At 69.5% G+C, this 56,887-nt stretch carries 54 protein-coding genes; 26 read left to right on the forward strand and 28 right to left on the reverse strand.

Annotated elements, in window-relative coordinates; translation table 11 throughout:
- Positions 1-167: cytochrome c biogenesis protein CcsA (ccsA, locus tag ACYVDG_RS24045; RefSeq protein ID WP_460758052.1), on the forward strand; the 167-nt coding region annotated here is incomplete at its 5' end.
- Positions 168-215: 48 nt separating this feature from the next.
- On the opposite strand, the gene ACYVDG_RS24050 is transcribed toward ccsA, so the two are convergent.
- Positions 216-1,211 carry a LacI family DNA-binding transcriptional regulator gene (locus tag ACYVDG_RS24050; RefSeq protein WP_460757856.1) on the reverse strand — a complete coding sequence of 332 codons (996 nt, stop codon included), beginning with the start codon at positions 1,209-1,211 and terminating at the stop codon, positions 216-218.
- A gap of 235 nt (positions 1,212-1,446) precedes the next feature.
- Between ACYVDG_RS24050 and ACYVDG_RS24055 the strand changes: the two genes are divergently transcribed.
- Entirely contained in the window at positions 1,447-2,781 is a 1,335-nt protein-coding gene (locus tag ACYVDG_RS24055) for a pectate lyase family protein (protein ID WP_460757857.1), read from the forward strand.
- Positions 2,782-3,024: 243 nt separating this feature from the next.
- Here the strand turns inward: ACYVDG_RS24055 and ACYVDG_RS24060 are convergent, their stop codons facing one another.
- Both ACYVDG_RS24060 and ACYVDG_RS24065 read right to left on the reverse strand, forming a co-directional pair.
- Positions 3,025-3,378: a PLD nuclease N-terminal domain-containing protein gene (locus ACYVDG_RS24060; protein ID WP_460757858.1), complete on the reverse strand. Its 354-nt coding sequence runs from the start codon at positions 3,376-3,378 to the stop codon at positions 3,025-3,027.
- Between the two features lie 116 nt (positions 3,379-3,494).
- Entirely contained in the window at positions 3,495-3,695 is a 201-nt protein-coding gene (locus ACYVDG_RS24065) for a BldC family transcriptional regulator (RefSeq protein ID WP_026116196.1), read from the reverse strand.
- A 411-nt stretch (positions 3,696-4,106) separates the two neighbouring features.
- On the opposite strand from ACYVDG_RS24065, the gene ACYVDG_RS24070 reads away from it, so the two are divergent.
- Positions 4,107-4,547 carry a DUF4229 domain-containing protein gene (locus ACYVDG_RS24070; RefSeq protein ID WP_460757859.1) on the forward strand — a complete coding sequence of 147 codons (441 nt, stop codon included), beginning with the start codon at positions 4,107-4,109 and terminating at the stop codon, positions 4,545-4,547.
- A gap of 115 nt (positions 4,548-4,662) precedes the next feature.
- Here the strand turns inward: ACYVDG_RS24070 and ACYVDG_RS24075 are convergent, their stop codons facing one another.
- Positions 4,663-5,928 (reverse strand): hypothetical protein, encoded by a 1,266-nt coding sequence (locus tag ACYVDG_RS24075; protein ID WP_460757860.1) that lies wholly within the window; start codon positions 5,926-5,928, stop codon positions 4,663-4,665.
- Positions 5,929-6,083: 155 nt separating this feature from the next.
- On the opposite strand from ACYVDG_RS24075, the gene ACYVDG_RS24080 reads away from it, so the two are divergent.
- The 18 genes from ACYVDG_RS24080 (at position 6,084) to ACYVDG_RS24165 (ending at position 27,213) form a co-directional block, all read left to right on the forward strand.
- Positions 6,084-6,794, forward strand: a complete 711-nt coding sequence (locus ACYVDG_RS24080) for a demethylmenaquinone methyltransferase (RefSeq protein WP_460757861.1) — start codon at positions 6,084-6,086, stop codon at positions 6,792-6,794.
- A gap of 418 nt (positions 6,795-7,212) precedes the next feature.
- Positions 7,213-8,517 carry a geranylgeranyl reductase family protein gene (locus ACYVDG_RS24085; RefSeq protein ID WP_460757863.1) on the forward strand — a complete coding sequence of 435 codons (1,305 nt, stop codon included), beginning with the start codon at positions 7,213-7,215 and terminating at the stop codon, positions 8,515-8,517.
- 162 nt (positions 8,518-8,679) lie between these two features.
- Positions 8,680-9,039 (forward strand): NADH-quinone oxidoreductase subunit A, encoded by a 360-nt coding sequence (locus ACYVDG_RS24090; RefSeq protein ID WP_460757866.1) that lies wholly within the window; start codon positions 8,680-8,682, stop codon positions 9,037-9,039.
- Positions 9,040-9,106: 67 nt separating this feature from the next.
- Entirely contained in the window at positions 9,107-9,652 is a 546-nt protein-coding gene (locus tag ACYVDG_RS24095) for a NuoB/complex I 20 kDa subunit family protein (RefSeq protein ID WP_460757868.1), read from the forward strand.
- Between the two features lies 1 nt (position 9,653).
- Entirely contained in the window at positions 9,654-10,400 is a 747-nt protein-coding gene (locus ACYVDG_RS24100) for an NADH-quinone oxidoreductase subunit C (RefSeq protein WP_460757872.1), read from the forward strand.
- A 49-nt stretch (positions 10,401-10,449) separates the two neighbouring features.
- Positions 10,450-11,745, forward strand: coding sequence for an NADH-quinone oxidoreductase subunit D (locus ACYVDG_RS24105; RefSeq protein WP_460757875.1), 1,296 nt, complete (start codon positions 10,450-10,452; stop codon positions 11,743-11,745).
- Positions 11,742-12,506 carry an NADH-quinone oxidoreductase subunit NuoE gene (nuoE, locus tag ACYVDG_RS24110; protein WP_460757877.1) on the forward strand — a complete coding sequence of 255 codons (765 nt, stop codon included), beginning with the start codon at positions 11,742-11,744 and terminating at the stop codon, positions 12,504-12,506. Before ACYVDG_RS24105 ends, nuoE begins: the two co-directional genes overlap by 4 nt.
- Positions 12,503-13,828, forward strand: coding sequence for an NADH-quinone oxidoreductase subunit NuoF (gene nuoF, locus ACYVDG_RS24115; protein ID WP_460757880.1), 1,326 nt, complete (start codon positions 12,503-12,505; stop codon positions 13,826-13,828). The genes nuoE and nuoF overlap by 4 nt, the downstream gene beginning before the upstream one ends.
- Positions 13,825-16,284 carry an NADH-quinone oxidoreductase subunit G gene (locus ACYVDG_RS24120; RefSeq protein WP_460757882.1) on the forward strand — a complete coding sequence of 820 codons (2,460 nt, stop codon included), beginning with the start codon at positions 13,825-13,827 and terminating at the stop codon, positions 16,282-16,284. The genes nuoF and ACYVDG_RS24120 overlap by 4 nt, the downstream gene beginning before the upstream one ends.
- Positions 16,281-17,654, forward strand: coding sequence for an NADH-quinone oxidoreductase subunit NuoH (nuoH, locus tag ACYVDG_RS24125; RefSeq protein ID WP_460757884.1), 1,374 nt, complete (start codon positions 16,281-16,283; stop codon positions 17,652-17,654). Before ACYVDG_RS24120 ends, nuoH begins: the two co-directional genes overlap by 4 nt.
- Complete coding sequence (nuoI, locus tag ACYVDG_RS24130) at positions 17,647-18,195, forward strand: NADH-quinone oxidoreductase subunit NuoI (protein WP_460757887.1); 549 nt, start codon at positions 17,647-17,649, stop codon at positions 18,193-18,195. The genes nuoH and nuoI overlap by 8 nt, the downstream gene beginning before the upstream one ends.
- Positions 18,192-19,148, forward strand: a complete 957-nt coding sequence (locus tag ACYVDG_RS24135) for an NADH-quinone oxidoreductase subunit J (protein WP_460757891.1) — start codon at positions 18,192-18,194, stop codon at positions 19,146-19,148. Before nuoI ends, ACYVDG_RS24135 begins: the two co-directional genes overlap by 4 nt.
- Positions 19,148-19,447: an NADH-quinone oxidoreductase subunit NuoK gene (nuoK, locus tag ACYVDG_RS24140; protein WP_017543069.1), complete on the forward strand. Its 300-nt coding sequence runs from the start codon at positions 19,148-19,150 to the stop codon at positions 19,445-19,447. The genes ACYVDG_RS24135 and nuoK overlap by 1 nt, the downstream gene beginning before the upstream one ends.
- 14 nt (positions 19,448-19,461) lie before the next feature.
- A complete protein-coding gene (nuoL, locus tag ACYVDG_RS24145) occupies positions 19,462-21,408 on the forward strand; it encodes an NADH-quinone oxidoreductase subunit L (RefSeq protein WP_460758055.1) in 1,947 nt (648 codons plus the stop codon).
- A gap of 3 nt (positions 21,409-21,411) precedes the next feature.
- Positions 21,412-23,073 carry an NADH-quinone oxidoreductase subunit M gene (locus ACYVDG_RS24150; protein ID WP_460757896.1) on the forward strand — a complete coding sequence of 554 codons (1,662 nt, stop codon included), beginning with the start codon at positions 21,412-21,414 and terminating at the stop codon, positions 23,071-23,073.
- The gene (gene nuoN, locus ACYVDG_RS24155) at positions 23,070-24,728 is read left to right on the forward strand and encodes an NADH-quinone oxidoreductase subunit NuoN (protein WP_460757901.1); all 1,659 of its coding nucleotides are present in this window, start codon (positions 23,070-23,072) and stop codon (positions 24,726-24,728) included. Before ACYVDG_RS24150 ends, nuoN begins: the two co-directional genes overlap by 4 nt.
- Before the next feature lie 140 nt (positions 24,729-24,868).
- On the forward strand, positions 24,869-25,873 hold the full coding sequence (locus tag ACYVDG_RS24160) for a polyprenyl synthetase family protein (protein WP_460757903.1): 1,005 nt from the start codon (positions 24,869-24,871) through the stop codon (positions 25,871-25,873).
- A 155-nt stretch (positions 25,874-26,028) separates the two neighbouring features.
- Entirely contained in the window at positions 26,029-27,213 is a 1,185-nt protein-coding gene (locus tag ACYVDG_RS24165; RefSeq protein ID WP_460757905.1) for an FAD-dependent monooxygenase, read from the forward strand.
- Positions 27,214-27,273: 60 nt separating this feature from the next.
- Here the strand turns inward: ACYVDG_RS24165 and ACYVDG_RS24170 are convergent, their stop codons facing one another.
- The 3 genes from ACYVDG_RS24170 to rarD all read right to left on the reverse strand — a co-directional run bounded on the left by ACYVDG_RS24170 (position 27,274) and on the right by rarD (position 30,727).
- Positions 27,274-28,491 (reverse strand): hypothetical protein, encoded by a 1,218-nt coding sequence (locus ACYVDG_RS24170; RefSeq protein WP_460757910.1) that lies wholly within the window; start codon positions 28,489-28,491, stop codon positions 27,274-27,276.
- Positions 28,492-28,682: 191 nt separating this feature from the next.
- On the reverse strand, positions 28,683-29,576 hold the full coding sequence (locus tag ACYVDG_RS24175) for a hypothetical protein (protein ID WP_460757913.1): 894 nt from the start codon (positions 29,574-29,576) through the stop codon (positions 28,683-28,685).
- 122 nt (positions 29,577-29,698) lie between these two features.
- A complete protein-coding gene (gene rarD, locus ACYVDG_RS24180; protein ID WP_460757918.1) occupies positions 29,699-30,727 on the reverse strand; it encodes an EamA family transporter RarD in 1,029 nt (342 codons plus the stop codon).
- Positions 30,728-30,892: 165 nt separating this feature from the next.
- Here rarD and msrA point away from each other — a divergent pair, with 165 nt between their 5' ends.
- On the forward strand, positions 30,893-31,558 hold the full coding sequence (msrA, locus tag ACYVDG_RS24185) for a peptide-methionine (S)-S-oxide reductase MsrA (RefSeq protein ID WP_460757921.1): 666 nt from the start codon (positions 30,893-30,895) through the stop codon (positions 31,556-31,558).
- A gap of 30 nt (positions 31,559-31,588) precedes the next feature.
- On the opposite strand, the gene ACYVDG_RS24190 is transcribed toward msrA, so the two are convergent.
- From ACYVDG_RS24190 to ACYVDG_RS24210, 5 genes are all read right to left on the reverse strand, one after another.
- Positions 31,589-33,409 (reverse strand): ABC transporter ATP-binding protein, encoded by a 1,821-nt coding sequence (locus ACYVDG_RS24190; RefSeq protein WP_460757923.1) that lies wholly within the window; start codon positions 33,407-33,409, stop codon positions 31,589-31,591.
- Positions 33,406-35,340 (reverse strand): ABC transporter ATP-binding protein, encoded by a 1,935-nt coding sequence (locus ACYVDG_RS24195; protein WP_460757926.1) that lies wholly within the window; start codon positions 35,338-35,340, stop codon positions 33,406-33,408. Before ACYVDG_RS24195 ends, ACYVDG_RS24190 begins: the two co-directional genes overlap by 4 nt.
- A 248-nt stretch (positions 35,341-35,588) precedes the next feature.
- The gene (locus ACYVDG_RS24200; protein ID WP_460757929.1) at positions 35,589-37,136 is read right to left on the reverse strand and encodes a tripartite tricarboxylate transporter permease; all 1,548 of its coding nucleotides are present in this window, start codon (positions 37,134-37,136) and stop codon (positions 35,589-35,591) included.
- Entirely contained in the window at positions 37,136-37,792 is a 657-nt protein-coding gene (locus ACYVDG_RS24205; RefSeq protein WP_460757934.1) for a tripartite tricarboxylate transporter TctB family protein, read from the reverse strand. Before ACYVDG_RS24205 ends, ACYVDG_RS24200 begins: the two co-directional genes overlap by 1 nt.
- Positions 37,789-38,781 carry a Bug family tripartite tricarboxylate transporter substrate binding protein gene (locus tag ACYVDG_RS24210; protein ID WP_460757937.1) on the reverse strand — a complete coding sequence of 331 codons (993 nt, stop codon included), beginning with the start codon at positions 38,779-38,781 and terminating at the stop codon, positions 37,789-37,791. The genes ACYVDG_RS24205 and ACYVDG_RS24210 overlap by 4 nt, the downstream gene beginning before the upstream one ends.
- A 213-nt stretch (positions 38,782-38,994) precedes the next feature.
- Here ACYVDG_RS24210 and ACYVDG_RS24215 point away from each other — a divergent pair, with 213 nt between their 5' ends.
- Both ACYVDG_RS24215 and ACYVDG_RS24220 read left to right on the forward strand, forming a co-directional pair.
- A complete protein-coding gene (locus ACYVDG_RS24215) occupies positions 38,995-40,659 on the forward strand; it encodes an ATP-binding protein (protein ID WP_460757941.1) in 1,665 nt (554 codons plus the stop codon).
- Entirely contained in the window at positions 40,656-41,339 is a 684-nt protein-coding gene (locus ACYVDG_RS24220; protein WP_460757945.1) for a response regulator, read from the forward strand. Before ACYVDG_RS24215 ends, ACYVDG_RS24220 begins: the two co-directional genes overlap by 4 nt.
- 14 nt (positions 41,340-41,353) lie before the next feature.
- On the opposite strand, the gene ACYVDG_RS24225 is transcribed toward ACYVDG_RS24220, so the two are convergent.
- From ACYVDG_RS24225 to ACYVDG_RS24265, 9 genes are all read right to left on the reverse strand, one after another.
- Entirely contained in the window at positions 41,354-41,704 is a 351-nt protein-coding gene (locus ACYVDG_RS24225) for a Uma2 family endonuclease (protein ID WP_460758059.1), read from the reverse strand.
- Between the two features lie 360 nt (positions 41,705-42,064).
- A complete protein-coding gene (locus ACYVDG_RS24230; RefSeq protein ID WP_460757948.1) occupies positions 42,065-42,739 on the reverse strand; it encodes a hypothetical protein in 675 nt (224 codons plus the stop codon).
- Positions 42,736-43,302, reverse strand: a complete 567-nt coding sequence (locus ACYVDG_RS24235; RefSeq protein ID WP_460757952.1) for a hypothetical protein — start codon at positions 43,300-43,302, stop codon at positions 42,736-42,738. Before ACYVDG_RS24235 ends, ACYVDG_RS24230 begins: the two co-directional genes overlap by 4 nt.
- Entirely contained in the window at positions 43,299-44,039 is a 741-nt protein-coding gene (locus ACYVDG_RS24240) for an ABC transporter ATP-binding protein (protein WP_460757955.1), read from the reverse strand. Before ACYVDG_RS24240 ends, ACYVDG_RS24235 begins: the two co-directional genes overlap by 4 nt.
- Complete coding sequence (locus tag ACYVDG_RS24245) at positions 44,032-45,162, reverse strand: FecCD family ABC transporter permease (protein ID WP_460757958.1); 1,131 nt, start codon at positions 45,160-45,162, stop codon at positions 44,032-44,034. Before ACYVDG_RS24245 ends, ACYVDG_RS24240 begins: the two co-directional genes overlap by 8 nt.
- On the reverse strand, positions 45,146-46,285 hold the full coding sequence (locus tag ACYVDG_RS24250; RefSeq protein ID WP_460757961.1) for an ABC transporter substrate-binding protein: 1,140 nt from the start codon (positions 46,283-46,285) through the stop codon (positions 45,146-45,148). Before ACYVDG_RS24250 ends, ACYVDG_RS24245 begins: the two co-directional genes overlap by 17 nt.
- 214 nt (positions 46,286-46,499) lie before the next feature.
- On the reverse strand, positions 46,500-47,648 hold the full coding sequence (locus ACYVDG_RS24255; RefSeq protein WP_460757965.1) for a phytoene desaturase family protein: 1,149 nt from the start codon (positions 47,646-47,648) through the stop codon (positions 46,500-46,502).
- Between the two features lie 5 nt (positions 47,649-47,653).
- Positions 47,654-48,559 carry an RNA polymerase sigma factor SigJ gene (sigJ, locus tag ACYVDG_RS24260; RefSeq protein ID WP_460757968.1) on the reverse strand — a complete coding sequence of 302 codons (906 nt, stop codon included), beginning with the start codon at positions 48,557-48,559 and terminating at the stop codon, positions 47,654-47,656.
- A gap of 58 nt (positions 48,560-48,617) precedes the next feature.
- Positions 48,618-48,743 carry a hypothetical protein gene (locus tag ACYVDG_RS24265; protein ID WP_460757971.1) on the reverse strand — a complete coding sequence of 42 codons (126 nt, stop codon included), beginning with the start codon at positions 48,741-48,743 and terminating at the stop codon, positions 48,618-48,620.
- A 180-nt stretch (positions 48,744-48,923) separates the two neighbouring features.
- On the opposite strand from ACYVDG_RS24265, the gene ACYVDG_RS24270 reads away from it, so the two are divergent.
- Complete coding sequence (locus tag ACYVDG_RS24270; RefSeq protein WP_460757974.1) at positions 48,924-50,084, forward strand: RNA-guided endonuclease InsQ/TnpB family protein; 1,161 nt, start codon at positions 48,924-48,926, stop codon at positions 50,082-50,084.
- Between the two features lie 114 nt (positions 50,085-50,198).
- Here ACYVDG_RS24270 and ACYVDG_RS24275 read toward each other — a convergent pair whose 3' ends face one another.
- Positions 50,199-50,633, reverse strand: coding sequence for a Uma2 family endonuclease (locus ACYVDG_RS24275; protein ID WP_460757978.1), 435 nt, complete (start codon positions 50,631-50,633; stop codon positions 50,199-50,201).
- 146 nt (positions 50,634-50,779) lie between these two features.
- On the opposite strand from ACYVDG_RS24275, the gene ACYVDG_RS24280 reads away from it, so the two are divergent.
- Complete coding sequence (locus ACYVDG_RS24280; protein WP_460757983.1) at positions 50,780-51,316, forward strand: GNAT family N-acetyltransferase; 537 nt, start codon at positions 50,780-50,782, stop codon at positions 51,314-51,316.
- A gap of 150 nt (positions 51,317-51,466) precedes the next feature.
- Here the strand turns inward: ACYVDG_RS24280 and ACYVDG_RS24285 are convergent, their stop codons facing one another.
- The 6 genes from ACYVDG_RS24285 to ACYVDG_RS24310 form a co-directional block, all read right to left on the reverse strand.
- Entirely contained in the window at positions 51,467-51,682 is a 216-nt protein-coding gene (locus tag ACYVDG_RS24285; protein ID WP_460757985.1) for a hypothetical protein, read from the reverse strand.
- Between the two features lie 72 nt (positions 51,683-51,754).
- Positions 51,755-51,967, reverse strand: coding sequence for a hypothetical protein (locus ACYVDG_RS24290; RefSeq protein ID WP_460757988.1), 213 nt, complete (start codon positions 51,965-51,967; stop codon positions 51,755-51,757).
- A 332-nt stretch (positions 51,968-52,299) separates the two neighbouring features.
- A complete protein-coding gene (locus ACYVDG_RS24295) occupies positions 52,300-52,845 on the reverse strand; it encodes a hypothetical protein (RefSeq protein ID WP_460757991.1) in 546 nt (181 codons plus the stop codon).
- 162 nt (positions 52,846-53,007) lie between these two features.
- Positions 53,008-53,670 carry an NAD(P)H-binding protein gene (locus ACYVDG_RS24300; protein WP_460757995.1) on the reverse strand — a complete coding sequence of 221 codons (663 nt, stop codon included), beginning with the start codon at positions 53,668-53,670 and terminating at the stop codon, positions 53,008-53,010.
- A gap of 119 nt (positions 53,671-53,789) precedes the next feature.
- Positions 53,790-54,776 carry a 2-oxoacid:ferredoxin oxidoreductase subunit beta gene (locus ACYVDG_RS24305; RefSeq protein WP_460758061.1) on the reverse strand — a complete coding sequence of 329 codons (987 nt, stop codon included), beginning with the start codon at positions 54,774-54,776 and terminating at the stop codon, positions 53,790-53,792.
- Positions 54,777-54,843: 67 nt separating this feature from the next.
- Positions 54,844-56,694 carry a 2-oxoacid:acceptor oxidoreductase subunit alpha gene (locus ACYVDG_RS24310; RefSeq protein ID WP_460757999.1) on the reverse strand — a complete coding sequence of 617 codons (1,851 nt, stop codon included), beginning with the start codon at positions 56,692-56,694 and terminating at the stop codon, positions 54,844-54,846.
- Positions 56,695-56,887: the final 193 nt, after the last annotated feature.

Below are 56,887 nucleotides of genomic sequence, written 5' to 3' on the forward strand. Positions count from 1 at the left end.
GGTCCTTCATCACGTGGGTGATCTACGCGGCCTACCTCCATGCCCGTGCCACCGGGGGCTGGCGCGGTCCGAAGGCGACCTGGATCAACGTGATCGGCTTCCTCACCGTCATGTTCAACTTCTTCGCCGTGAACTACATGTTCAGCGGTCTGCACTCCTACGCCTAGGCAGGGCCTGGACCGGGGCGGTCGACCGGATCGGCCCCGCTCCCCGCGTTATCCGACCGCGCCGTCCTCCCTGGGCGGCGCGGTCGAGTCGCGTACGACCAGCCCGGTCTCCAAGGAGACGGTGCCCGGTGTGCCGCCGTCGGCCACGGCCTGCAGCAGGAGGTCCACCGCTCCGCGTCCGGCGGCCGCCACCGGCATGTCGACGGTGGTCAGGGCAGGGCTGGAGTAGCGGGCGACGTGGCTGTTGTCCACACCGACGACGCTGAGGTCGCTGGGGACGGACAAGCCCAGTTCGGCGCTGGCCTGGGCCAGGCCGAAGGCCACCAGGTCGTTGTGGGCCAACACGGCGGTCGCTCCGCTCGCCACCACCTCCGCAGCGGCGGCGCGGCCGCCCTCCTCGGTCGGCGGGTTGGGGCCGATCCGCTGGAGGAGGACACCGCGGTCGTCCGCGAGCCCTTCGGCCGCCCGCTCGATCTCCTTGCTGGTCCAGGCGGCCCGGGGGCCCGTCACCAGGGCGATCTCCCGGTGGCCCAGGTCGAGCAGGTGGTCCACGGCCCGACGTGCGCCGCAGCCGACGTCCATCAGGACACCGGAGACACCCGGGAGCCGCCGGTTGACGACGACCAGCGGAAGGTCGCGCGCGAGTTCGGTGATGGTGCGGTTGGTCAGCCGCGGTGCTACGAGGAGGGCGCCGTCCACCTGCTGGGCCATGGAGCGGACCAGCTCCTCCGCGACCCGGGCCTGCTCGTCGGTGTCGGCGATGAAGACGTGGTAGTCGCGCTCCCTGGCCTGGGCCTGGGCCGCCTTCACCAGGGGCGGGAAGAACGGGTTGGCGATGTCGGCGACGATCAGCCCCAGGTTGCCCGTCCGCCGTGTGGACAGTGCCCGCGCCGCCCGGTTCGGCCGGTAGCCGAGCTGGTCCGCCGCGGCCAGCACCCGGGCGCGGGTGTCCGGATTGACGAGGTGGGCCGCGGAGAAGGTCCGGGAAACGGTGGAGACGTGGACCCCGCTCACCCGCGCGACATCCCTGATGGTGACGGTCAAGGGGTCTCCGTTCCGCTGACGGTTGTGAGTGACACGAGAGTACGGCAACCGTTTGTTGCTTATTAGGGTGGGTTGAACTCTGCCTGTTTTCTTCCACTATCTGATCATTTGCGTGGTTTTCCGGCCCTTTTCCGAAGAAGTAATCGGAAGGAGGGTTGACGTGGATGCGGTTGCTCCGAGAGATTTTTGCAAACGTTTGCAGTTCCGTGCTCAACCCCCCGAAGGAGCAGACGCCATGCGAAGGTTCGTCCCGCCCAGGACCGTCCCGATCCTGGCCCTGGCGGCCGTGATGGTCGCCGCCACCGTGGCCCCCGCCGGAGCAGACCCCGACGTCGATCCGCGCGGTATCGCCCGGGAGACCCTGGCCGAAGGCGACGGCTGGGGCTCAGCGGGGGAGGGCACGACGGGCGGCTCCGAGGCCGAACCGGAGGACGTCCACGTGGTCTCCACCATGGAGGAGTTCCGCGAAGTGGTCGGTGACCAGGACGACGACACCCCGAAGATCGTCTACGTCGAGGGCCACATCGACGGCAACACGGCCCCGGACGGTACTGCTCTGACCTGTGATGACTATGCACAGGACGGCTACAACCTGGACGACTACCTCGCCACCTACGACCCCGAAGAGTGGGGCTGGGACGACGTCGAGGGTCCGTTGGAGGACGCCCGGCTCGCCTCCGCCGAGGTCCAGGCCGAACAGATCCAGGTCGAGGTCGGCTCCAACACCACCGTGGTGGGTATCGGTGACGAGCCCACCCTCAGCGGGGTGAACCTGCTGGTCCGGGACGTGGACAACGTCATCCTCCGCAACCTGCGCTTCTCCGACACGCACGACTGCTTCCCCGGCTGGGATCCCGGGGACGGTGACAGCGGCAACTGGAACTCCGAGTACGACCAGGTGGAGGTCTCCGGTTCCACCAACGTGTGGGTGGACCACAACACGTTCGACGACGGGGACAACCCCGGGACCGAGCTGCCCGAGTACTTCGGCCGCAAGTTCGAGGTGCACGACGGACTGCTCGACATCGTGCGCGCCGCCGACCTGGTGACGGTCTCCCGGAACCACTTCGACGGGCGCGACAAGGCGATGCTGCTGGGCAACGACGACAGTGCGACCGGTGACCGCGGGTACCTGCGGGTGACCTGGCGGCACAACCACTTCGACGGACTGGGGGAGCGGGCACCGCGCGTCCGCTACGGCCAGGTGCACGTGCACAACAACTACTACACGGTGGAGGACCCGGACCTCTACGGCTACAGCCTCGGTGTGGGGATCGAGTCGCACCTCTACGCGGAGAACAACATCTTCGACCTGCGCGACGGGATCGAGGCCGGCGAGCTCCTGTACAACTGGGGCGGCACGGACATCGTGGAGCAGGGGAACGTGCTGCTGGACGAGGGCCAGGGGCGCCTCGACGAGGTCGACCTCGTCGCCGAGCACAACGCCCGGTTCCCGGACAGCGAGCTCGGGACCGAGCTGACCTGGGTGCCGCAGCTGGTGAACGAGGTGGAGCCGGTGGAAGCGGTCCGCGGTCTGCCGCGGAGCGTGGGGGCCGGGCTGCTCCTGTAGGTCGCGGTGGCGCCCGGTTCCCCTGGGCCCGCTCCCCGCAGACCCCGGTTCCTGTGGGGCCCGCGGGCCTGGGAGAGTCCCAGGTGTTGCCCTGAAGAGCGGTGAGACGACGGTGGGGCCGTACCCGAACGAGTACGGCCCCACCGTGCGTGGTCTATATGAAGTCCCGAGGAAGCCCCAACCGGCCGTGCGCACTCAGCGGTACCGATGAGGCGCACTGCTCAGCTGTTCGGCCCGGCCGGATCACTCATCCGGGTCGATCCGCCGCTTGAGGTGGCGGAGGAACTCGGGATCGTCGTCCGGGCCCAGCGGGTGCGGGCTGTCCGAGGGCTGTGCGAAGTCCGACGGGTCAAGGTCGTCCGCGGACGCGGCCTGAGCCGGGGAGGGCGCGTTTCCCTGGACGGCCGAGGGTTGGCGCGGACGGCCGAGGAAGAGCCACAGGATCGAACCCACGGGCATGAACAGCGCGATGACGACCAGCCACAGGACCTTGGGCAGGTTCCGTATTTCCTGGGCAGGACTGGTCAACGCGTCGAAGAACGCGTACACCCATAGAACGATCGATACGAGCGTGATCAGGCCACCAAGCCACACCATGGTTCCAGCCTAACTCTTGCTGTCGACTCCCCACAGCCGAGGGCACCGGCCCAGGGGTGCGGGAGGCCGCGCGGATCGTCGGGTCCGGGGCCGTAGAAGACGTGCTGAACGGTCCGTCAGGTGGTGCTCTCGCTCGGTTCCCCGAGCAGGAGGGCACGTACCTCGGACTCCCGGAAACGGCGGTGCCCGCCGGGGGTCCGAATGCTGCTGATACGCCCGGAGGCGGCCCAGCGGGTGACGGTCTTGGGATCAACCCGGAAGAGTGAGGCCACTTCCCCGGGGGTCAACAGGCGTTCGCTTGCTCGTTCCACCTTCACATTCCCCCAATCGTGCCCGCCTGGAGTGAGGGGGCGGCGGGCGTTTGATCCCCTAGTGTGCACGAGTTGGTCCGTTTCCTCCCTAGTTTTCGGAGAAATTGCGGTGTTCGGGGGAGGAGTGGGAGATATGTGATCGGAACGTGATGTTCGGGCCCTGCTGTCGGGATTGGAAACATCCCATGACTATCTGAATCCGATGCCTTCCTCGCCCGGTCTGGCCTGCGCCGGGGCCCGGCCGCCCTGGTGCGCACCGGCCGGGGCACACCCTTAACCTGGAGGTAAGGACTGCCTGAAGCGGGACGCCACCCCTTCGGCCGCGGTCGCACGACTCGGCCGTCCGCGCGCGGATCATGCGTGGATGGGTGTGCTGACCAATCTAGTGCAGGTAATCGTCTGTTGTGAGGCTTTTTGATGCGTAGCTGGCTGACCTATACCGCCGCCCGCGTGCTGCTGTTCGCCGCCGCCTTCGGGGTCGTCTACCTCTTCGGTGCGCGCACGTGGCTCGCGCTCATTCTCGCGTGGGTGCTCAGCGGCCTCGCTTCCTATGTTCTGCTCTCGAAGTGGCGCGACCAGATGTCCCAGTCCGTCGTCGACTGGTCCAAGAAGCGTCAGGACAAGTCCGTGGGCGACCGTCTGGTCGGGGGCGCCGCGCGCGAGGACGAGATCCAGGACGAGCTCTTGCGGGCCCAGGAGGCGGGAACGGAGGCCGCCGAGGGGGACGGCTCGGAAGAGTCCGCGAAGGACGCCGAGAAGGGGACTGAGAAGGACTCAGCCAAGGCAGACGAGAAGGCGGCTCCCCAAGGGGCGGAGGAGCAGGCCGCGGAAGCGGTCGCGGAGGAGCCCAAGAGGTAGCGAACGGGGTGGCTCCTCGTTCGCGGAAACCACCCCGTACTGCCGCTCTTCGCTCTCTGTGCGAGACGGGCCCGAGGCCGACCTCGACGGCCTGCCCGAATGTCTGCTCGCGCGCCTATGAGACCGGGAACATCCCCAGGCGCGCCCGGTACTCGTCGGCGAGGCGCTCGGTGTCGCTCCCGACGTACAGGCCGTCCGACGTCGCGTGCAGGGCCTCCACGCCGTGCCCGCGGGCACGGCCGGGGTTCCACTCCAGCGCCCGCCCGGTCTCCGGGTCGACCGCCGCGATGCCCTCGCGCTCCACAGAACCCGGTCCGGGGTTGAGGGCGCCCTGCTCGTTGTCCATCCAGCGCTGGTGCCCGCCCACGTAGACCGCGGACGAGGTGACCTCGACCGAGTACAGGGAGTCCCCGCCGGTCATGTTGGTCCAGGTCGGTTCGGAGTCCGGGGTGTCGGTGTTCTCGAAGCGGGCCGTGGACTTGCACAGGCCCGGTTTCATCTGCGGACCGCCCGCGGTCACCACAGCGAAGTAGGAGCTGTCTGGCGCGAACGACATCTGCCGCATGTAGGTGTGCATCGGCGAGTAGTCGCAGGGCGCCTCGTAGGCGGAGGTCGACCACGGGGTGGGCCCGCCGTCCGCGGTGTCGATCATGGCGATCTGGTAGCGGTCCTCACCGTCGACCTTGGTGAAGGTCCCGTTGATCGCCAGACGCTGGCTGTCCGGGCTCAGCGCCAGTTCCTGGACGCGCAGAGTGCCGCGGCGCTGCTCGGAGATGGTCGGGGTGAAGTCGGCGTCGACCTCACCGGTGGCGGCGTCGATCCTGGCCAGCCCCGTACGTTCCTGGCCGTTCACGCCGGAGAAGTTCCCGCCGAGGTAGACGTCGGCCCCGTCCCCGGCGAGCCGGTAGACGTTCCCGCCGTCCACCGAAGCGTCGAACTCACCCGCGCTCCGGCCGCTGGTCGCGTCGATCCGGGCGAGCCCCTGGGTGGCCTCGCCGTTCACCCGTCCGAAGTGGCCGCCGAGGACCACCGAACCGTCGGGTCCTTCCGACAGCGACGTGACGACCCCGTCGACCGACGGGGTGAAATCCTGGAGGACCTCGCCGGTGCCGTGCTCGAAGGCGAACAGGTTCCGCCGCTCGTGCGTGTTGCTCTCGTCGGGGTCGGCCACGCGGTTGAACTCGCCTGCGACCAGGACGGTGTCGCCGAGGCGAAGGATGTCCTTGATCGCCCCGTCGAGCACGTGCGGGGTCCATTGGGCGGGCTGTTCGCCGACGACGCCGTCGTGGGGTGCCGCGGCGGCGGGTGGTGCGAGGGCCGCCATCGATATCAGAAGCAGAGAGCTCATCGTCAGGGCGACGGACGATCGGGCCGGTTTCACGTGACTCTCCTTGGGCGCGCGGTGTGAACAGGTGCGGAAAATACATTCTTGCACGGAGTTGTTGTTTGACTACTGCAAGTGATTAAAAGTTCGTCCTCCAGCTCTCGGTCCATCCTTGGGCCGCGCCGCTGTTCCGGCCCCCTTAGGCTGTTGCCATGACCCGCGCGAAGCTCGACAAGAAGCCTCAGGACGTCGCCGCGATGTTCGACGGCATCGCCGACAACTACGACCTCGTCAACGACGTCATCTCGCTCGGCCAGGACCGCGTCTGGCGGCGTGCCGTGGTCAACGCGGTCGACGCGCACAGCGGCGAACTGGTGCTCGACCTCGCGGCGGGTACCGGTACCTCTTCGGAGTCCTTCACCAAGAAGGGCGCGCGCGTGATCGCCTGCGACTTCTCGCTGGGCATGCTCCGCAACGGCGCCGAGCGGCGCGGTGGGGCCTCGCGTGCCGGTGTGACGTTCGTGGCCGGGGACGCGCTGTCCCTGCCCTTCGCCGACGAGACCTTCGACGCGGTCACGATCTCCTTCGGCCTGCGCAACGTCGCCGACGTGGACCAGGCGCTGCGGGAGCTGATGCGGGTGACCAAGGTCGGCGGCCGCCTCGTGATCTGCGAGTTCAGCCATATCCCGGTGGAGTTCGTCGACAGGCTCTACTCGACCTACCTGATGGCGGCCCTGCCGAAGATCGCGGGCGCCTTCTCCGGGCGCAGCGAGGCCTACGACTACCTGTCGGAGTCGATCATGGCCTGGCCGGACCAGGCGGAGCTGTCGAAGTACCTGCAGAGCGCGGGTTGGTCCCGGGTGGCGTGGCGCAACCTGACGCTGGGCACGGTGGCCCTCCACCGCGGGTATCGGGAAAAGTAAAAACCGACATACCGCCCACAGTGGGCAATACTTCGCCCAAAAGTAAAAACTCTCAAGCCCCGGGGAACGGACCGTTCCCCGGGGCTTTCTTGTTACTGGTGAGTCACTTGTGTTGTCCGGGCGATCATGAGCTGCATGTTTGTCGCTGAGTAGCCACATTGAGGCAAGTGTTGTGCCTTATGGGCGCTATATCCGATTTCCGGGAGAAGGGCCCCCGGGGGTCGCCTCTTGGCTCCGAAGGGTCTAGACTGCGGAAAAGTGGCTTGTGAAGTCCTTCACAAACACACGAGGCATAGCCCACTAGACTCAAGTTGGATATGTCGGAAGTCCCAAACCGCCCCATGACATCCCCCGTGAGCGGGTCGACCCCGCACTGACCCGCCACGGAAGCACCGCGCGAGTAGTCGAGGACACATCCGTGAGCGAGACAGCCACCTCCTCTCCCAGAGGCCGGGAACGGATCGAGTACGACGCCGACGTCATCGTCGTCGGCGCTGGCCCTTCTGGCTCAACCACCGCCTACTACCTGGCCCAGGCCGGGCTTGACGTCCTCCTCCTGGAGAAGACCTCCTTCCCCCGGGAGAAGGTCTGCGGCGACGGACTCACCCCCAGAGCGGTGAAACAGCTCACCGCCATGGGGATCACCTTCGAAGACGAGGGGTGGGTCAAGAACCACGGCCTGCGCATCGTCGGAGCCGGAGTCCGCCTGGAACTGCCCTGGCCCGACCTGGCCGCCTACCCCGGATTCGGTCTCGTGCGCACGCGCCTGGACTTCGACCAGATCGTGGTCGAGCGGGCCGTGGCCGCCGGGGCCAAGCTCCTGGAGCGCACGACCGTCACCGGGCCCCTCATGGACGAGCGCAGCAATCGCATCGTCGGGGTCCGTGCCAAGAACGCCGACCGCGAGCCCGTGACCTTCAGGGCGCCGCTGGTCGTGGCCGCCGACGGCAACTCCTCACGGCTCTCCGTCGCGATGGGCATCCGCAAACGCGACGACCGGCCCATGGGTGTCGCCGTGCGCACCTACTTCGAGAGCCCCCGGCACAAGGACGACTACCTGGAGTCCTGGCTGGAGCTGTGGGACCGCAGCGGCGACAAGGACGTGCTCCTGCCCGGGTACGGGTGGGTCTTCGGCGTGGGCGACGGCACCAGCAACGTCGGCCTCGGCATCCTCAACTCCACCGCCTCCTTCCAGGACGTCGACTACCGCAAGCTCCTGCGCCGGTGGACCGACTCCATGCCCGAGGAATGGGGTTTCACCGCGGAAAACCAGAAGGGCAGCATCCGCGGCGCAGCGCTGCCGATGGGCTTCAACCGGGTCCCGCACTACTCGCGCGGACTCATGCTGGTCGGCGACGCGGGCGGCATGGTCAACCCGTTCAACGGCGAGGGCATCGCCTACGCCATGGAGGCCGGGCAGATCGCGGCCGACGTGATCGTGCAGGCGCACGGCCGCACGACCCAGCAGACGCGTGAGCGCGCCCTGCTGCACTACCCGGATGTCCTGGCGGACACCTACGGCGGCTACTACACGCTCGGCCGCTACTTCGTGAAGGTCATCGGCCAGCCCGAGTTCATGAAGTACGCGACCAAGTACGGCCTGCGCCAGCGCACGCTCATGAAGTTCGCCCTGAAGATGCTCGCCAACCTCACGGAGCCGAGCAACGGCGACGCAATGGACCGGGTCATCAACGGGCTCCGCAAGATCACGCCCGCCGCTTAAGGGAAGAACGCGCGTGGTCGGACCGCCGACCCATTCCCGGTGCCTTTCCCGGGAGTCGGTCGGAGCGGTCCGGCTGCCATAACAAGAAACTCTCACGTGAAAACGTTCACAAGACTGCCGGTCGCGCGCTCCGACCAGCCAAACAGCGGAGGAGGGTGAGCCGTGGAGCTGTACACACCGATATTCGTGCTCGGTGGGATCGGCGCCGCGTTCGTCGTGGTGTCGATGGTCGTTGGCGCGATCATCGGCCCCAAGCGCTACAACCGGGCCAAGATGCAGGCCTACGAGTGCGGTATCGAACCCACTCCGCAGCCGGCTGGCGGCGGCCGTTTCACCGTCAAGTACTACATGACGGCGATGATGTTCATCGTCTTCGACATCGAGATCATCTTCCTCATCCCGTGGGCCGTGCACTTCGATGCCCTGGGCTGGTTCGGCGTGATCGCGATCATCCTCTTCCTGGTGAACGTCTCCATCGCCTACGCCTACGAGTGGCGCCGCGGAGGCCTCGAATGGGACTGAGCCTGATCCCCGCCCCCACCCCCTGCCCCAAGACCCAGCCGCCCAGCCCGGAGGAGGTCCGCAGCTGATGGGACTCGAAGAGAAACTGCCCGCCGGAGTCGCGCTCACCTCGGTCGAACAGGTCGTCGGCCTGGCCCGCAAGAGCTCGATGTGGCCCGCGACGTTCGGTCTGGCCTGCTGCGCCATCGAGATGATGTCCGTCGGCGGCCCGGACTACGACCTCGCCCGGTTCGGCATGGAGAAGTTCGGAGCGACCCCGCGCCAGGCCGACCTGATGGTGGTCGCCGGCCGGGTCAGCCAGAAGATGGCCCCGGTCCTGCGCCAGATCTACGACCAGATGCCCGAGCCCAAGTGGGTGATCGCGATGGGTGTCTGCGCCTCCAGCGGCGGCATGTTCAACAACTACGCGATCGTCCAGGGCGTGGACCACATCGTCCCCGTCGACATGTACCTGCCGGGCTGTCCGCCGCGGCCGGAGATGTTCCTGGACGCCGTGCTCAAGCTCCACGACAAGGTGCAGAACACCAAGCTCGGCGCCCACCGGGAGCAGGAGATCACCGAGACCGAGGAGCGGATGCTCCGCCGTTCGCTGCCCGTGGTGACCAAGGACTGACATGAGTAACGAGTACGAGCGCGATCGCGACGACGCCGCGGAGAACCTTCCCGACCAGCGGGGACGCGAGCGCTTGGCCGCACCGGTCAAGCGCACCGGCATGTTCGGGGCGAACACCACAGGCGACACCTCCGGGTTCGGCGGTCTGCAGGTGCGGGGGAGCGCTCCCGTCCACAGCCAGCGCCCCTTCACCGACCCCGAGGACCCGCGCACCGCGGACTTCGACCGGGTCGCGGACGACCTGGAAGCGGCACTCACCGAGATCGACAAGGAGGCCGACGTGGAGCGGGTGGAGGTCGCCTACGGCGAACTCACCTTCCACGTGCGCCGCGAAGGGCTCCTGGACCTGGTCCGCGTCCTGCGCGACGACCCGGCGCTGCGCTACGAGCTCTGCACGGGAGTGGTCGGGGTGCACTTCCCCGAGGACGCCGGACGCGAGCTGCACGCCGTCTACCACTTCCGTTCGATCACCCACAACAGCGAGATCCGCGTCCAGACCACCTGTCCCGACGCCGATCCGCACATCCCCTCGATCGTGTCGGTCTACCCGACCAACGACTGGCACGAGCGCGAGGCCTGGGACTTCTTCGGGATGGTCTTCGACGGCCACCCGGCGCTGACCCGTATCCAGATGCCCGACGACTGGCACGGCCACCCCCAGCGCAAGGACTACCCGCTGGGCGGCATCCCGGTCGAGTACCGGGGCGCCACGGTGCCCCCGCCGGACGAACGGCGGTCCTACCAGTGAGCCGCCAGACCAGGACCACGACACCGTTCATCCAGAAGGGAGGCACGGCATGACCGTCACCGAGGACTACATCGACGCCTCCGGTGGGGATTGGGACGACGTCATCGCGAAGGCCCAGGGCACCAGCGCCGAACGCCTCGTCGTCAACATGGGGCCCCAGCACCCGTCCACGCACGGGGTGCTCCGGCTGATCCTCACGCTGGACGGCGAGACGTGCACCGAGGCCCGTGTCGGTATCGGCTACCTGCACACCGGTATCGAGAAGAACCTCGAGTACCGGACCTGGACGCAGGGCACCACGTTCGTGACCCGCATGGACTACCTGACGCCCCTCTTCAACGAGACGGCGTACTGCCTCGCGACCGAGAAGCTGCTCGGTATCACCGACCGGGTCCCCGAACGCGCCAACGTCATCCGGGTGATGCTCATGGAGCTCAACCGGATGGCCTCGCACTTCGTGGCCATGGCGACGTTCGGCATGGAGCTGGGCGCCACCACGATCATGACCAGCGGCTTCCGTGAGCGCGAGATGATCCTGGACATCTTCGAGCTCGTCACGGGCCTGCGGATGAACCACGCCTACATCCGGCCCGGCGGCGTGGCGCAGGACCTGCCGCCCGGCACGGTCGGCAAGGTCCGGGAGCTTCTCAAGGAGATGCCGAATCGCATCAAGAGCATGCGCAAGCTCCTGGACGAGAACCCCGTATACCTGGCCCGGACCAGGGACGTGGCCTACCTCAACCTGCCCGGCTGCATGGCGCTCGGCGTGACCGGCCCGCTGGTACGCGCTTCCGGCCTGGCCTGGGACCTGCGCAAGGCCAAGCCGTACTGCGGATACGAGGACTACGAGTTCGACGTCCCGGTCTCCGACGGCGGCGACGTGTACGCCCGCTACCGGGTGCGCATGGCCGAGATGGAGGAGAGCCTCAAGATCGTCGAGCAGTGCCTCGACAAGCTCGAGCCCGGCCCCGTAATGATCGAGGACGCCAAGATCGGGTGGCCCGCCAAACTGGCGCTCGGACCGGACGGCCTGGGCAACTCCCCGGACCACATCGCGCACATCATGAGCGGCTCGATGGAGGCGCTCATCCACCACTTCAAGCTGGTCACCGAGGGCTTCCGGGTCCCCGCGGGCCAGGTCTACACGGCCGTGGAGAGCGCGAAGGGCGAGCTGGGATGCTACGCCGCCAGTGACGGGGGCACCCGCCCCTACCGCGTCCACTTCCGCGACCCCTCCTTCACCCACCTCCAGGCCGTCGCCGCCATGTGCGAGGGCGGGACGGTGGCGGACGTGATCGCGGCCGTGGCCAGTATCGACCCGGTGATGGGAGGCGTGGACAGGTGAGCGAGCACACCGTTCCAGAGAACAAGGACACCGAGGACACCGGTGCGGGCCACGAGGTCTTCACCGACGCCGTCGTGGCGCGCCTGGAACAGGACGCCAAGGAGATCATCGCCCGTTATCCGAAACAGCGGTCGGCGCTGCTCCCGCTCCTCCACCTGGTGCAGGCGGAGGAGGGGCACGTCAGCAAGGCGGGGATGGAGTTCTGCGCCAACCAGCTGGACATCACCCTCGCCGAGGTCAACGCGGTCGCCACGTTCTACACCATGTACCGCCGCCGTCCGGGCGGGGACTACCAGGTGGGGGTGTGCACGAACACCCTGTGCGCGGTGATGGGCGGAGACGAGATCTTCTCCGCCCTCAAGGAGCACCTGGACGTCGCCAACGCGGAGACCACCGGGGACGGCAAGGTCACGCTGGAGCACGTGGAGTGCAACGCGGCCTGCGACTTCGCCCCGGTCGTGATGGTCAACTGGGAGTTCTTCGACAACCAGACCCCCGCCACCGCCAAACAGCTGGTGGACGACCTGCGCCTGGGCAAGGACGTCGCGCCCACGCGCGGACCCGACAGCCTCTGCACCTGGAAGCAGGCCTCGCGCGTGCTGGCCGGGTTCGACGACGGCCGCGCGGGCGAGGGCGTCCAGGCTGCGGCCCCGTCCCTGGTCGGACTCAAGCTGGCCCAGGAGCGCGGCTGGGAAGCGCCTGACCCGAACAACCTCCCTCGGCCCGCGGCCGACGACCAGGACGAGGAGGGCTCGAAGTGACCACCCTGACCCCGATCCTGTCCCAGAACTGGGACCGCCCCGACTCCTTCACGCTCGACGGCTACCGGGCGACCGGGGGCTACGAGGCCCTGCGCAAGGCCGTCACGATGGACCCCGACGCCATCGTGGACCTGGTCAAGCAGTCCGGCCTGCGCGGCCGCGGCGGCGCGGGTTTCCCCACCGGGATGAAGTGGGGCTTCCTGCCCGCAGACAATCCCCATCCGCGCTACCTCGTGGTCAACGCGGACGAGTCCGAGCCGGGAACCTGCAAGGACATCCCGCTCATGCTCGCCAACCCGCACGTGCTGCTGGAAGGCGTGGCGATCGCCTCCTACGCGATCAAGTCCAGCCAGGCCTTCATCTACGTGCGCGGCGAGGTCGTCCACGTCATCCGCCGCCTGCGCCAAGCGGTCGCCGAGGCCTACGAGGACGGGCTCCTCGGCAAGGACATCCTCGGCACCGGCTTCGACCTCGACGTGGTCGTCCACGCCGGGGCCGGCGCCTACATCTGCGGTGAGGAGACCGCCCTCCTGGACTCCCTGGAGGGCTACCGAGGACAGCCCCGCCTCAAGCCGCCGTTCCCCGCCGTGGCCGGGCTCTACGCCTCGCCCACCGTGGTGAACAACGTCGAGTCCATCGCCAGCGTCCCCGGCATCGTCGCCAACGGCGCCGAGTGGTTCACGGCCATGGGCACCGAGAAGTCCGCCGGGTTCGGCTTCTTCTCCCTGTCCGGACACGTCGCCAACCCCGGCCAGTACGAGGCGCCGCTCGGGATCACGCTGCGCGAACTCCTCGACATGGCTGGCGGTATGCGCCCCGGGCACCAGCTCAAGTTCTGGACCCCCGGGGGATCGTCCACGCCGATCTTCACCGACGCACACCTGGACACCCCGCTCGACTTCGAGTCGGTGGGCGCTGCCGGGTCCATGCTCGGCACCCGCGCGCTCCAGCTCTTCGACGAGACCACCTGCGTGGTCCGCGCCGTCGGCCGCTGGATCGCCTTCTACGCGCACGAGTCCTGCGGCAAGTGCACACCCTGCCGCGAGGGCAACTTCTGGATGGTCCAGGTCCTGGACCGGCTGGAGCGCGGCGAGGGCACCGAGGCCGACATCGACAAGCTCCTGCAGATCTGCGACAACCTGCTCGGCCGCTCGTTCTGCGCCCTGGGCGACGGTGCCGCGAGCCCGGTCATGTCGTCGATCCAGTACTTCCGTCAGGAGTACGTCGACCACTACGAGAAGGGCGGCTGCCCCTTCGACCACTCCAGGTCCACCCTCTGGGCGGACAAGCCGACCACTACGGAAGGGGGAGGGAACCAGTGACCGTCACCTCCAACTCCTCCGGCGGGTCCTCCCCGGCCCCGCCCCCGGAGGACCTGATCACCGTCACCATCGACGGCTTCCAGATCCGGGTGCCGAAGGGAACGCTGCTGATCCGGGCCGCCGAACTGCTCGGCATCCAGATCCCCCGGTTCTGCGACCACCCGCTCCTCGACCCGGTCGGCGCCTGCCGCCAGTGCTTGGTGGAGATCCCCGACATGGGCAACGGGCGCGGGATGCCCAAGCCCCAGGCCTCCTGCACCATCACCGTGATGGAGGGGATGGTGGTCAACACCCACCTCACCTCCGAGGTGGCGGAGAAGGCCCAGCGCGGGATCATGGAGTTCCTGCTCATCAACCACCCGCTGGACTGCCCGGTCTGCGACAAGGGCGGCGAGTGCCCCTTGCAGAACCAGGCCATGTCCACGGGGCAGGGCGAGACGGAGTTCCTCGACGTCAAGCGGACCTTCCCCAAGCCGATCGCGCTCTCCAGCCAGGTGCTGCTCGACCGCGAGCGCTGCATCCAGTGCGCGCGCTGCACGCGGTTCGCGGCGCAGATCGCGGGTGACCCGCTCATCGAGCTGATGGAGCGCGGCGCCGAGGAGCAGGTCGGTATCGCCGAAGGCGAGCCGTTCAACTCCTACTTCTCCGGCAACACGGTGCAGATCTGCCCGGTGGGTGCGCTCACCGGATCCGCGTACCGGTTCCGGTCGCGCCCCTTCGACCTGGTCTCCACCCCGAGCGTGTGCGAACACTGCGCGGCCGGCTGCGCCCAGCGCACCGACCACCGGCGGGGCAAAGTCACCCGCCGCCTGGCCGGGGACGACCCGCAGGTGAACGAGGAGTGGAACTGCGACAAGGGCCGGTGGGCGTTCACCTACGCCACCCAGTCCGACCGCCTCTCCCGTCCCCTGGTCCGAGACGAGGACTCCCGGGCCCTGGAGTTCGCTTCTTGGCCCGAGGCGGTCGGTATGGCCGCCGAAGGGCTCAGCGCGGCCCGCGGCAACGTGGGTGTCCTGGTGGGCGGCCGACTCACCTACGAGGACGCCTACGCCTACGCCAAGTTCGCCCGCGTGGCGCTGGCCACCAACGACGTGGACGCCCGAGCCCGGCAGCACTCCGCCGAAGAGGCCGACTTCCTGGGCGCCCGGGTCGCCGGAACCCCGGTGGACACGGACTACACAGCACTGGAGAAGGCGCCCGCGGTCATGCTCGCCGGGTTCGAGCCCGAGGACGAGTCGCCCCTGGTGTTCCTGCGCCTGCGAAAGGGCACGCGCAAGCGCGACCTGAAGGTGTACTCGGTCGCCTCGCACGCCAGCCTCGGCCTCACCAAGACCAAGGGCACCCTGGTCCAGGCCGTCCCCGGCGACGAGGCCCGCGTCCTCAACGCCCTGGACGTGGACAACCCCGAGGTCGTCGAGGCACTGGGGGAGGAGGGGGCGGTCATCCTCGCGGGTGAACGGCTTGCCACCGTCCCCGGAGCCCTGACCGCCGCGTCGGCACTTGCCGAGCGGACCGGAGCCAAACTGGCCTGGGTCCCCCGCCGGGCGGGTGAGCGGGGCGCGATCGACGCAGGTGCGCTGCCGGGCCTGCTTCCCGGGGGCCGACCGGTCGCCGACGCCTCGGCCCGCGCGGAGGTCGCCCGGGCCTGGAACGTGGGCTCCCTGCCGGAGACCCCCGGACGCGACACCGACGCGATCATCGCCGCGGCCGCCTCCGGCGAACTCGACGCGCTGGTCATCGCCGGGGTCGAGCTCGACGACCTGCCCGACCCTGAGGCCGCCCGCGCGGCCCTGGCCAAGGTGCCGTTCATCGTCAGCCTCGAACTGCGCGCCAGCGACGTCACCGACCGCGCCGACGTGGTGTTCCCGGTAGCCGCCGTGGCCGAGAAGTCCGGCACGTTCCTCGACTGGGAGGGCCGCCACCGGCCGTTCGGCGACGCGCTCAAGGTGCCCGGGGCCCTGTCGGACCTGCGGGTCCTGTCCGCCGTCGCCGACGCGATGGACGTCCACTTGGGCCTGCCCGACTCCGACACCGCCTACGCCGAGCTGGCCGAGCTGGGGCCCTGGTCCGGGGAACGGGCCGCCGGTCCCGCGGTCCGGCCGACCGCGGTCCCCGAACCCGCCGCTGGACAGGCTGTGCTGTCCACCTGGCGGCAGCTGCTGGGAACCGGCCGGATGGAGGACGGCGAGCCGTACCTCGCCGGTACCGCCCGCCAGCCGCGCGCCTACCTGTCCAAGGCCACGGCCGACGAGGTCGGCGTGCCCGATGGCGGATCGCTCCGCGTCACCGGTGACCTCGGTTCGGTGACCGTCCCGGTGGTCGTCACCGAGATCGCCGACCGGGTCGTCTGGCTCCCGGCCAACGCCCACGGCTGCGACATCCGCCTTGACCTGGGCGGTACCGCCGGCCAGACGGTCGCCCTGGCCGCGCCCACCACCAACGGGAGGCAGCAGTGACCCCCGCCGCTCTCGACCCGAGCGTGCTCCACCTGGCCTCGGAGCGCACCCTGGACGCCTTCGGGAACGATCCCTGGTGGATCATCACGATCAAGGCCGTGGGGATCTTCGTCTTCCTCATGATCTGCGTGCTCATGATGATCATGGCCGACCGCAAGGTCATGGGGCGGATGCAGCAGCGCCACGGTCCGAACCGGATGGGGCCCTTCGGCCTCCTCCAGTCCCTGTTCGACGGCATCAAGCTCTCCCTCAAGGAGGACCTGATCCCGCGCGGGGTGGACCGGTTCGTCTACATCGCGGCACCCATGATCGCCGCCATCCCCGCGTTCATCGCCTTCGCCGTCATCCCGATCGGCGGCGAGGTGAACATGTTCGGGGTGACCACCCAGCTGCAGCTCACCGACCTGCCCATCGCCGCGCTGCTGGTCCTGGCCACCGCGGCACTCGGCGTCTACGGCTTCGTGCTCGGCGGCTGGGCCTCACAGTCCCCGTACGCTCTGCTCGGCGGCCTGCGCGCCTCCGCGCAGGTGATCAGCTACGAGATCGCCATGGGCCTGTCCTTCGTCGCGGTCTTCATCATGGCGGGGACGCTGACGATGTCCGGCATCGTCGAGGCCCAGGCGAACCTCTGGTTCGCGGTCCTGCTCCTGCCCTCCTTCCTCATCTACATCGTCACGATGATCGGCGAGACCAACCGGCTCCCGTTCGACCTCGCGGAGGGCGAGGGGGAGATCGTCGGCGGCTTCATGACCGAGTACGGCTCCATGAAGTTCACGATGTTCTTCCTCGCGGAGTACGTGAACATGTGCACCGTCGCCGCGGTGTCCGTGACGCTCTTCCTCGGCGGCTGGTACGCACCGCCCGGCGTCACCGCGATCTTCCCCGGCGCCAACGAGGGCTGGTGGACGGCCCTGTGGTGGCTGCTCAAGTTCATCGCGGTGATGTTCCTGTTCATCTGGGCCCGGGGCAGCCTCCCGCGCGTCCGGTACGACCAGCTGATGAAGCTCGGCTGGAAGGTCCTCATCCCGATCCAGCTCGTGTGGATCACCGGCGTCGCCGTCGTCCGCATGCTCGTCATCGACGGCGCCTCGCCGGTGGTCATCGCCGCGGTCGTCGCGGGCTTCACCGTCGCCACCGTCGCCGCGATCGCCGTCTGGGTCCGCTTCGTGCGCCGCGAGCGCGCGGAGGAGGCCCGTCAGCGCGCCGACAACGCGCGCCGTGCCCACAAGGAACCCTCCTTCGGCGGGTTCCCGGTGCCCCCGAGCACCGCACCGCACTACGGCACCAGCGTGCCCGCGGAACCGTCGCGGACGGCCCCGGCCGCCACCGCCGAACGCAACCAGAAGAAGGGGGAGGTTACCGGTGCTTGATTGGCTCAACCCCGTCAAGGGTTTCGGTGTCACCTTCCACACGATGTTCAAGAAGGTGCCGACCGTCGAATACCCGGAGGTCAAGCGCCCCACGGCGCCGCGCTTCCACGGACGGCACCAGCTGAACCGGTGGGCCGACGGCCTGGAGAAGTGCATCGGGTGCGAACTGTGCGCCTGGGCCTGCCCGGCCGACGCCATCTACGTGGAGGCCGGTGACAACACCGAGGACGACCGGTACTCGCCCGGCGAACGGTACGGGCGCGTCTACCAGATCAACTACCTGCGCTGCATCCTGTGCGGCCTGTGTGTGGAGGCCTGCCCGACACGGGCCCTCACCATGACCAACGAGTACGAGATCTCCGACGACAGCAGGCAGAGCCTGATCTGGACGAAGGAGCAACTGCTCGCCCCGCTCAGGGAGGGCATGGAGGAGCCGCCCCACCCGATGCGGCTCGGTGAGACCGAGCAGGACTACTACGCCACCGGGCGAGGTCAGCACGGGACGCAGGACCGGCCGGGGAGCACGGAGGCAACCAGTTGAACCCGCTGACCCCCGACTCCCCCATGCTCTACCTCGCTGACGCCGACGCCGGAACCCCCATCGGTTCGGGCGAGACCGCGGTCTTCTGGGTCCTGGGCACGATCATCGTGTTCGGCGCCCTGGGCGTGGTCTTCTCCCGCAAGGCCGTCCACTCGGCCATGTCGATGGCGCTGGCCATGGTCGGCCTGGCGATCTTCTACGGCATCAACGAGGCGCCGTTCCTGATGGTCGTCCAGATCGTCGTCTACACCGGCGCCGTGCTCATGCTGTTCCTGTTCGTGCTGATGCTCGTCGGCGTCAGCTCCGCGGACTCCCTGGTGGAGACCCTGCGCGGACAGCGGCTCATGACCGCGATCGTCGCGATCTGCTTCATCGGCGCCCTGGCCACTGGGATCACCCGTATCGCCGTGGGCGACCCGGTCGGGATGGAGGCCGGGGCCGCCCAGGCCGGCGGCACCATCCCCTGGATCGGAGCCGAGCTGATCCTGCGCTACGTGGTGGCCTTCGAGGCCACGGCCGCGCTACTCGTCACCTCGGTGCTGGGCGCCATGGTCCTCGCGCACACAGCCCGCATCGGCAAGCGCCGCACCCAGCGGGTGATGTCCGAGGAGCGGATCCGCGGTGACCACCCGACGCCGATGCCCGGACCCGGGACCTACGCCCGGCACAACGCGATCGACATGCCCGCGCTGCTGCCCGACGGCACGGTCTCCCAGCTGTCCCTCAACCCGGTCCTCACCGCCCGCGACCCCGAGTACCAGTCGGAGGTCCCGAGCGAAGTCCAGGCCGGCCGGACCGCGCTCCCCGGCGGGGCTTCCGACTCGGCCAGCTCCAAGGAGGGCGTGCCGATCGCCGAAGAGGCCGGCGCCGACGACGGTGACCGGGACGGCGGTGCCGACGGCGGCGACCGCGAGGAGAACGGCAACGACAAGGGACAGGAGGGCGGTTCCTAGTGGACCCGATGAACTACATCGTCCTCGCGGCGCTTCTGTTCACCATCGGCGCGGTCGGCGTGCTCGTCCGACGCAACGCGATCATCGTCTTCATGTGCGTGGAGCTCATGCTCAACGCCTGCAACCTGGCGTTCGTCGCGTTCGCCCGGATGCACGGGGACATCGAGGGGCAGGTCGTCGCCTTCTTCGTGATGGTCGTGGCCGCCGCCGAGGTGGTCGTCGGCCTCGCGATCATCATGCAGATCTTCCGAACCCGCAGGTCGGCGTCGCTCGATGACGCGAACCTGCTCAAGCACTAGAAGGCGACGTGGCAGTGACACAACATCACGCATACCTCGCCGCCGAACCCGTGGTGGCGACCGCGGCCGACAGCGCCGTGCTGTCGAACGCCTGGCTACTGATCGCCCTGCCACTCGTGGGCGCGGCGATCCTGTTGCTGGGCGGGCGGCGCACCGACGGGTGGGGGCCCTTCCTGGCCACCGCCCTGCCGATCGGCTCCTTCGTCTGGGCCCTGCTGGCCCTGTTCGAACTCCTCGGCCGGGGCGCGGCGGACCGCAGCGTCTCCGTCCCCGTCTACGAGTGGTTCGCGGCCGGTGACTTCTCCGCCCAGGTCAACCTCCTGGTGGACCCGCTCTCGATCAGCTTCGTCCTGCTGATCACCTTCGTCGGCTCGCTCATCCACATCTACTCGCTCGGCTACATGTCCGACGACCCCGAGCGCCGACGGTTCTTCGCCTACCTCAACCTGTTCGTCGCGGCCATGCTCGTGCTGGTCCTCGCGGACAACTTCGTCCTGCTGTTCCTCGGCTGGGAGGGTGTGGGCCTGGCCTCCTACCTGCTCATCGGGTTCTGGCAGTACAAGCCCGCGGCCGCCACCGCGGCGAAGAAGGCGTTCCTGATCAACCGCGTGGGCGACATCGGCCTGCTCGTGGCGATCATGATCATGTTCACCGTGCTCGGCGCGGTGACCTTCAGCGACGTCTTCGCCGCGGTTCCCGGCGCCAGCGACGGCATCCTCCTCGCGATCGGGCTCCTCCTGCTCCTGGGCGCCTGCGGCAAGTCCGCGCAGCTCCCGCTCCAGGCGTGGCTGCTCGACGCGATGGAGGGCCCCACCCCGGTGTCGGCGCTCATCCACGCCGCCACCATGGTCACCGCCGGTGTGTACCTGATCGTGCGCGCCGGTCCGATCTTCGAGGGCGCCCCCGTCGCCCAGACCGTCGTGATGGCGGTCGGTGCCGCCACCATGCTGGCCGGCGGGATCATCGCCTCGGCCAAGGACGACATCAAGAAGTCCCTGGCCGGATCCACGATGAGCCAGATCGGCATGATGGTGATGGCTGCCGGGCTCGGCCCGATCGGCTACGTCGCCGCCATCGCGCACCTGATCACGCACGGCTTCTTCAAGGCCGGACTGTTCCTCGGAGCCGGTTCGGTCATGCACGGCATGAACAACGACGTCGACATGCGCAAGTACGGCGGGCTTGCGTCGAAGATGCCGATCACCTTCGCCACCTTCGGCCTCGGCTACCTGGCCATCATCGGTGTCCCGTTCCTGTCCGGCTGGTGGACCAAGGAGAGCATCATCTCCGCCACCTTCGGCCTCGGCGGCACGGAAGGGATGGTCTTCGGTATCGCCGTCATCGTCGGGGCCGCGCTCACCGCCTTCTACATGTCGCGGATGGTCTTCATGACCTTCCTCGGCAAGAAGCGCTGGGACGAGGATGCGCACCCGCACGAATCCCCCGTGAGCATGACCGCGCCCATGGTGGTGCTGTCCATCGGCTCACTGGCCCTCGGTGCCTTCCTCGTGTTCGGCGACCGCTTCGCGGGCTTCCTCGCCCCGGCCGTCGGCGCCGAGCCGCACAGCTTCGACGTGGCGCACGCCTTCACCGCCCCCTACGGCATCGCCGCCCTGGCGGTACTGGTCCTCGGGGTGGCGCTCGCGTGGTTCATGTACCTGCGCCGACCCGTGGCCCGCACCGCCCCCAAGGGCAACCTCGTCACCAACGCGGCCCGCAACGAGCTGTACGGCAACGAGATCAACGAGGGCCTGTTCATGCGGCCCGGCCAGGTGGCCACCAAGGCCATGGTCGTGATCGAGGACAAGGTCATCGACGGCGCGGTCAACGGGATCGGTACCGGGGTCAGCGACTCCTCCACCGGGCTCGGCAGGACACAGACCGGGTTCGCCCGCACCTACGCGCTCACCATGCTCCTCGGCGCCGTCATCGTCGCCGCGACGCTGGTTGTGAGGTTCTAGACAATGATCCCCTGGCTCACTCTCGCGATCGCGCTTCCCGCGATCGGCGCGGCCGTCCTCTGGGCACTGCCGCGCGTCCAATCCGCGTCGGCAGGCGCCCCAGCGGCCGCGTCCACCGGCACGGCCCAGGCGGGTTCGGGCACCGGCACCGATGCGGGTACCGGTACCGCCACCAAGGTCCGCCCCGCCACCGGCGGCGGACACGACCCCGCCCTGACCACCAAGCGCCTGGCGCTGGGCTTCTCGGTCGCGACCCTGCTCTTGGTCGTGGCCATGGCCCTGAACTTCGACACCGCCGGGGCGGGCGGCCTCCAGTTCGAGGAGGTGCACCCGTGGATCCCCTACTTCGGCATCCACTACGCGGTCGGGGTCGACGGCATCGCCCTGGTGCTGATTCTGATGTCCGCGGTCCTGGTGCCGCTGGTCATCCTGGCCGCCTGGAACGAGCACGCGGACCGGGCGGACGGCGGGCGCGGCTACTTCGCCCTCATCCTCGTCCTCGAGGCGATGATGATCGGTGTCTTCGCCGCCACCGACGTCTTCCTGTTCTACGTGTTCTTCGAGGTCATGCTGATCCCGGTCTACTTCATGATCGGGCGGTACGGACGCGGTGCCGACCGCGCCAAGGCCGCGATGAAGTTCCTGCTGTACAGCCTCGCCGGCGGCCTCATCATGCTGGTCGCGGTGATCGGCGTGTACGTCATCGGCGGTACGTTCCTGTGGACCGAGCTGACCGACCCGGGCGGCGCCCTCGCGGCGATCGACCCGGCCACGGCGCGCTGGCTCTTCCTCGGGTTCTTCATCGCCTTCGCCATCAAGGCGCCGATGTGGCCGGTGCACACCTGGCTGCCCACCTCGGCCGAGTCCTCGAGCCCCGGCACAGCGGTGCTGCTGGTCGGTGTCCTGGACAAGGTCGGCACCTACGGCATGCTCCGGTACTGCCTGGAGCTGTTCCCGGCCGCCGTGTCCTGGTTCGTGTGGCCCGTGGTGGCGCTGAGCCTGGTGAGCATCGTGTACGGGGCGGTCCTCGCGATCGGCCAGAGCGACATGATGCGCCTGATCGCCTACACCTCCGTGTCCCACTTCGGGTTCATCACGCTGGGCATCTTCGCCCTGACGGAGCAGGCCCAGGCCGGCGCGGCGCTCTACATGGTCAACCACGGCTTCGCCACCGGCGCCCTCTTCCTGGTGGTGGGCTTCCTGATCGCCCGCCGGGGGAGCGCGCGGATCGAGGACTACGGGGGCGTGCAGAAGGTCGCACCCAGACTCGCCGGGGTCTTCCTGATCGCAGGGCTCGCCGGTCTGGCACTGCCGGGCCTGGCACCCTTCGTCAGCGAGTTCCTGGTGTTCGTCGGCGTGTACGCCTTCAACCCGGTCCCGGCGATCATCGCGGCGTCCGGTGTGGTCCTCGCGGCGCTCTACATCCTGTGGATGTACCAGCGCACGATGACCGGCCCCACCCCGGAGAAACTCTCCAAGGTGTCGGACCTGTCCGGGCGCGAGATGTGGGCGGTCGGCCCGCTGGTCGCCCTGATCATCGCGTTCGGCGTCTACCCGCAGCCCCTGCTCAACGTGATCAACCCCGCCGTCGAACGCACCGTGGAGGCCGAGGCCGACACTGAGGTGGCGGTCGCGGAGGGCGACGAGGAAGGAGATGAGGAGTGATCCCCCTCAACCTCGCGGACGGGGCACCCGAGCTCCACGGCATCACCACCGAGGCACCGAGCCTGGACTGGTGGCTGCTGGCCCCCTTCCTCCTGCTGCTCGGCGCCGGTGTGCTGGCCGTGCTGTTCGAGGCCTTCCTGCCCAAGCGCAGCCTCCGCCCCGTGCAGGTCACCCTCGCGGCGGTCTCCCTGCTGGTCACCTTCGTCCTGCTGGTCCTCCAGGTGGAGGCCGTGGGTGACGGCGTGACGGTCGCCAACGGCGTGCTGGCGGTGGACCGCACGGTGCTCTTCTTCCAGGGCACCATCACCGTGCTGGCCCTGATCAGCCTCATGCTGATCGCCGAACGGCGGGACGGCCTGGACGCCTTCTCGGCACAGGCGGCCACGGTCCCGGGCAGCGAGGAGGAGCGCAGGCACATCCTCGCGGGTTCCCAGCACACCGAGGTCTACCCGCTGGTGCTGTTCGCGGTGCTGGGCATGCTCATGTTCCCGGCCTCGAACGACTTCCTCATCATGTTCATCGCCCTCGAGGTGATGAGCCTGCCGCTGTACCTGCTGTGCGGGCTGGCCCGCCGCCGTCGCCTCTTCTCGCAGGAGGCCGCGGTCAAGTACTTCCTGCTGGGCGCGTTCTCCTCGGCGTTCTTCCTGTTCGGTATCGCCATGGTGTACGGATACGCCGGATCGGTGAACTTCGGGGTGATCCGCCAGGCCGTCGAGGCGGGCGGCGCCGAGATCTTCCAGGACGGCAACGGCGAGCCGCTGCTGCTCATGGGTATCGGCCTGGTCGCCATCGGCCTGCTGTTCAAGGTGGGCTCCGTGCCCTTCCACAGCTGGAAGCCGGACGTCTACCAGGGGGCGCCGACCCCGATCACCGCGCTGATGGCCTCCTGCACCCTGGTGGCCGCGTTCGGTGCGCTGCTGCGGGTGTTCTTCGTGCCGTTCGGCACCTCGGTCGCGATCTGGGAGCCGATGCTGTGGACGGTGGCCATCCTGACGATGGTCGTCGCCGCGGTCGTGGCCGTCACCCAGCGGGACGTCAAGCGGCTGCTGGCCTACTCGTCGGTGGTGCACGCCGGGTTCATCCTCACCGCCGTGGTGGCGGGCAGCGTCGAGGGGCTCGCGGGCGCCATGTTCTACCTGGCCGCCTACGGTTTCACGACGCTGGGCGCGTTCGCCGTCGTCACCCTGGTCCGTACCAGGGACGGCGGTCAGGAACTGGGCGACATCGACCGGTGGGCGGGCCTGGGGCGCCGTTCCCCCGGTCTGGCGCTGGCCCTGTCGCTGTTCCTGCTGGCGTTCGCGGGCATCCCGCTCACGAGCGGGTTCATCGGCAAGTTCGCGGTGTTCGAGGCCGCCGTCGCGGCCGGTGCCACCCCGTTGGTCGTCATCGGTGTCCTCAGCAGCGCCGTCACCGCGTACTTCTACGTCCGGATCATCGTTGTGATGTTCTTCCGGGATTCTGAGGACGACGGTCCCACGGTCGCTCGGGCAGGCGTTCTCACCGGCGGTGTGATCACCGTGGGTGTGGCGGCGACGCTCGGGCTCGGGATCTTTCCGGGCCCCGTTCTGGACCACCTTCTGCCGTCCTCTGAGACCGGTCAGGAGCCCGCTGCGGTGATGGTTGACCAGGTCATGGCGGACCGAGGCGAGCCGTGACCATCGACCCGGGTGTGGCTTTGGACGATCATTCCGGGTCGGATACCGTGGCAAGTCGGATCATGTTCATGTGCTGAGCGTGTGGCGGCCCCCTCTCGAGGGGGCCGTCCGCACGCCCGTTCAACAGGTGGAGCTTTACGGTGAGCGGTGCTGTCCCGAGCGGGTTTCTCGCTCTGCCGAGAGTCGACCCGGCCCTCGCCCGCCAGGTTAAGGACGATCTCGACAAGGTCGAGGACCTCCTGCGTGAGGTGGTGCGGTCCAGCGACCCGATGCTGACCGAGGCCGCCTCCCACCTGCTGGAAGCAGGGGGTAAGCGCTTCCGGGCCATGCTGGTGCTGCTCGCGGCCCACTTCGGTGACCCCCGGGTCCCCGACCTCATCCCGGCGGCGGCCGTGGTCGAGCTGACCCACGTCGCCACGCTCTACCACGACGACGTCATGGACGAGGCGGACCTGCGCCGCGGAAAGCCCAGCGCCAACCAGCGCTGGGGCAACAACGTCGCCATCCTCACCGGCGACTTCGTGTTCGCCAAGGCCTCCATCCTGCTGGCCGATCTCGGTACCGAGGCGGTCCGTCTCCAGGCGGTGACCTTCGCCCGCCTGGTCCAGGGCCAGATCCTGGAGACCTCCGGTCCGCGCGACGGGATGGACGCGCTGGACCACTACCTCAACGTCATCGACGACAAGACCGCGTCGCTGATCGCCGCCTCCGCGGAGTTCGGCGGCATGTTCGGCAAGGTCGACCCGGAGACGGTGAGCACCCTGACCCGCGCCTGCGACGCGCTGGGCATGGCCTTCCAGCTCGCCGACGACATCCTGGACGTGGCCAGCGAGAGCGCCGATTCCGGCAAGGTCCCCGGCACCGACCTGCGCGAGGGCGTGCTCACCCTGCCGATGTTCTACGCGATGCGTTCGCGGGACCCGGCCGACGAGCACCTGAAGTCGCTGCTGGGCCGCCCCCTAGACGACACCGAGGCCGAAGAGGCGCTGGCGCTGCTGCGCCCGCACCCGGCCATGGCCGAGGCCGACGCCACGCTGCGGCGTTGGGCCGCCAAGTCCCGCCAGGAGCTGGAGACCCTGCCGGACGTCCCGGCCCGGACCGCCTTCCTGTCCCTGTGCGACTACGTGGTGGAACGCACCGGCTGACCCGGCCCCGAGCCGGGGTTGCCCCAGAACCTCCGCAGGCCCTCGCCGCCCTTCTCAGGGCGGCGAGGGCCTGCGCGTTCTCCGGATGTCCCTTTGACATGGATATGAACGTACGTACAATAATTATGTACGTGCGTTCAATTTCTGGGAGGGTCATGCCCGGCAAGCGAGTCCTGATCTCGGGCGGAGGGGTAGGCGGTCCAGCCCTGGCGTTCTGGCTGCACCGGTACGGCTTCCGGCCGACCATCGTGGAGAAGGCCTCAGAAGTGCGCACCGGCGGCTACCGCCTCCAGATCGAGGGCGCCGGGATCGACGCCCTGCGCCGGATGGGGATGCTGGCAGAGCTCCGGTCACGCGGCGGCCCCCCTCCGGGGGAGCTCCACTTCGAGTACGGCGGGCGCCGGGAGGTCGTGGTTCCGGGGGCTTCACTGGTCTCCGCGGAAGCCGGGTTGGCGATCCGGCGGGGCGAACTCTGCGACGTGCTGTACCGGAACGTCCGGGACCACGTCGAGTACCTGTTCGACGACTCCGTGATCGGTCTCCAGCAGTCGGACGACGGAGTCGCCGTGCGGTTCCAGAACCGGGAACCGCGCGACTTCGACCTGGTCATCGGGGCAGATGGCATCCACTCCAACACCCGGTCCCTGGTCTTCGGCCCAAAGGAGCGGTTCCGCCGGTACCTGGGGACCAATATCGCGCTCTTCGACCTGGACAACGACCTCGGTCCGCTGCACCGCGTGATCGGCAGGATCCGGCCCGGACGCGGGTCCTTGGTCGTCCCGTTCCCCGGCGGCGACCGACTGGAGTGCACCCTCATCACCCGGGACCGGGAACCCCTGGACGACGTGGAACGCTACAAGGACTCACTCCTCGAGCGCTTCGCCGACGACGGTCCGGAAGTGGCACGCCTGCTTGCCGCGATGGACGACAGCCGCGTCACCCATGTCTCACCCACCGTCCAGATCCACATGGACTCCTGGACCAGCGGCAGAGTGGCCCTACTCGGAGACGCCGGCTACTGCCCGGATCCGATGACGGGCCAGGGGAGCACCCTCGCCCTCGTCGGCGCGTGCGTCCTGGCCGGTGCACTCGCTCGGGCCGGCGGTGACCAGAGGATCGCCTTCCCCGCCTACGAGGCCGCCATGAGGGACTTCGTCGACGCCAACCTCGCTTGGGGCGGCCAGAACACCGCGATGGTGGCACCGGACACGGGGCCCGTGGGTCTGCGCCTGCGGTCCTGGTTCTACGGCGCTCTCATCCGGGTGGCCTCCCGACTCGGAACGCCTGAGAGCACGCGGCGGGCCTACAACTTCCCGCTCGCCCAACACGTCCCCGTCTGACACGGCGACGGCGCCGCCCCGGTGCGTGGGGCGGCGCCGTGCGGAGTTGCGGGCCGGGGATCAGCTCACGACGGGCAGGGCCTCGGAGCCGGGCAGGTCCATGAAGGTCGGGTGCTCGGTCATGCCCTCGGGGGTCTCGGGCTCGGGGCCGCCGCCCTCGATGGACACGAGGTCGCTGGTGTCCACCTGGTCCAGCAGGTCGCCCTCGGTCAGCCCGGCCACCAGGTCCTCGGCGGTCTCGGTGTTCACGCCCTCGGCCACCTGGGGCAGCTGGGCCTCCGACAGCGGACCGTTCAGGGACACCGGGTCGGTGCCTTCGGCGTCGCTCACACCGGTCACCAGGGCGTCGGTCAGGTCCCCCACCCCCGGGGCCTCGGGCGCAGCGCTCTGGTGGACGGTCTCTTCGCCGTCCTCCCAGTTGCGGTTGCCGACCATCTCCAGAACCTCCTCCTCGCCGAGGTTCACGTAGTTGTCGGCGGTCAGCTCGGTGGACTCCACCACCTCCTGGAGCTGGTTGGGCGTCTCCACGCCGAAGCCGGCGGCCAGGTCCCACATGTTGGGTGCGGTGGGCACGGCCTGGCTCATGGGCTCGGTCAGGTCCTGGCCGCCGTCCGCGTCCAGGACGTTGAGCTCTTCGAGTGCCAGTGCGTTGTCACCGGTCAGTTCGGTGACGTCGGTGAGTGAGGGCGCCTCGCTCAGCTCGGGCAGGCGCTGGCCCTCGAGGCCGGGTGCCTGAGCGGAGTCCAGCTCGGGCAGCGTGACCATCTCGTCCCGCAGCTCAGCCACGGACTCCACCGTGTGCGGCAGCAGCTCGCTGGCCGTGTCCTCCAGTGAGCCGCCCGTCTCGCGTGCGGTGTCCTCCAGCGCCACGCTGGTGTCCTCGGCGGTGGCCTCCAGTGCCTCGCCCGCGGACTGGCCGACGGTCTGGTTCGGGTTGCCGTCCAGGCCGGTGCGGCTCTGGGCCTCGGCGACGGTGTCGGCCAGCGGAGACTCGGGCAGCGGCGCGGCCAGGTCGGGCGCGGACTTCTCGGGGTCGTGCGCCGTCTCCTGGAGCTCGCTCAGGGCGTCTCCGGCCACGGGGGTGACCCCCTCGGGGGCCAGCTTGTTCATGGTGGGGGCCACGCCCTCGACGAGTGCGCGCTCGACGGTGGGGGCGACCTCGTGCACGGGGGTCTCCATGCCCTCCGCGCCGGCGACACCCGCGCCGAGTGCGACGAAGCTCGCGGCACCTGCGGCGAGGAGTACGGCTCGGGCGGAGTAACGCTTGGTCTGCGTCATGGGGTTCCTTCAGCTCTGGTTGACGGGTCGGCCGCGACGTCGTGGGCAGCGGCCGGGCGAAGCCGGGGCGGACCACCGGCTGACGTGAATCACGTGAACGCGGGCACGGGACTCAGGTCAGCTCCCAGGCAGGCTGCGGGCTGGGAACGGTCCGGGCGCGCAAGAGGGGCGCCTGGCGGTGGGACCGTTCGCTAGTCGGGCGAGACCGTAGGGTCGTCGGCCGGGTCGGCGGGCACAGGGTGCAGGCGGTGGGCGGCCAGCGGTACCGCGTCAGAGACCGGTACGGGCAGGAGCGCCGAGCTGAGGTAGCCGGCGAGGGCGGGCGCGGGTGCCGGGCCGTTAGCGGTGGGTGCGGCGGTGCCGGAGGCCGACAGGGTGTGGTGGTGCTCGGGGGCGCGGTCCGCGGGGTCCGCCGACTCGACCGGGGCTGCGGTGGCGGCGGGTGCCGACCTCTGGTGCTGGGTGAGCGCGGAGGCGTGTTCGGAACTGGTCGGTACGGTATCGGCCTCGGGCGCTTTGGTGCCCTGAGCGTCCTCGGTGTCCGCGGCGGGCTCTTCCTGCTCGGTCGCGGTCTCCTCGGTGGGCGAGGAGCCCGGTTGGCTGGAACCGGTGACCGGGAGCGCGGGGACGAGACCCCCTTCGGCCGCCTCCTCGCGGGTACGGTCGATCTCCTGGACGACGTCGCGGACCTCGCCTCGCACTTCACCGCCGACCTCGGACAGGCTTGCCGGTGCGGGCAGGCTGGTTGCGGCCGCTGCGGTGTCCGCGGTGTCCTCCAGGCCCTGGTGCACGGTGGCGAGGGTGCCGGTCACCGGTTCGGTGACCTCCTCCGGCACGATCCGCTCCAGGGCGGGTGCCTCACCGAGGCCGGGTTCCCGGTCCTGTTCCCCGTTCTGGGACAGGGCCCCGGTGACGGCGGTCCCGTCACCGTCGGCGTCCGTTTCGGCCTGGGCCGGTGCGGCCAGGAACAGCCACAGTACGGCGAGGAAGGCGCCGACCAGGAGTGGCAGGCCGATGACGGCGGGGGTCACCGCTCGCGCAGCCGAGACGGCACGGAGCGCGCCGGTTCGGCTGGTGCGAGGCATCAAGGGGGACCCTCCGGGACGTAAGGCCAGGTCGGGGCGGGACAGAGCCCGGCGCCCACAACCTGACGTTAGCACAACGTCACTAAGGGTAGTTTGGAATGGCCGAAACTAGGTCGCCCGGCTCACCCTCGTGGACCGGGGGAAGGGGAGGGGCCGGGAGCGGATTCGGGGTGCGGGGGATCCGGCGGCCGCTCGGCCTCCTCGCTTTCCCGGACGTCTCCGGCCTCCGCGGCCTTCTGAGCGTTCGCGGCCGCAGCAGCTCTCGCAGCGGACCGGCTCCGAGAGTTCCGGATCTGGTCGAAGGCGAACACGCACACGGCCAGCCAGACGAGCACGAAACCCACCCAGCGGCTCAGGGGCATCTCCTCCCCTTGGATCAGCCAGCCGATCAGGAACATCATGGTCGGCGCGATGAACTGGAGCATGCCGATCACGCTCAGCGGGACCTTGCGCGCGGCCAGGCCGAACAGGAGCAGGGGGAGCGCGGTGACGAAGCCGCCGCCCACCAGCAGGGCCGTGTGTCCGGGAGAGACCGAGAAGGTGGTGCCCGCCCCGGTGGCCTCGAGGTAGACCACGAACCCCAGGGCCGGCAGGAACATCACCAGGGTCTCGACGGTGAGGCTCTGCATCCCGTCCAGGTCCACGTACTTCTTCACCGCGCCGTAGGCGGCGAAGGACGCGGCCATGAGCAGGGACAGCCAGGGGGTGGAGCCGTAGGCGACCGTCATCACCCCGACCGCCGCGACCCCGAAGCCGACCGCCACCCACTGGGCGGCGCGCAGCCGTTCGGCGAAGAAGACCACGCCGAGGCAGACCGTCATCAGCGGGTTGATGAAGTAGGCCAGTGAGGCCTGGAGGGTCTGGACGGTGGAGACCGAGTAGATGAACCCCCACCAGTTCACCGAGATGAGCACCGCGGCGACGGCGACCGGGAGCAGGCGCCTGGGGCTGCGCAGCACCTGGGGCAGCCAGGACCAGCCGCGCCGGGCCAGGAACAGGACGACGCACATCGCGAGGAGGGCCCACACCATGCGGTGGGCGAGGACCTCGGTGGGTTCGGAGGCGGAGAGGAAGGGCCAGTAGAGGGCCGCGAAGCCCCACAGGAGGAAGGCGCTGGCCCCGAGGGCGACGCCGCGGTTGGAGTCCGACACAACCGTAATCGTAGGACGAATCCCTGCCCCTGTCTCCCCATATCTCCCGACCTGTGGACAACTCCACGAGGCAGCGGTGCGGACCGGGCCCGTTCCGGAGGCGCGGTTGTCCACAGGGTGGGCACCTTTCCGGTAAGCCCTGGACCCGCCGGATAACCTGGAGGCATGTTCGGTAGAAAGACCACGATGGTCGACCCCGCCCGCGCACTGCCCGGCCGCGACACCGAGATGCCCGTGCCCTTCGGGCACACCGTGCTGGGGACCCAGCTCACCCCGCCCTACCCGGAGGGCAGCGAGATCGCCGACGTGGCGATGGGCTGCTTCTGGGGCGCCGAGCGCGTCTTCTGGCAGCTGGGCGCGGAGCGCGGGATCATCACCACCGCCGTGGGCTATGCGGGCGGTTACACGCCCAACCCCACCTACGAAGAGGTGTGCTCCGGCCTGACCGGCCACACCGAGATGGTCCGGGTGGTCTTCGACCCGGCCAAGATCTCCTACCCCGAGATCCTCAAGGTGTTCTGGGAGGGCCACGACCCGACCCAGGGGATGCGCCAGGGCAACGACATGGGTACCCAGTACCGGTCGGCGATCTACTACCACTCCGAGGCCCAGCGGGAGGCCGCCGAGGCCACCCGCGACGCCTTCCAACCGGTCCTGACCCGTTCGGGCCACGGCCCCATCACCACCGAGATCGCCCCGCTCAAAGCCTTCTACTTCGCCGAGGACTACCACCAGCAGTACCTGTCCGACGCCAAGAACCCCAACGGCTACTGCGGCATCGGCGGAACCGGCGCCAGCTGCCCGATCGGTGTCGCCACGGCCGACGACTGACCGCGAATGATGCCCGTGCGGCGGAAGGCGTCAGCGGTGAGGTGACGGTGGTCCGGGTGCGGTCGGCGCGTACGCGCGGGCCTGGATCCCGTACAGCTCGGCGTATCTTCCGCCCTCGGCCAGCAGCTCCCGGTGCCCCCCGGACTCCACGATCCGGCCCCGGTCCATGACCAGGATCAGGTCGGCCCCGGCCACCGTGGAGAAGCGGTGCGACACCACCAGGGTCACCGCGCCGGTACGCGCCCCGTACACGCGGGCGCGCTCCATGTACCGGCGGAAGATCGCCTCCTCGCTGTGCGCGTCCAACGAGGCGGTCGGCTCGTCCAGCACGAAGAACAGCGGGTCGGTGCGCATCGAACCCCGGGCCAGCGCGGTGCGCTGCCACTGGCCCTCGGACAGGTCGGTCCCGCCCAGATCCCGCCCCAGCTGCGTGTCCATCCCCTCCGGAAGCCGCCGGAGCACGTTCTCGCCATCGGCCGCGTGCAGCGCCCCGCGCACGGCATCGGTGTCGTCGATCCTCGGCAGGTCGCCGATCCCCACGGTCTCCCCGAACCGGATGTGGAAGCGGCCGAAGTCCTGGAAGACCGCGGAGCACCGCTGCCGCCAGGTCGGGACCGAGATCCCCGCCAGGTCGGCGCCGTCCAGCCGGATGCTTCCGGAATCCGGGTTGTACAGCGACAGCAGGAGCTTGACCAGCGTGGTCTTACCCGAACCGTACTCGCCGACCACCGCGACCACGGAACCTGCAGGCAGCTCCGCGGTGACGCCGTCCAGGGCCTTCACACCGGCGCCCGGATAGGTGAAGTCCACCCCGTCCAGGACGATGCCCCGCTCCAGCCGGACGGGCGGGGGATCGGCCGCGACGGCGCGCTCCTCCTGGGCCCGCACGTACGCCCGCAGCCACAGGTACGGCTCCACGACCCGGCGGGAACCGGCCGCCTCCACGGTGGCGGCCACGGTCCCCTGCACGGTCTGGCGCAGGCTGACCGCCATCATCACGGTCAGCACCAGGTCGCCGACTCCGCTGGTACCGGCGGCGGTCTGGTAGACCACCAGCGCGATCGCCCCGGCGAACGCCGCCACGAACACCGTCCAACCCCCGGCGTTCCACAGGGCGGCGCCGGCCCGGGCCCGGAACCGCGAGCTGACCGCCGCATCCCACGCCTCTTCCTGGAGTTCGATGAGCCGGTCGGCGGCGCCCGCGACCCGGACCTCCTTGCCGCCGTCGGCAGAGGTCACCGTCTCGAAGAGGTGCTGTTGCAGCCGGTAGGGCTCGGCTCCGGCCACTTCGGCGCGCTGCACCAGGAGCTGGCCCCGGTGGTTGCACCAGACGGGGACCGCCGCCAGCGGGATGAGCACCAGGAGCAGCGGGTTCACGCTGCCCAGCAGAACCACGGTGATGAGGAGCTTCAGCAAGTTGGACAGGCTCAACAGCGCGGTCCAGGCGCTACGGGCGATCAGGCCGGTCGACCTGCGCACGATGCTGACCCGGTCCAGGAAATCGCTCCGTTCCAGGTGCTCCAGCCCTTCGACGGAGTTGATGTCCCGGTGCACCACCGGACTCAGGCCGAGGCGGCCGGTGCGGTCGGCGGTGGTGGTGACACAGTCGTTGGTGAGGTCCTGGATGACCAAGGTGAGCGCGTAGGCCAGGGCGACGCCGGCCGCACCGAGCAGGGCGGTGCCCAAGGAACCCTGGGAAGTGGCGTCGAGGGTGGCCCGCATGGTGAGGGCCACGGCGGCGACCGCCGCCACCGATACCGCGATGATCCCGAGCGTGCCCGCGGTGTACCCGGGGGCGCTCCGCCAGGACAGCCGCAGGACCTCCCACCACAGGGACAGGTAACGCCTCATGCCCGGTCCTCCCTCGTGTCCGTGTCCCCAGAGTCCCTGCTCCTCGTGTCCGCGGTCCCAGGGCCCTTGCTCCCCGCTTCCTCGTCCGGTTCGGTGCGGAAGCGCCGGGCCTGCACGGCGAACATCTCCGCGTAGACCCCGCCCCGAGCCACGAGTTCTTCGTGGGTGCCCGACTCGGTGATCCGGCCGTCGTCCAGCAGCACGATCCGGTCGGCACGGCGGACGGTCGAGAGCCGGTGCGAGATCAGCACGATCCCGTTCTCCCGGCGCCGTTCGGCGAGCCGGTTGAACAGCTCGAACTCGGTCCGCACGTCCAGGTGGGCGGTGGGTTCGTCGGCGACGATCAGGTTGGCGCCGCGCCGGACCGCGTAGAGGGCCCGGGTGAGGGTCAGCTGCTGCCACTGGCCGCCGGACAGGTCCACACCCCCCGTGCGGGAGCGGGCCAGCGGGGTACCCCAGCCGTTGGGCAGTCGCTCGAGGACGGGGACGAACCCGGCTGCCTCGGCGGAGGCCCGCAGGTCCGCCTCAGGCGAGCCGCCGCCGGGACCGTGCCCGTGGGATGCCGCACCGAGCAGGACGTTCTCCCGGGCTGAGAGCTGGTAGCGGTTGAAGTCCTGGAAGAGTACCGACAACCGGGCCCGCCACTCCTGGGGGTCCATCGCCGCGATGTCCACGCCGTCGGCCGTGATCCTCCCGGACGTGGGCCGGTACAGCCCGCACAGGAGTTTGATCAGCGTGGACTTGCCCGCCCCGTTGAGGCCGACCACCGCGAGGAGCTCGTCGGTGCGGACCTCCAGGTCGACCCCGGACAGGACCGGCCGTTGCGTGCCGGGGTAGGTGAAGCCCACGTCCTCGAACCGGACCACCCGGACCCGCTCCGGTACCTCGGCGGCCGGGGCTTCCTCGCCGGACGGGGCGCCCTCCGTCCCCTCCCCGGAGCCGGAGAGCAGCTCCCGGAGCCGCTGCGTGGACCGGGCGATCTTGGCCGCCCCCGCCATGTGGTGCAGTTCCACACCGGAGCCAAGGGATTGGAAGACGGACCATCCCGCGGCGAGTACGGCGGTCTGTGTTGCCACCGTCGTCACCCCACCGACCGCATCCGCCGTGACCAGTAGATACACCGGCAGCAGGCCGATCGCCATCACCGAGAACGACACCCACTGCAACTGGACCGTGCGGTCGATGTGCGACCACAGCGGTCGGTTGGCCTCCCGGAGGTGGCCCTGCATCCGCTCGACCACCCAGTCCGTGAGCCCGAAGACGCGGATGTCCTTGCCCTCGGACGGGGAGACGGTCGCGTTCCGCCACACGTCGGCGTGCATTTCACTCCGGATAGCGAACCGCCACTGCTGGGCGTTTCCCGCGAACCGGCGGAAGTGGAGGGTCCGATTGACTACCGCCGGTAGCAGAACCAACGGGACCGCCCACCAGGCGTACTGGAAGAGGATCCCACAGGTCACCGCGGCTCCCATGAGTCCGCACACCCACTTGAGCACTGCGGTGGCCCCGTCGCCCGGGGTGCTCTCCACCCCGTGGTCGGGATCGGCGCGCACCTCCCTGATCAGCCTCTGCACCTCGGACGACTCCAGCGCGGCGATGCCGGGAGCCGAGGAGGCCATCCGGGCCACCCTGGACCGGTGGGCACCGTCCACACGGGACTTCACCAGGTACTCCAGCGGCGTGGCGGCGGACTCGCCGAGGTGCCCGGCGAGCAGGACCAAGGCCAGGAGCATGAGGGGCGGGAGGGCGGCGGTGAAGAGTTCCGGTGCCACCGGAGGAGCGAGCTCGGCCACCAGTGCGGCCAGGGCCAGCGCGGTAAGCGGTGGGACCAGCCGTTCGGTCAAGCGGACGCCGAACAGGGCCAGGACCGGCACCGGACCCGCGTCCCGCAGGGGTCTGACGGGTCGGGAGCGCTTCCAAGGGCCTTGCATAGGACTCCTCCCTGAGAGCACGGGCGCCGTACCGGGGTGACCGGTGGGCCCCGACGGGAGCGAGGTAGTGCACCCGTTCCGGGTGGGACGCTGCCCACACACGGTCGGTTCTCGGTGCGGCGCCGGTGCCCTACGGACACGGGAACGGCCCCGGCGGACCTCGAAGTCGTCCATCGCACCCCGTCGAGTGGGGTGTTGCAACGACCACTAGAACTCAAGGGCGCCGGGGCCGCAGGCGACCGAACCGGTCAGACCCGGCTCACGGGGTCCTTCAGGTCGACCACCCGCGCCGCACGGCGGCGGCGCATCCGGGCCACCAGCGGGATCAGGGCCGCCAGCAGGACCAGGGCGTACAGAGTGACGGAGATGCCGCTGTCCACCAGGATTGCCGGGTCCCCGGAAGAGGCGGCCAGCGCACGGCGGAACTCGGTCTCCGCGATCGGCCCCAGGACCACACCGATCAGCGCGGGGGCGACCGGGACCCCGAAGGTCCGCATCCCCAGCCCCAGCACGGCGATGGCCAGCAGCATCACCAGGTGCGCCACCGAGGTGTTGATGGCGTACACCGCCAGCACCGAGAACAGCGAAATACCCGCGTACAGGTACGGCTTGGGAAGCTTCAGCAGCTTGGCCCACAGCGGGGCGAACGGCAGGTTGATCACCAGCAGCAGGACGCTGCCGATCAGCAGCGAGGCCAGCAGGGTCCACACCAGGTCGGAGTTGCGCTCGAACAGCACGGGGCCCGGTTGGAGACCGTACTGCTGGAAGGCGGCGAGCATGATCGCGGCCGTCGCCGATGTGGGCAGACCGAGCCCCAGCAGCGGGACCATCGTGCCCGCGGCGCTGGAGTTGTTGGCAGATTCAGGGCCGGCCACGCCCTCGATCGCGCCGGTGCCGAACTCGTTCCGCTCGCCCGATTTCCGTGCCCGGCGCTGAGCGAGCCTGCGCTCAAGGCCCAGGGAGAGGAAGGTCGGGATCTCGGCCCCGCTGCCGGGGATCGGCCCGAAGGCGCTGCCCAGGGCGGTGCCGCGCAGCCACGGCTTCCAGGAACGCCGCAGGTCCTTGCGGCCCAGCCACGGTCGGCCGGTACGGATCGCGGAGAAGTCGGCCGCGGACTTCCCGCGCGCGGCCACGTAGAGAACCTCGCCCAGGGCCAGCAGACCCACGGTGACGATCACGATGTCGATGCCGTCCAGCATGCTGGACGAACCGAAGTCGAACCGGGCGGCCCCGCTCTGGCCGTCGATCCCGATCATGCCGATGGCCAGTCCGATGAGCAGCGAGGCGATGCCGCGCAGGACCGAACCGGACACCACGGCGGCCACGGCGACGAACGAGAACACGGTCAGCGCGAAGTACTCGCCGGGACCGAAGTTGAGCGCGAACTCCACCATGACCGGGGCGAACAGAGCCACGACGAGCGTGCCGATGATGCTCGCCACGAACGAACCGATCACCGCGGTGCCCAAGGCCTGGGCGGCCCTGCCCTTGAGCGCCATCTTGTGGCCCTCGTAGGTGGTGGCGATCGACGACGCCTGTCCCGGGGTGTTGAGGAGGATCGATGTCGTGGCGCCACCGAACATGCCGCCGTAGTACACACCGGCGAACAGGATGAACGCGCTTGTGGGGTCGAGGCGGAAGGTGACGGGCAGCAGCAGTGCCACCGCCATGGCCGAGCCCATGCCCGGCAGGACGCCCACGGCGGTGCCGAGGAGTACGCCGAGGAAGGCCCAGACGAGGTTCTGGGGGGTCAGCGCGGCGGCCAACCCGTCCATGAGGTTGATCAGGGTGTCCATCAGGGCATCAGCTCCAGGATTCCGCCCGGCAGGCTGAGACCGAGGCCGAGTGAGAATCCGACCTGGACCGCCGCGGACATCGACAGCGCCACGATCGCGTCGCGCAGGTAGGCGCGGGCACCGAAGGCGTAGGCCACGATCCAGAACAGGAGGGCGCCGGCGAACAGCCAGCCCAGCGGTTCGAGCAGCGCGGTGTGCACCACCAGCCCGGCCAGGACGGTCAGTGTCGGGCGCGTCTCGAACCAGGCCAGCGGGGAGCCGCTTCCGGTGCCCCGCGCGCGCAGGTTGGCCACGGCCATGCACGCGGCGGTGATCAGCAGCAGTACCCCCACCGCGACGGGAAAGGCGCCGGGTCCGGGCCGGGTGGCGTCCGGCGGGACCTCGACGGTGAGGCCGCCCCACATACCGAGGAGACCGAGTACGGCGGCCAACCCGGGGATGACCCACGCGCTGGGGCCGCTCCAGGCGGCGGTCTCCGGATCAGGTGCCCGGCCCCCGTCCACCTCGGCGCCGTCGGGGTGCGCGGTGTCCTCCGCGGCCCCCGCGGTGTCCTCCGGCGCCGTGGCGGGCTCAGGGCTCGCCGGATGCTCCGGTGCCGCGGCGGGACCGGAGGTCTCAGCGGGTAGCGTCGTCTGCTCTTCCGGCGGGGTCCTCACAGTCCCAGCTCCTTCACGGTCTCCCGGGTCAGGGCGACCTCCTCGTCGAGGAACTCCCCGAATTCGTCCCGGCCCTGGTAGGTCTCGGTCCACCGGTTGCGTTCCAGGGTGTCGGCCCAGGCATCGGTGGCCAGGAGTTCGCGGACCAGAACTTCCAGCTCGTCCGCGTCCTCGCCGCTCAGGCCGGGCGGGGCGATGACCCCGCGCCAGTTGGACATCTCCAGGTCGTAGCCGAGCTCGGCAAAGGTGGGGACGTCCACACCGTCCAGCCGCTCGGGCGAGGAGACGGCGAGGGCACGCAGCGGGCCGTCGTCCTCGACCTGGTCGCTGAAGTCGCCCAGGGTTCCGAACCCGACCTCCGACGTCCCGGAGAGCAGCGAGGTCAGGGTCTCGCCACCGCCCGAGTAGGGGAGGTAGTTGATCTCGCCGGAGGAGACGTCCATGGACTCGGCGGCCTGGGCGGCGAAGATCTGGTCGACTCCGCCCATGGAACCGCCCGCGACCGGCAGGTCGCCGGGGCGCTCCCGCCAGTCCTCGGCGAGGTCGTCGATGGTCTCGTAGGGGGAGTCCTCCGGCACGACCACGGCCATGTACTCCGACGCCATCTGGGCGATGGGGGTCACGTCTTCCATCGTGTGGAGCGAACCGGTGGTCTCCACCGCCCCCACCATGCCGAGTCCGGTCATGGTCAGGACGCTGTCCTGCCCCTCGCGGCTCACGGTCTGGGCCAGACCGATGGTGCCGCCCGCGCCGTCGGCGTTGCGGACCTCGACGTTGAAACGGAGGTCCTCCTCCCGCAGCCCGTTCTGCATCTCGCGGGCCAGCGTGTCCCATCCGCCACCGGGCCCGGCCGGTGCGATGAGCAGGAGCTTCTCCTGAGCACCGTTGCCGGACGCGGCACTTTCGCGTACGTCGTACAGTGCCACCCCGACCAGGAGGAGGGCACACAGCCCTCCCACCAAGCGGAGCAACACGCCACGATCGCGCATCGTCCTCTCCTTCCCGAATGTCCGTGCACGCCCCCGGTGCGCAGACACGGGGGAGATCCAGGCCACAGTGTGACCCGCCGCACGGGCGGGTGAGGGTTTTGTTAAATCTGGAGTCATATTGGTCGTATTGTTCGTGAAGCCTGTCCGTGGAACCTGACCGCGCAGCCCCCACCTGCGCGTTCAATGGCCCACCCCCGGCCACTGGAGCTCACTATGACCTCACGCCTCGCGCGCGGGCGCCTCTCACTCACCGGTTCGCTGTTCATCGGTTACGTCTGCCTCCTCGCGGTCGCCCTCACGGTCCTCGGCGTGCTCTGGGCACTCCACCTGGACCGGGAGACCGACCGGCAGTACTCCGAACGGGTGCTCACCGTCGCCCGGGCGGTCGCCGTGCTGCCCGAGGTCGCAGACGGGCTCCAGAGCCCGGACCCGGCCGCCGAGCTCGACCCGCTGGCCGATCGCGTCGCCGCGTCCACGGGGGTGGACTTCCTGGTCATCGCTTCGCGGGACGGAGTACGGCACAGCCACCCTGACAAGGAACTCATCGGCCAGCCCGTGTCCACCCCGCCCGGTCCCGTGGTGGAGGGATCCGAGTGGACGGGCGTGGAGGACGGAACCCAGGGCCGGACGGTGCGCGCCAAGATCCCGGTCTTCGCCGACGGAGGCTCGGTACACGGGGGCGACGCCGAGGGCGAGGTCGTGGGCTACGTGTCCCTCGGCATCCTGGACTCCAGCGCCGCCACCGAAGCCCGCGCCGCGATCCCGGCGATCCTCGCCGCCACCACCTTGGTCCTCTCCCTGGGCGTGGCCGGGGCATGGGCTCTCTCCCGGCAGGTCCGCAACAAGACCCACGGTCTGGAACCGGCCGACATCACCGCTCTGCTGGAGAGCCGGGAGGCCCTGCTGCACGCCGTGCGCGAGGGGGTGCTCGCGGTCGACAGCGGCGACAGGGTCGTCCTGGTCAATCCGCCGGCCCGCACCATGCTCGGCCTGGCCGAGGACGCGGAGGGCCGCCGCCTGGAGGAGCTCGACCTGTCGGAGAGGGTTCGGGACATCGTCTCCGGCACCGACCCCGGCGACGACCGCATCCTGCTCTCCGGCAACCGCGTCCTGGTCGCCAACCGGATGCCGGTACGGATCCGCGGCGAGGCGGCCGGGGCCGTGGTGACCCTCCGGGACCGCACCGAGGTCGATCGGCTCACTGGCGAACTCGACGGTGCGCGCACCGTCACCCGGGGCCTGCGCGCGCAGACCCACGAGTTCGCCAACCGGGTGCACACTGCTGCAGGGATGCTGGAGCTGGGCGCCCACGAGGAGGCCAGGGCCTACCTGGCCGACCTGTCCGCCACGCACACCCGGACCTCGGTCGGGGTGGCCGAGTACGTCCAGGACCCTGCCCTCGCCGCGCTTGTCCTGGCCAAGTCCGCCCAGGCCTCCGAACTCGGTGTGGATCTGCGCCTGTCCCCGGTGACCAGCGTTCCCGTGGTTCTCCCGGGGGACCTGCGGTCAGACGCGCTGCTCCTTCTCGGGAACCTGGTGGACAATGCCTTGGACGCCGCCACCCCGAACGGTTGGGTGGAGCTGTTGGTGCGCCTGCACTCCGCGGCCGACACGGACCTGCCGCACGACCTGCTGGAGGTCCGGGTGACCGATTCAGGGCACGGGGTGTCGGACGAGGTGGCTGAGGAGATCTTCCGCTACGGCTTCACCACCAAGGCGTCCCGTGACGGGGGCACCCGGGGTCTGGGCCTGGCCCTGGTCAAGCAGGCCTGTGAGAGCAGAGGGGGAAGCATCGAGATGGAGGCACCCGACGCAGAGGAGGGCACGGTGTTCACCGCCTGCCTGCCCGTCGCGGCGACGACGGGGGTGTCCCGGTGATCCGCGTGCTGGTCGTCGACGACGACGTCCGGGTGGCACGCAACCACCAGGAGCTCGTGGAGTCCGTACCCGAGTTCACCGTGGTCGGCGTCGCGCACACCGCGGCCGCGGCCCTCACCCAGGTGCGCGGGCACCGGCCCGATCTCGTGCTGCTGGACCTGCACCTACCCGACGCTTCGGGGATCTCGGTCATGCGCACCCTGCGGTCGGCCCCGGAACAGGGCACACCCCAACCCGACTTCTTGATGATCACGGCCGTCCGCGACCTCGCCCAGGTCCGTTCCGCGCTGCACGGCGGTGCCGTCCATTACCTCCTCAAGCCGTTTCCGCTGAGTGCGCTGCGCGACCAGCTCGAAAGGTACGCCGTGGCCCGCCGCCAGATGGAGGGGGAACGGGAGGCCACCCAGCACGAGGTGGACAAGCTGTTCGGGCTGCTGCGTCCGCCCGCCGCCCGATCGCTGCCCAAGGGCTTGGCCTCGGCCACGGTCGACCTGGTCGCGGGGGTCCTCCGGGATGCCGAAGGCGAGGTGTCAGCCTCCGATGTCGCCGAACGCTCCGGGGTCTCCAGGGTCACCGCCCGCCGCTACCTGGAGCACCTCTGTGCCGACGGCCGCGCCGAACTGCGCATGCGGTACGGCTCCGCGGGCCGCCCCGAACACCTCTACCGCTGGGTCGCCTGAGACAACCTGCGGATTCAGTTCCCAGCTGGGTCACCGATGTTCTTCATCCATGGGCCGCTCGCGAGCAGCCAGTGTGCGACAAGGTTGATGGGGAAGAGCAGGTCGGTTTCGAAGATCTCCTCTCCGTAAACCCGTGTGACCACCTGGTGCCGGCCATCGAACAGTCGCAATTCCAGCAGACCGATCTTGTCGGCCAGGGGGTTGATCCAGTACGAAGGGATGCCGAAAGCCGCGTACTCCTGGCGCTTGATGTGGTTGTCCCGGAACACGCCCTCGGGCGAGACGAGCTCCACTGCAAGCAGGGGTGGGATGTCGAAGTACTTCTCTTCCGGGATGCCACAGTCGAAGACCGCCAGGTCGGGGATGCGATGGCTGGTTCGTTCGGCGTTGAGGTTGACTCCGGGCCCCTCCCGATCTCGAACTCACCGTTACAGATCAGACTGAGGTGGAAAGACAGGCGGTTGGTCGCTCGGAAGTGTTTGGACGAAGGCGCGGGAGACGCGTCAAGCCTCCCGTCGGCAAGCTCGTGTCGCCGCCCCGTCCGGGGTGTTCTCCAGGTCGTCCACGGTCAGCCGTCGTCCGGGGTACGTCCGGGGGCCCGGCCCGGTAGTCATGACAGCCATACTGCCTCCTCAGGTGCATGAAGACCAGTATTGTGCGTCACCCTAAGTTACCGGTGAGTTTCCACAGGGGTGGACCCGGTCGGCCCCGCCTGCGCGGCAGGACTACGGTTCCCGGGGCCCGTCCGCTTGGAGCAGGGGTGTTCCGGGCTCGGGCGCCAGGCCGAGCAGCCATCGGACCACGCCGTGCAGGAGCAGTGTCGCGCCCGGCATGAAGCGGCTGCCGTGGTGGTACACCGGGTCCATGGTGGTCACGGCGACGACCCCGGGCGTGCTGTGCCGGTCGACCGCCAGCAGCGCTCCAGCGGGCCACCCCGGCCCGGTGTCGCGGTGGTGGACGAGGACCTCCGCCTGTTCGGGGACGTCCAACACCCCGTGGAAGTGCCACCGCTGGGCGCGTGGCGCTAGGTGGCGCTGGAGCGGTTCGGCGGTCTCCCGGATGTCGATGCCCGGGTCCTCCCCGGTACGCCACCACCAGAAGTTGGTTCCGGTGCGGGTGAGCACCGTGCCCGGCACCGCGTCCAGGGCGTTCTCCCCGGACACGAACACGGTGCCGCCGCGACCGGCGACGTCCAGGCACGACTCGGCCACCCGTGCCCACAGGTCGGGGTGCAGCCGGTCCGCCACGAGGAGGCGGGTCACCCCGGCCAGGGTGTCGCGACCGTCGGCCAGGTCGCGCAGGTACACCGGACGCACGCCGTACCCGGCCGCTTCGAGGTCCTCGAGGGTGGCGAGTTGGTAGAAGGCGCCGTCGTGCAGGAAGGCGATCCGGTCCGTCACGTCCACTCCTCCGTTCCCCACCGCAGCAGCTGCGGCAGGATGCGCTCGGCGCTGTTGCCCTCGGCGCGGTAGGTCCACAGGTCGTTGCCGCCGTGCAGCAGGACACGGCCCCCGCCCGCGCGCAGTTCCGCGTCCACGGGCAGGTCTTGGACCCGGTTGATGACGGTCGCGTCGCTCGGCAGGTCCGGATAGCCGCCGCGCCCGTAGAACCCAGACACACCCATCCGAGAGGAGAGGTCGCGCACGTCGACCCCGTCCCAGACCGGGTGCGGCGTGACGGCGGTGACCGCGAGCTCGGTCTGGGCGGTACCGGCCGCCCGCCGCCAGCGGGGTGCGCCCGTGAAGATTGGGCGCACGAGGTGTCCGCCCAGGACGAGCGTGCCGCGGCGGGCGAGGAAGCCGTCGATCAGCCCTCGGTGGCGTTCCAAGTGGACCTGGTCGGCGTGCATGCCGACCAGCAGTAGACGACAGTCCTCGGGGAGGGCGCTGACCGAGTAGAGGTTCAAGGGCTGGACGCCATCGGCGGTGAAGGCGGGCGGACCCGCGGTGAGCAGGGTGATCATGAGCCGTAATGGGGCGCGACGAGGACCCGTTCGCGCGTTCCTTCCGTGATGACGTGGGTGCTGACCGGCAGATCGAACAGTTCGGAGAGCTGGGCGCCGGTGATGAGGTCGGCGGCGGTGCCTGTCTCCACGCGGTCGGCGTGCATGAGGACGGCCCGGTCGGCGACCCAGGCGGCGTGGTCGGGGTGGTGGGTGTTCATCAGTACCGCGTACCCCTCGCCAGCCAGTTCCTTGGAGACCCGCAGGAGGGCGCCCTGGTTGCGGACGTCCAGCGCGGAGGCGGGCTCGTCCAGCATGAGCGTTCGGTGCCCCGAGCACAGCGCGCGGGCCACCAGCACGAGCTGGCGCTGCCCGCCGGACAGTTCTGTGAAGGGCCGTTCCGCAAGGTGCTGCGTGCCGACCCGGTGGAGCGCGGTGCGCGCGGCGCGGACATCGGCCGCCCGCGGACGGGAGAAGGTCCCGATCGACCGGGCCCGCCCCATGAGCACCACGTCCAGAACGGAGAAGGCGAAGGTGGGCGGGGACGCCTGCGGAACGTGTGCCGCAGGCTCATCCCGACTGACGCTGCCCTCCGTGGGGCGGGCCAGCCCCAGCAGGCAGCGCATCAGGGTGGTTTTGCCGCGCCCGTTGGGCCCCATGACGCAGGTGACCGCGCCCGAGGGGACGGTCAGGTCGAGCCCGCGGAACAGCCATGCGCCGCCCGGGTAGCGGAACCCGAGCCCGTGCGTCTCAATCACCGGTCCACACCCTTGATCGGTTCGTGTGCAGGAGGAGGAAGAACACTGGCGCTCCGATGAGCGCCGTGAGTGCGCCGAGGGGGATCTCGCCCGCGGTGGCGGTCCGCGCCAGCGTGTCGATGACCAGCAGGTACACGCCGCCGAGCAGGGCGCTCGCGGGGACGAGGACCCGGTGGTCGGGGCCGACGAGCAGGCGCGCGGCGTGCGGGATGACCAGGCCGATCCAGCCGACCACCCCGGACACCGACACAGCGCCCGCGACCATGAGGGCGGTGGCGCCGAGTACGGTCCAGCGCAGGGTGGCGACGGGGACGCCGAGGCCGCGCCCCTCCTCGTCGCTGAGGGTGAGGATGTTCAGGCGCCACCTCAGGGGCAGCACCACGAGCATCCCGGCCGCGGTGGTGGACGCGACGACGGCCACCGTCGGCCAGGTGGACGTGGCGAGGGAGCCCATGAGCCAGAAGACGATGCTGGGCAGGGTGTCGTAGGGGTCGGCGAGGTAGGTGACGATCGAGACGAGCGCCGAGAAGAACGCGCCGATGATCACGCCGGCGAGGACCACGGTCAACGCGCCGCCGCCCTGTCGGCGCGACAGCGCCCACACCAGGAGCAGGACCGCGAGCCCTCCGGCCAGCGCCGAGGAGACCAGCCCCACCGCGGTCCAGCCCAGGGCGATGGCCAGGACGCCGCCGAAGGAAGCGCCCGAGGAGACGCCCAGGATCTGCGGGTTGACCAGCGGGTTGCGGAAGGCGGCCTGCATCGCCGCGCCGCACACGGCGAGGCACGCCCCGACGAGCAGGGCCGAGGCCACCCGCGGCCCTCGGACCATCAGGACGACGCGCTCGTCGGAGTCGGTCCAAGGGCTCTGGAGGAGGTCGCCCAGGCCGGGGACCTGGGCCAGGAGGATCCCGGAGACGTGCACCACGTCGAGTGTGTAGCGGCCCACCGCCAGGCACAGGACCGTGGCGGCCAGGGTGAGTGCCACGAGCCCGGTGAGGACCAGCGTGTTCCTGCGTGTTCCGGGAAGGACGGGGTCGTCGATGGGGGTGATAGCGGTTCCGGGGGCGGACGGGCCCGCGCCCCGGGAGGTGTTGCGGGTGTCGGCCTCAGTCGGAGAAGACATCGTAGCCAGCCGAATCCGCGTTCTCGTCGGTGCGGAGGATCTCGTCGGTCTGCTCGTCCGTGGGGGCCTGGCCGTACAGGAACTCGTACGTGGAGGAGATCTCGGGCCGCAGCGGCTCCAGGTCCGACTCCGGGTGCACGACCCGGGCCAGCCAGTGCCACATCAGGTGTGACTCCTGGTTGGGCGGGTCCCAGCGGTAGCCGCCCAAGGGGATGCGGTAGACGCTGTCGTTCTGGACGGCGGCCACGTCCTCCCACAGGGGGTCGGCGTGGATGTCGGCCGGGACGACGGTGTCGAAATGGCTGAGCAGGACGATGTCGGGGTCCCACTCCAGGATCTGCTCGATGCCGACCTCGACGGTGCTGCCGGAGAGCTCGGCGGCGGGGTTCTCCGCGCCCACGAGGTCGATGACGTAGTCCTGGTAGGTCCCGGCACCGTTGGTGGTGTAGCCGTCGCTGGCCTGGTTGAGGTACAGCACACTCGGTGTGTCCTCGGTGTCGGCCACCGCCGCCTCGATCGTCTCGAGGTGCTCGTGGTAGTTCCCGATGATCTGCTCGGCCCGCTCCTCCTGTCCGAGGAGGACACCGAAGATCTCGATCCACTCCTCCAAGTCTTCCTGGGCGCCGTAGGTGAGGCCGAGGACGGGGACACCCGCGTCCTCCAGGGGGCCGGTGAGCTGTTCACCCTGGTCGCCCCACTGGACCACGACGTCCGGATCGAGGGCCAGGGTGCTCTCGACGTTGGGGACGAAGTCGGTGCCGGCGACGTCGGAGGGGATCTCCTGTGCCTCCGGGAAGAACTCGCCGAGGATGCCTTCGGAGAGTGCCTGCTGGGACGACTCGTTCATGCCGGCCAGGCGGTCGGGGCCACCGTCCACGGCGAGCATCAGGGATGCGGCGGGCATGGGTACCGTGACCACGCGCTCGACGGGGCCGTCGAGTTCCAGGGTCTGTCCGCGCTGGTCGGTGACGGTGATGGTCTCGCCGGAGGTGTCCTCGTCCGCCGGAATGGCGGTCGCGCATCCGGCCGCGGTGCACAGCGCGGTGAGGGCGGCGAGCGTGGCGGTCAGGCGGCCGCTCCCGGAGGGGCCCGGGGGCATGGGACGTCGAATGGAGGTCTTCATGGTTAGGTGAGCCTAGCCTAATGAAGCACCGTGGGGAAGGCGGGGGTGCCGACTCACGCGTGCCCCCGTCGGACTTGACCTTGGGCAACGTGAGGTCAAGCCCGACGGCGGCGGGCTTTCCGGTGCGGGCCAGGCGGGCCGGCCCAGCGCGCCCCGCCGACTCCGGTGGCATGTGTCACGCAAGGAGCCTGTGTCACTCAGGGGCCCGTGTCACTCAGGGGTCGGCTGCCACGGCCCGTCCCGTCGCCAGCTCGGCGGCGCGGACGGCACTGACCACGGAGACCTCCCCCAGCAGGCCCGGGGCGGCCACTGAGTCACCGGCCAGGTGGACGCCCCCGCCGCGATCGATGGCGGGCCGGTCCCGCCAGGTGGTGCCGGGCAGGTCCAGAGCGCCGGTGCGGCCCCGGGCCACCTGGTCGCGCCGCCACGTCGACCGCTCCCGCCACCCGGGCAGCGCTGAGTCGAGGAACGCCTCCAGCCGGGCGGTGACCTCGGCCCGGGATTCTCCGGGGCGGACCGGGAGCTGGGCCTGCACCAGGTCCTCGCCGGTCGGCGCGAGAGAGGGGTCGATGACGCTGTAGCGCTCCACGAACCCGCACTCGTCGGCGTCGAAGACCAGGAACGGGTCCCGTCCGCCACGCACCAGACCCAGATCGACCATGAGGGTGTGGCCGCTCTCCCACGTCAGGGAAGCGTCATCGAGCAGGGCGCGTGCCGAATCCAGGGACGTCGCCACGATGGTCGGCCCCTCAGGAAGGGTGTGTACACGGGAGCCCGTCTCAATCCGCACCCCCATCTCCCGGGCCCGCGCGGCCAGGTGGTCCACCAGGGAGGACCAGCCGCCGAGCAGGTACCGGGGCGCGGGCCATCCCGGACGGGTCACCCGCAGGAACCGGTTCCAGACGAAGGCGGCCGACAGCCGCGAGGGCTCGGCGTGGAAGAGGACCACGCCCATCATGCTGCCGACCGCGCGGGCGGACTCCGCCCCCAGCTGCTCCTCCGCCCACGAGCCGAAGTCCCTGCCGTGCGGCGCACGCAGACCCCGGCGGGTGGCCGCCCGGAGCACGGCGGAAGGAGGGCCGCCGACCCGGCCCCGGTACCGCCAGCGTGTCCCGGCGGCGGCCCGCGCGGTCAGGCGCCTCGAAGGCGGGATCAGACCGCGCTGGTCCAACCAGGTGTACGCGGCACCGTCGGAGTAGAGGACGTGGGGCCCGTCATTGGCCACGTAAGGCGGCTCGGTCGAGCGGGCCCGCCCGCCGAGGGTCTGATGGGATTCCAGCAGGGTGACGTCGGCGCCGCGTTCGGCGCCGGCGATGGCCGCGGTCAGTCCGGCGAGGCCACCGCCCACAACGGTGATGTCCATGCCCCCTAGGACGGTTCGGGCCCGCGCATCCGTGACATCTTGTCCGGGTTCACCACCAGGTACACGTGTTGGACCCGGTCCCCGAAGATGTCCAGGAGGATGACGCCCAGCTGGTTACCGCCCGACGTCAGGGATACCGCTGGCCCTCCGTTGACCTCGGTGACCTCGGCCTGGAACCCCTCCGACGGGTCCGCGCCGGCGGCCGCGAGGAACCGCTCGGTATTGCGGGGGCTCGACACCGCGGCCAGGAACCGGCCCGTCTTGACCGCGCCTTCCAGGGTCCGAAGCGGCGCCCGCGCCTTGCCGCCGCTGTCGGCGACGAGGGTGGCGTCTGCCGCCAGCATCCCGGTGAGCCCGGCGAGGTCGCCTTCCAGGCAGGCTTGGAGGAAGCGTTCGGTGATCCGCCGCCGTTTGGCCCGGTCGGCCTCGAACCGCGGGCGGCGCTCCCGGACGTGGTCTCTGGCGCGCCGGGCCAGCTGCCTGGTGGCGGCCTCCTCACGGCCGATGGCCTCGGCGATCTCGGCGTAGGGGAGCTGGAAGGCCTCGCGGAGGACGAAGACGGCCCGCTCCAACGGGCTGAGGGTCTCCAACACGACCATCAGCGCGAACTCCACGGAGTCGGCGAGCTCGGCCTGCTCGGCGGCGTCCGGCTCACCGCTCACCGGTTCGGGCAGCCACTCGCCCACGTAGGACTCGCGCTGGGAACGGGCCTGGCGCAACCGGTCGATGGCCAGCCGGGAGACCACGGTGACCAGGTAGGCGCGGGGATCGTCGACCCCGCCCGCGTCCACGCGGGACCAGCGCAGCCAAGCTTCCTGCACCACGTCCTCGGCGTCGGCCGATGTTCCCAGGATCCGGTAGGCGACACCGTTCAGCAGGGAGCGGTGCTCCTCGAAGAGCTCTGTCGTCATGTCAGGGAAGACGTATCACGAAACCCCGTCCGTGACACGCCTGCGCGGCAGATCCGGATCAGCCCCCGATGTACTTCTTCCACTCGTCGTCGGCCTCTCCGTCTGCGGCGAGCCAGTACGGCACGAACTTGATGGGAAACGGGAAATCGGTCTCGAAGGTGTCTTCGCCGTAGACCTGGGTCACGTCCCTGTACTGACCGTTCTCCAACCTCATCTCACTGATGCCTGTCTCACCTTGGATCGGGTTGATCTGGTTTTTGGCGGTGCAGACCCCGTCCTTCAGGGCGGGGATAACCGCCCCCGCCCAGAAATGTCACACCCTCCCGCTACGGTCGCCTCCAGGATCGAGGGGGAGGTGTGTGCTGTGCTGACGGGATTCCGGTACCGGCTCGCGCTCACTGACGCCCAGGCCCGCCAGTGCGCCGAGTACGGCGACATCTGCCGCGCGGTGTGGAACACCGCCCTGGCCCAGCGCCGCCACTTCGTGGACCGGTGGCAGCGCGGCTACGCCGCCCCCTACTGCGGCTACCACCTCCAAGCCACACAGCTGGCCCAGGCCAAGACCGAAGAGACCTGGCTCAAGGCCGCCCCCTCGCACATCCTGCAGCAGACCCTCAAGGACCTGGAACGGGCCTGCACCGAGCACGGCACCTTCGACGTCAACTTCCGGCCCAAACACCGGTGGAAACCGTCCTTCCGCTTCCCTGACGGGCCCCGCATCACCATCGAGCGCTTGGGCCGCAAATGGGGGCGGGCCAAGCTGCCCAAACTCGGGTGGGTGCGCTTGCGCTGGTCCCGAGCCCCCAAGGGCACCATCCGCTCGGCCACTGTGCGCCGCGACGGGGCGCACTGGTACCTGTCCCTGCTCTGCGAGGACGGCGAACTCACCCCCGCCGAGCACGCGGTGCCCGACTCGGCGGTGGGGGTGGACCGGGGCGTGGCCGTGGCGGTGGCCACCTCCCAGGGCGACCTGTTCGACCGCACCTTCCAAATTCCGAAAGAGGCCGAGCGGGAGCGGCGTCTGCGCCGCCAGCTGGCCCGCCGACGCAAGGGGTCGGCGAATCGGGCCAAGACCAAGCGGGCCCTGTCGCGGGTGACCGGGCGGGTGCGGGCCCGGCGCGCCGACTTCAGCGCCCAGACCGCGCACGTTCTGTGTGACAAGAACGCCGTCGTGGTGTTGGAGAAGCTCAACACGAAGGACATGACCCGCTCGGCCAAGGGCACCACCCAGGCTCCTGGGAAGAGGGTGCGGCAGAAGGCGGGGTTGAACCGGGCGATCCTATCCAAGGGCTGGCACGGGTTCAAGCTGGCCTGTGTGAACCGGGCCCGCCGTACCGGGACCAGCATTGTGGAGGTCGATCCCGCGTACACGTCCCAGACCTGTTTCGAGTGCGACCATGTGGACTCGAAGTCCCGCGAGAGCCAAGCGGTCTTTCGGTGCACTGCGTGTGCGCATACAGATCATGCGGATGTGAACGCGGCCAAGAACACCGAGAAGCGCGGATGGACTAGCCGTTTACGGTGAACCGTGCCAGCCTGCGGAGACCTCTGGGGTGCCATGTCCGCGAAGCAGGAACCTGCTGCCGCCGCGAGGCGGACAGCGCCACCAGACCTTGGTCTGGTCGGAATCCCTCTCGCTTCAGGAGAGGGAGGAAGTCAAGAGCCAGTATGACTCGACACCGAACTTCGCGTATTCGACGCGTTTGGTGTTGGCGTCGCGCAGCACGCTCTCAGGCGACACGATCTCCACCGCCAGGACTGGAGGGCGGTTCAGGTGGGTGCCCGCGGTGGAGGCATCGTCCGTTCGGATCACCGCGAGGTCGGGTATGCGGTGGTGGGTTCGGTCCGCCTTGAAGTTGATGCCCGGCCCCGTGTAGGGGCGGAACCCTTGGGGGCACAGGCTGATCAGCAGGTAGGTCAGCCGTGTGTCGACCGTCGAATGGATGAGGGAGGGTGCGGGGGACACGTCAAGCCTCCCGTCGACCAGCTCGTACCGCCGTCCGTCGTCCGGGATGCGCGCCAGGTCGTCGACGGTCAGGGGCCGTTCGGATGCTTCCGATCGCCGAGTGGTCATGACAGACATACTGCCTCCCCAGGTGCATGAGAGCCAGCATCCCGAGCTAACACCGGGTTACCGGTGGGTTCTCGAAAAGTGCTTGCCTGTGGTCCTGGGCGGTTCTAGGTTGGCGCGACCTGGAGTGTCGAGGAGAGGGGATTCGGGTGTACCGACTTCGGGAGTGGCACCGGGGTGACGCGGACCGGCTGTTGGCGGCCTACGCCTGGGAGGAGCTCACCTGGCAGGAGGCCGATGTGCCGCACACGCGGGACGAGGCCCTGGAGTGGATCGAGTACCGCGCGGTCCTGGCCAAGGAGCAGGACGTCCACGGGTTCGCGGTGGTGGACGGGATGGACAGGGCGCTCGGGCACGTGCAGCTCGCGGTGACCAGCCGCGTGCACGACCTCGGCTGGCTTTCCTTCTGGACGCACCCAGCGGAGCAGGGGCGGGGCGTGGCCTCGGGCGGGGCGCGCCTGGCCACGGAGTTCGCCTTCGACCAGCTGGACCTGTTCCGGGTGGAGATGGGTCACCGGCTGAACAACCCGGGTTCGTGTGTGGCCGGGCAGCGGGCGGGCTTTCGCCCTGAGGGGATCGAGCGGGCCAAGCTCCGGTACGGGACTTCGCGCTACGACACGGGCAGCCACGCCCGCCTGGTCTCGGATCCGGCGGACGGTGTCGCGGAAGGGGTCTGCGGCGGCTGAACACGGGGGCTGACCGGGGTCCATGGGCACCGGACCCGGATCCGAGGGCTGAGTACCCGGTTTCCTGGGACGAGGTCCCTTGAACACGGAAGCGGGGCACGGTGTGTGAACGCCGTGCCCCGCGATACCCGTGTTCTGGGGTGCCGCTGACTACCAGCCGATGACCGAGGTGCCGGAGGTGATGCTCTTGGACACCACGTTGCAGCCCTCGGAGCTGAAGCCGGAGAAGGAGATCACGTCGGCGCAGACCGGCACCGTGACGTTCTGGATGTTGGCGTTGTTGTCCGCGGCGGCGGTACCGGACATGGCGCCCAGGGCGAGGCCGGTGGCGAGGATGAGACCGGAGACGGCGGTGATGCGCTTCATGTTGTGCTTCCTTTTCGGATCGCGGTGTGCGGTTGGTTCTGGCAGGTCTAGCGGGGGAGTTCGCCGGGACGACTACTCGTGGACGGCGATGCCGGAGTGGGCGTCCCAGTCGACGACGTTGCAGCCGCTGGCGCTGACGCCGGAGGCCTTGAGGACGTCCACGCAGATGGGGATGGTGATGTTCTGGATGTCGGCGTTGTTGTCGGCCGCAGCGGTGCCGGAGAGGGCACCGAAGGCGAGGCCGGTCGCCAGGACGAATCCGGAAACCTTGGCGATACGGGACATGATGGTTACCTTTCGGAAGTGCAAAACGGGTTGGCTGCAGCCGCCGTAATTAACCTAGCGTAGTCACTCGCATGCTCGAAGTAGTTTCCGGGAAGAATCCAGAGTTTCCCTAGACTTTTCTCGGCTTCACGGGGTGCATGTCGGACAAATCTCTGCTTAGCTCTCCGCCGTGTTACACAACCGAAAGTTGCGCTCGCGGTAGGTTCTCGCGAATGCATCGGAAGTATGCACAATCCGATATGGGATGACCTAGGCACACAGAAGGCCTGCCCCAGACACGAAAAAGGCCCGCACGTCGCCGTGCGGGCCCTGTGGTCTGGCTGCGGGTGCGGCTACCAGCCCTGCTGTCCGTAACCCGGGTACTGCTGACCGTAGCCGGGCTGCTGGCCATAGCCGGGCTGCTGCCCGTACCCCGGCTGCTGCCCGTACCCCGGGTACTGCTGCTGGTCGTAGCCGGGGTAGGGCTGCTGCTGCCCGTAGCCCTGGCCGTAACCCGCATACGGGTCGTGTTGCGGCTGCGCACCCGTGGGGTGCTGAGGGTAGGGCTGCTGCTGGCCGGACTGGTCCTGCTGCGGGGCCTGCTGTTGCTGCTGAGCCTCGGCCTGCCCCGTGTCCTTCTTGGCTGTGTCCGGACGGAAGATGAACAGACGCGCGGGAGCGGACTCGCCGCCAGCCTCACTCGGCGTGATCAGGTCCAGGTGCCACCCCGCCTCCTCGATGCCCTCGAGAATGCGGGTCAGGCCGGGGCGCAACTTGCTGGAAGGCTCGTCGTAGGCGTTGACCTCGAGCTGGATGATGAACATCCGGCGCTTCTGCTGCGCGGCGACCTTGGCGTGCTCGACGACCGTGCTGTCCCTCACGACCTGTGTGACGCTCATGAAAAACCGTACCCATCTGCTCTGCGGAGCTGCTTCACCCGTCTGGCTTATTCCCGGTCGTCCGCGTCCACCGTGGCGGGATTCCGCCGGGCTCCGCCCCCATCATGCCTTCTATGGGTTCATCTGGCCACAGAAGGCCGGAGTCACCACGGACACGGAGGGTCAGATCGCGGTGGCGCGGACGGCCTCGACGACGGGTGTCTCGCCGTTCACGAGGTTGAGAACCCTCTTCGTCGTGCCTGGTTCGTCCAACAGCGCGACAATCACGGCGGCCACGTCGTTCCGCGTCACCGAGTCGCGCTCCACGTCCTCACCCAGCGACACCTGGCCGGTTCCGGCCTCGTCGGTCAGCCGCCCGGGCCGCAGGATGGTCCAGTCCAGGTCGAGGTCGTGCTCACGGAGCTCGTCGTCCGCGGCCTTCTTCGCCGCCACATAGGCGGCCCACACCTCGTCGGTGCCCTCCGGCACCGGCTTGTCCACGTTGATCGCGGAGACCTGCACCAGGCGGCGCACCCCCACGAGAGCGGAGGCGTCCGCGGTCAGGGCCGCGGCCTTGTGGTCCACGGTGGTCTTACGGGCCGCGCCGCTGCCCGGGCCGGCACCCGCGGCGAACACGACCGCGTCGGCGCCCATGATCTTCTCTCCCAGCTCGGTGACCGTGGCTTCCTCAAGGTCGATGAGGACCGGCTCGGCTCCGGCGTCGACGACGTCCTGGATGTGGTCGGGATTCCTGATGAGGGCGACGGGCTGGTCACCGCGGTCGGCCAGAAGCCTGGCGAGCCGCAGTGCGATCTTCCCGTGTCCCCCGGCGATGACGATACGCATGGGGGCAGCGTATTGCCTCTGGGCCTGCGAACCCGGGGAGGACTCCCGGGCGGCGCCTGTGAAGTTCTCGGCGCCGCCCGGAGCAATACCGTTCGGCCCGCCCTTCGGACGGGCTCGCCTCAGTCGACCGTCCAGGTGTCGCCGCTGGCCAGCAAGGCCGCGAGCTCACCGTCGCCGCGCTCGGCACGCGCGTCGGCCACCTGTTCGTTGACCAGGTCGTCGTAGGTGGGTCGCCGCACGTCCCGGAACACACCGACCGGAACGTGCTCGAAGGCCGGGTAGTCCAGGCGGGACAGCGCGAACGCGTATCCCGGGTCCTGGCGGTGCGCGTCGTGCCGGATCAGCCGGTCCTCACCGACCGAGTCCACGTCCACGACCTCGAGCCCGCCGAACTCACCCGTGACCACACCCCGGTCCGGCCCCGACCTCAGCGGTTCACCGTGCTCCATCCGCAGCAGGCGCAGGTCCCGGGCGGTCGGGTCCTTCAACGGTTCGAAGGCGTCGTCGTTGAAGATCGGGCAGTTCTGGTAGATCTCGACGAACGACGCCCCCGGGTGGTCCGCCGCCGCCCGCAGCACCGACGTCAGGTGCTTGCGGTCGGAGTCCACTGTCCGCGCCACGAAGCCCGCCTCCGCGCCCAAGGCCAACGAGACCGGGTTGAACGGATGGTCCAGCGAGCCCACCGGCGAGGACTTGGTGATCTTCCCGGCCTCGGACGTGGGGGAGTACTGGCCCTTCGTCAACCCGTAGATCCGGTTGTTGAACAGCAGGATGTTGATGTTGACGTTGCGGCGCAGCGCGTGGATGAGGTGGTTTCCGCCGATGGACAGGCCGTCGCCGTCACCGGTGACCACCCACACGGACAGGTCGGGACGGCTGGTCGCCAGCCCCGTGGCGATCGCCGGGGCACGCCCGTGGATCGAGTGCATGCCGTAGGTGCTCAGGTAGTACGGGAAGCGCGAGGAGCAGCCGATCCCGGACACCATCACGATGTTCTCGCGCGGGACGCCCAGCTGGGGCAGGAAGGACTGGAAGGCGGCGAGGACCGCGTAGTCACCGCACCCCGGGCACCAACGCACGTCCTGGTCGGACTTGAAGTCCTTCATCTTGTACGCGGTGTCCGTTTTCGGGACCAGCCGAAGGCCGGCCAGTTCGCCCTCGTGGCTCAAGTTCTCAGTCACGGTCGATGACCTCCTGCAGCACATCCGCGAGTTCTTCGGCCTTGAACGGTAGGCCGCGGACCTTGTTGTAGCCGATGACGTCCACCAGGTACCGGCCCCGCAACAGCAGGGACAGTTGACCGAGGTTGATCTCCGGGACCACGACCCGGTCGTAGCTCCGCAGGACTTCGCCCAGGTTGGCCGGGAACGGGTTGAGGTGGCGCAGGTGGGCCTGGGCCACCCGGCCGCCCGCGCGCCGCACCCTGCGCACGCCGGCGGTGATCGACCCGTAGGTGCCGCCCCAACCCAATACGAGGACCTTGGCGTCCCCGGTCGGGTCGGACACCTCCAGCTCGGGGATGTCCCGGACGATCGCGTCGACCTTGCCCTGGCGGGTGCGCACCATGAGGTCGTGGTTGGTCGGCGTGTACGAGATGTCGCCGCTCTCCGCGTGCTTCTCGATCCCGCCGATGCGGTGCTCCAGCCCCGCCGTGCCCGGTACCGCCCACGGGCGGGCCAGCGTCTCCTCCTCGCGGAGGTACGGCAGGTACCCACCGTCCGGGCCGTTGGGTTCGGTGGCGAAGGAGGGGTCGATGACCGGCAGCTCCGACACCTGGGGAAGCCGCCACGGCTCCGAACCGTTGGCCAGGTACCCGTCGGAGAGCATCACCACCGGGGTCCGGTACTTCACTGCCAACCGGGTCGCCTCCAGTGCCGCGTCGAAGCAGTCCGCGGGGGAGGAGGGGGCCACCACCGGCAGCGGTGACTCGCCGTTGCGCCCGTACATGGCCATCAGCAGGTCCGTCTGCTCGGTCTTGGTGGGCATGCCCGTACTCGGGCCGGCCCGCTGCACGTCGATGATGAGCAGCGGGAGTTCGGTCATCACGGCGAGGCCGACGGCCTCCTGCTTGAGCACCATGCCCGGTCCCGAGGTGGTCGTGACACCCAGGGAACCGCCGAACGCCGCGCCGAGGGCCGCGCCGACCCCCGCGATCTCGTCCTCGGCCTGGAAGGTGCGCACACCGAACCGCTTGTGCTTGGACAGCTCGTGCAGGATGTCCGAGGCCGGGGTGATCGGGTAGGAGCCCAGGAACAGCGGTAGGCCCGACTGCTTGGACCCCGCGATCAGCCCGTAGGCGGTGGCCAGGTTCCCGGTGATGTTCCGGTAGGTGCCCGCAGGGAGCTTCGCGGGCTTGACCTCGTAGGAGACCGCGAAGTCCTCGGTGGTCTCGCCGAAGTTCCAGCCGGCCTGGAAGGCCGTGAGGTTGGCCGCCAGGATGTCCGGCTTGCTCGCGAACTTCGACTTCAGGAACGAGGTGGTCCCCTCCGTCGGCCGGTTGTACATCCAGGACAGCAGCCCCAGCGCGAACATGTTCTTCGCGCGCTGGGCGTCCTTCTTGGAGAGGTCGGTGTCGGCCAGGGCTGCCACCGTCATAGAGGTCAGGCCCACGGCGCTCACGTGGAACGCGTCCAGGGTCCCGTCCGTGAGCGGGTCGACCGAGTAACCGACCTTGGTCAGGCTGCGTTTGGTGAACTCGTCGGTGTTGACGATGACCGTGGCTCCCCGCGGCAGGTCGCCGAGGTTCGCCTTGAGCGCGGCGGGGTTCATCGCGACCAGAACGTCTGGGGCGTCCCCGGGCGTCATGATGTCGTGGTCGGCGAAGTGCAACTGGAAACTGGAGACCCCGGGAAGGGTGCCGGCAGGGGCCCGGATCTCCGCGGGGAAGTTCGGCAGGGTCGATAGGTCGTTGCCGAACGACGCGGTGTCCTGCGTGAAGCGGTCACCGGTCAACTGCATGCCGTCGCCGGAGTCTCCGGCGAAGCGGATGATGACCCGGTCGAGCTGTTCGATCTGTTTGGCCACTGAGATCGACGACCTCCTTGGTGAGCCGCCGGTCGTGACGGGCGGCGGCGCTCGGGTGTCTGCCCCCGGTCGGACCGCACCGTCGCGGGCCGGGAGTCTGGATCGGGGGCAAAGGGACAGCGTGGGCCCTCACGCGCGCTGAGTGCGCCAACCCAGCGCGGCGTTCTGCGGCTGTTGGACCGCGACCGGGTCG

It is taken from the genome of Nocardiopsis oceani, from assembly GCF_054777395.1.

Excerpts from the sequence above, each read along its gene's own strand:
- ACYVDG_RS24250 (WP_460757961.1), bottom strand. The coding sequence starts at position 46,285 with ATGAAGACCTCCATTCGACGTCCCATGCCCCCGGGCCCCTCCGGGAGC.
- ACYVDG_RS24095 (WP_460757868.1), top strand. The coding sequence starts at position 9,107 with ATGGGACTCGAAGAGAAACTGCCCGCCGGAGTCGCGCTCACCTCGGTC.
- sigJ (WP_460757968.1), bottom strand. The coding sequence starts at position 48,559 with ATGACGACAGAGCTCTTCGAGGAGCACCGCTCCCTGCTGAACGGTGTC.
- ACYVDG_RS24190 (WP_460757923.1), bottom strand. The coding sequence starts at position 33,409 with ATGAGGCGTTACCTGTCCCTGTGGTGGGAGGTCCTGCGGCTGTCCTGG.
- ACYVDG_RS24300 (WP_460757995.1), bottom strand. The coding sequence starts at position 53,670 with ATGCGTATCGTCATCGCCGGGGGACACGGGAAGATCGCACTGCGGCTC.
- ACYVDG_RS24255 (WP_460757965.1), bottom strand. The coding sequence starts at position 47,648 with ATGGACATCACCGTTGTGGGCGGTGGCCTCGCCGGACTGACCGCGGCC.
- ACYVDG_RS24290 (WP_460757988.1), bottom strand. The coding sequence starts at position 51,967 with ATGTCCCGTATCGCCAAGGTTTCCGGATTCGTCCTGGCGACCGGCCTC.
- ACYVDG_RS24055 (WP_460757857.1), top strand. The coding sequence starts at position 1,447 with ATGCGAAGGTTCGTCCCGCCCAGGACCGTCCCGATCCTGGCCCTGGCG.
- ACYVDG_RS24245 (WP_460757958.1), bottom strand. The coding sequence starts at position 45,162 with ATGTCTTCTCCGACTGAGGCCGACACCCGCAACACCTCCCGGGGCGCG.
- ACYVDG_RS24235 (WP_460757952.1), bottom strand. The coding sequence starts at position 43,302 with ATGATCACCCTGCTCACCGCGGGTCCGCCCGCCTTCACCGCCGATGGC.
- ACYVDG_RS24100 (WP_460757872.1), top strand. The coding sequence starts at position 9,654 with ATGAGTAACGAGTACGAGCGCGATCGCGACGACGCCGCGGAGAACCTT.
- msrA (WP_460757921.1), top strand. The coding sequence starts at position 30,893 with ATGTTCGGTAGAAAGACCACGATGGTCGACCCCGCCCGCGCACTGCCC.
- ACYVDG_RS24060 (WP_460757858.1), bottom strand. The coding sequence starts at position 3,378 with ATGGTGTGGCTTGGTGGCCTGATCACGCTCGTATCGATCGTTCTATGG.
- ACYVDG_RS24165 (WP_460757905.1), top strand. The coding sequence starts at position 26,029 with ATGCCCGGCAAGCGAGTCCTGATCTCGGGCGGAGGGGTAGGCGGTCCA.
- ACYVDG_RS24275 (WP_460757978.1), bottom strand. The coding sequence starts at position 50,633 with ATGACCACTCGGCGATCGGAAGCATCCGAACGGCCCCTGACCGTCGAC.
- ACYVDG_RS24105 (WP_460757875.1), top strand. The coding sequence starts at position 10,450 with ATGACCGTCACCGAGGACTACATCGACGCCTCCGGTGGGGATTGGGAC.
- ACYVDG_RS24170 (WP_460757910.1), bottom strand. The coding sequence starts at position 28,491 with ATGACGCAGACCAAGCGTTACTCCGCCCGAGCCGTACTCCTCGCCGCA.
- ACYVDG_RS24285 (WP_460757985.1), bottom strand. The coding sequence starts at position 51,682 with ATGAAGCGCATCACCGCCGTCTCCGGTCTCATCCTCGCCACCGGCCTC.
- ACYVDG_RS24195 (WP_460757926.1), bottom strand. The coding sequence starts at position 35,340 with ATGCAAGGCCCTTGGAAGCGCTCCCGACCCGTCAGACCCCTGCGGGAC.
- ACYVDG_RS24150 (WP_460757896.1), top strand. The coding sequence starts at position 21,412 with ATGATCCCCTGGCTCACTCTCGCGATCGCGCTTCCCGCGATCGGCGCG.
- ACYVDG_RS24295 (WP_460757991.1), bottom strand. The coding sequence starts at position 52,845 with ATGAGCGTCACACAGGTCGTGAGGGACAGCACGGTCGTCGAGCACGCC.
- ACYVDG_RS24215 (WP_460757941.1), top strand. The coding sequence starts at position 38,995 with ATGACCTCACGCCTCGCGCGCGGGCGCCTCTCACTCACCGGTTCGCTG.
- ACYVDG_RS24200 (WP_460757929.1), bottom strand. The coding sequence starts at position 37,136 with ATGGACACCCTGATCAACCTCATGGACGGGTTGGCCGCCGCGCTGACC.
- ACYVDG_RS24080 (WP_460757861.1), top strand. The coding sequence starts at position 6,084 with ATGACCCGCGCGAAGCTCGACAAGAAGCCTCAGGACGTCGCCGCGATG.
- ACYVDG_RS24175 (WP_460757913.1), bottom strand. The coding sequence starts at position 29,576 with ATGCCTCGCACCAGCCGAACCGGCGCGCTCCGTGCCGTCTCGGCTGCG.
- ACYVDG_RS24305 (WP_460758061.1), bottom strand. The coding sequence starts at position 54,776 with ATGAAGGACTTCAAGTCCGACCAGGACGTGCGTTGGTGCCCGGGGTGC.
- ACYVDG_RS24210 (WP_460757937.1), bottom strand. The coding sequence starts at position 38,781 with ATGCGCGATCGTGGCGTGTTGCTCCGCTTGGTGGGAGGGCTGTGTGCC.
- ACYVDG_RS24070 (WP_460757859.1), top strand. The coding sequence starts at position 4,107 with ATGCGTAGCTGGCTGACCTATACCGCCGCCCGCGTGCTGCTGTTCGCC.